The sequence below is a fragment of the Collinsella aerofaciens genome (assembly GCF_040915545.1).
GTDB lineage: Bacteria > Actinomycetota > Coriobacteriia > Coriobacteriales > Coriobacteriaceae > Collinsella > Collinsella aerofaciens_BE.
In genome coordinates, this window is sequence record NZ_JBCPDH010000001.1 from 119,620 (window position 1) to 177,290 (window position 57,671).

48 protein-coding genes (1 of these 48 running past the window's edge) are annotated in these 57,671 nt (G+C 59.1%); 23 read left to right on the forward strand and 25 right to left on the reverse strand.

Going from position 1 to position 57,671, the window contains the following annotated elements; translation table 11 throughout:
* Nucleotides 1–132 precede the first annotated feature (132 nt).
* Both pdxT and pdxS read right to left on the reverse strand, forming a co-directional pair.
* Entirely contained in the window at nucleotides 133–720 is a 588-nt protein-coding gene (gene pdxT, locus AB5202_RS00515) for a pyridoxal 5'-phosphate synthase glutaminase subunit PdxT (RefSeq protein WP_225093316.1), read from the reverse strand.
* Nucleotides 721–740: 20 nt separating this feature from the next.
* Nucleotides 741–1,631, reverse strand: a complete 891-nt coding sequence (gene pdxS / locus AB5202_RS00520) for a pyridoxal 5'-phosphate synthase lyase subunit PdxS (RefSeq protein ID WP_195362033.1) — start codon at nucleotides 1,629–1,631, stop codon at nucleotides 741–743.
* A 112-nt stretch (nucleotides 1,632–1,743) separates the two neighbouring features.
* Here pdxS and pdxR point away from each other — a divergent pair, with 112 nt between their 5' ends.
* Nucleotides 1,744–3,216, forward strand: a complete 1,473-nt coding sequence (gene pdxR / locus AB5202_RS00525) for a MocR-like pyridoxine biosynthesis transcription factor PdxR (RefSeq protein WP_368143397.1) — start codon at nucleotides 1,744–1,746, stop codon at nucleotides 3,214–3,216.
* 537 nt (nucleotides 3,217–3,753) lie between these two features.
* The gene (locus AB5202_RS00530) at nucleotides 3,754–4,635 is read left to right on the forward strand and encodes a putative endonuclease domain-containing protein (RefSeq protein ID WP_368147459.1); all 882 of its coding nucleotides are present in this window, start codon (nucleotides 3,754–3,756) and stop codon (nucleotides 4,633–4,635) included.
* 241 nt (nucleotides 4,636–4,876) lie between these two features.
* On the opposite strand, the gene AB5202_RS00535 is transcribed toward AB5202_RS00530, so the two are convergent.
* On the reverse strand, nucleotides 4,877–5,437 hold the full coding sequence (locus tag AB5202_RS00535) for a ferritin family protein (protein WP_022094328.1): 561 nt from the start codon (nucleotides 5,435–5,437) through the stop codon (nucleotides 4,877–4,879).
* A 256-nt stretch (nucleotides 5,438–5,693) separates the two neighbouring features.
* On the opposite strand from AB5202_RS00535, the gene AB5202_RS00540 reads away from it, so the two are divergent.
* From AB5202_RS00540 to AB5202_RS00565, 6 genes are all read left to right on the forward strand, one after another.
* Nucleotides 5,694–6,914 (forward strand): iron-containing alcohol dehydrogenase, encoded by a 1,221-nt coding sequence (locus AB5202_RS00540; RefSeq protein ID WP_368143395.1) that lies wholly within the window; start codon nucleotides 5,694–5,696, stop codon nucleotides 6,912–6,914.
* An 8-nt stretch (nucleotides 6,915–6,922) separates the two neighbouring features.
* Nucleotides 6,923–8,302, forward strand: coding sequence for an aldehyde dehydrogenase (locus AB5202_RS00545; protein ID WP_368143394.1), 1,380 nt, complete (start codon nucleotides 6,923–6,925; stop codon nucleotides 8,300–8,302).
* 423 nt (nucleotides 8,303–8,725) lie between these two features.
* Complete coding sequence (locus tag AB5202_RS00550; RefSeq protein ID WP_368143393.1) at nucleotides 8,726–9,052, forward strand: HIRAN domain-containing protein; 327 nt, start codon at nucleotides 8,726–8,728, stop codon at nucleotides 9,050–9,052.
* A 17-nt stretch (nucleotides 9,053–9,069) separates the two neighbouring features.
* Nucleotides 9,070–9,246 (forward strand): hypothetical protein, encoded by a 177-nt coding sequence (locus AB5202_RS00555; RefSeq protein WP_368143392.1) that lies wholly within the window; start codon nucleotides 9,070–9,072, stop codon nucleotides 9,244–9,246.
* A gap of 66 nt (nucleotides 9,247–9,312) precedes the next feature.
* Complete coding sequence (locus AB5202_RS00560; protein WP_368143391.1) at nucleotides 9,313–9,858, forward strand: metallophosphoesterase; 546 nt, start codon at nucleotides 9,313–9,315, stop codon at nucleotides 9,856–9,858.
* Between the two features lie 150 nt (nucleotides 9,859–10,008).
* Nucleotides 10,009–11,766: a DUF2130 domain-containing protein gene (locus AB5202_RS00565; RefSeq protein WP_368143390.1), complete on the forward strand. Its 1,758-nt coding sequence runs from the start codon at nucleotides 10,009–10,011 to the stop codon at nucleotides 11,764–11,766.
* A 79-nt stretch (nucleotides 11,767–11,845) separates the two neighbouring features.
* On the opposite strand, the gene AB5202_RS00570 is transcribed toward AB5202_RS00565, so the two are convergent.
* The 3 genes from AB5202_RS00570 to AB5202_RS00580 form a co-directional block, all read right to left on the reverse strand.
* On the reverse strand, nucleotides 11,846–14,527 hold the full coding sequence (locus AB5202_RS00570) for a DEAD/DEAH box helicase (protein WP_368143389.1): 2,682 nt from the start codon (nucleotides 14,525–14,527) through the stop codon (nucleotides 11,846–11,848).
* Between the two features lie 267 nt (nucleotides 14,528–14,794).
* A complete protein-coding gene (gene trmB, locus AB5202_RS00575; RefSeq protein WP_368143388.1) occupies nucleotides 14,795–15,676 on the reverse strand; it encodes a tRNA (guanine(46)-N(7))-methyltransferase TrmB in 882 nt (293 codons plus the stop codon).
* A gap of 119 nt (nucleotides 15,677–15,795) precedes the next feature.
* Nucleotides 15,796–16,668: a class I SAM-dependent methyltransferase gene (locus tag AB5202_RS00580; protein ID WP_368143387.1), complete on the reverse strand. Its 873-nt coding sequence runs from the start codon at nucleotides 16,666–16,668 to the stop codon at nucleotides 15,796–15,798.
* A gap of 267 nt (nucleotides 16,669–16,935) precedes the next feature.
* Between AB5202_RS00580 and AB5202_RS00585 the strand changes: the two genes are divergently transcribed.
* From AB5202_RS00585 to AB5202_RS00600, 4 genes are all read left to right on the forward strand, one after another.
* Nucleotides 16,936–17,658, forward strand: a complete 723-nt coding sequence (locus AB5202_RS00585) for a helix-turn-helix domain-containing protein (protein WP_161115333.1) — start codon at nucleotides 16,936–16,938, stop codon at nucleotides 17,656–17,658.
* Nucleotides 17,658–18,554 carry a DUF4097 family beta strand repeat-containing protein gene (locus AB5202_RS00590; protein WP_368143386.1) on the forward strand — a complete coding sequence of 299 codons (897 nt, stop codon included), beginning with the start codon at nucleotides 17,658–17,660 and terminating at the stop codon, nucleotides 18,552–18,554. The genes AB5202_RS00585 and AB5202_RS00590 overlap by 1 nt, the downstream gene beginning before the upstream one ends.
* A gap of 98 nt (nucleotides 18,555–18,652) precedes the next feature.
* Complete coding sequence (locus tag AB5202_RS00595; RefSeq protein WP_368143385.1) at nucleotides 18,653–20,560, forward strand: elongator complex protein 3; 1,908 nt, start codon at nucleotides 18,653–18,655, stop codon at nucleotides 20,558–20,560.
* Nucleotides 20,561–21,439 (forward strand): spermidine synthase, encoded by an 879-nt coding sequence (locus AB5202_RS00600; RefSeq protein WP_161115336.1) that lies wholly within the window; start codon nucleotides 20,561–20,563, stop codon nucleotides 21,437–21,439.
* 26 nt (nucleotides 21,440–21,465) lie between these two features.
* On the opposite strand, the gene AB5202_RS00605 is transcribed toward AB5202_RS00600, so the two are convergent.
* The 9 genes from AB5202_RS00605 to AB5202_RS00645 form a co-directional block, all read right to left on the reverse strand.
* Nucleotides 21,466–23,910 (reverse strand): DEAD/DEAH box helicase, encoded by a 2,445-nt coding sequence (locus AB5202_RS00605; RefSeq protein WP_368143384.1) that lies wholly within the window; start codon nucleotides 23,908–23,910, stop codon nucleotides 21,466–21,468.
* A gap of 116 nt (nucleotides 23,911–24,026) precedes the next feature.
* Entirely contained in the window at nucleotides 24,027–25,331 is a 1,305-nt protein-coding gene (locus AB5202_RS00610) for an ATP-binding protein (RefSeq protein ID WP_161115338.1), read from the reverse strand.
* The gene (locus AB5202_RS00615) at nucleotides 25,324–27,084 is read right to left on the reverse strand and encodes a TerB N-terminal domain-containing protein (protein ID WP_368143383.1); all 1,761 of its coding nucleotides are present in this window, start codon (nucleotides 27,082–27,084) and stop codon (nucleotides 25,324–25,326) included. Before AB5202_RS00615 ends, AB5202_RS00610 begins: the two co-directional genes overlap by 8 nt.
* An 88-nt stretch (nucleotides 27,085–27,172) precedes the next feature.
* Entirely contained in the window at nucleotides 27,173–27,889 is a 717-nt protein-coding gene (locus tag AB5202_RS00620) for a DUF554 domain-containing protein (protein WP_368143382.1), read from the reverse strand.
* A 118-nt stretch (nucleotides 27,890–28,007) separates the two neighbouring features.
* Complete coding sequence (locus AB5202_RS00625) at nucleotides 28,008–29,438, reverse strand: hypothetical protein (RefSeq protein ID WP_368143381.1); 1,431 nt, start codon at nucleotides 29,436–29,438, stop codon at nucleotides 28,008–28,010.
* 18 nt (nucleotides 29,439–29,456) lie between these two features.
* Nucleotides 29,457–29,672 carry a hypothetical protein gene (locus AB5202_RS00630; protein ID WP_368147461.1) on the reverse strand — a complete coding sequence of 72 codons (216 nt, stop codon included), beginning with the start codon at nucleotides 29,670–29,672 and terminating at the stop codon, nucleotides 29,457–29,459.
* 49 nt (nucleotides 29,673–29,721) lie between these two features.
* Nucleotides 29,722–30,321, reverse strand: a complete 600-nt coding sequence (locus tag AB5202_RS00635; RefSeq protein WP_368143379.1) for a hypothetical protein — start codon at nucleotides 30,319–30,321, stop codon at nucleotides 29,722–29,724.
* Nucleotides 30,322–30,411: 90 nt separating this feature from the next.
* Nucleotides 30,412–30,921, reverse strand: a complete 510-nt coding sequence (locus AB5202_RS00640; protein ID WP_342995603.1) for a hypothetical protein — start codon at nucleotides 30,919–30,921, stop codon at nucleotides 30,412–30,414.
* Complete coding sequence (locus AB5202_RS00645) at nucleotides 30,918–31,214, reverse strand: hypothetical protein (RefSeq protein WP_368143378.1); 297 nt, start codon at nucleotides 31,212–31,214, stop codon at nucleotides 30,918–30,920. Before AB5202_RS00645 ends, AB5202_RS00640 begins: the two co-directional genes overlap by 4 nt.
* Before the next feature lie 345 nt (nucleotides 31,215–31,559).
* Between AB5202_RS00645 and AB5202_RS00650 the strand changes: the two genes are divergently transcribed.
* The 3 genes from AB5202_RS00650 to AB5202_RS00660 are packed head-to-tail and all read left to right on the forward strand — an operon-like array spanning nucleotide 31,560 to nucleotide 35,185.
* Nucleotides 31,560–33,161, forward strand: a complete 1,602-nt coding sequence (locus AB5202_RS00650; RefSeq protein WP_368143377.1) for an FAD-binding oxidoreductase — start codon at nucleotides 31,560–31,562, stop codon at nucleotides 33,159–33,161.
* 2 nt (nucleotides 33,162–33,163) lie between these two features.
* Nucleotides 33,164–33,979 (forward strand): electron transfer flavoprotein subunit beta/FixA family protein, encoded by an 816-nt coding sequence (locus AB5202_RS00655; protein WP_117769804.1) that lies wholly within the window; start codon nucleotides 33,164–33,166, stop codon nucleotides 33,977–33,979.
* Nucleotides 33,980–35,185, forward strand: coding sequence for an FAD-binding protein (locus tag AB5202_RS00660; RefSeq protein ID WP_368143376.1), 1,206 nt, complete (start codon nucleotides 33,980–33,982; stop codon nucleotides 35,183–35,185). It begins immediately after the preceding gene.
* Here the strand turns inward: AB5202_RS00660 and AB5202_RS00665 are convergent.
* A complete protein-coding gene (locus AB5202_RS00665; RefSeq protein ID WP_368143375.1) occupies nucleotides 35,182–35,994 on the reverse strand; it encodes an HD domain-containing protein in 813 nt (270 codons plus the stop codon). The genes AB5202_RS00660 and AB5202_RS00665 overlap by 4 nt on opposite strands.
* Before the next feature lie 162 nt (nucleotides 35,995–36,156).
* Here AB5202_RS00665 and AB5202_RS00670 point away from each other — a divergent pair, with 162 nt between their 5' ends.
* The 4 genes from AB5202_RS00670 (at nucleotide 36,157) to AB5202_RS00685 (ending at nucleotide 39,631) form a co-directional block, all read left to right on the forward strand.
* Entirely contained in the window at nucleotides 36,157–36,813 is a 657-nt protein-coding gene (locus AB5202_RS00670) for an AzlC family ABC transporter permease (protein ID WP_267473397.1), read from the forward strand.
* Nucleotides 36,803–37,126: an AzlD domain-containing protein gene (locus tag AB5202_RS00675; RefSeq protein WP_368143374.1), complete on the forward strand. Its 324-nt coding sequence runs from the start codon at nucleotides 36,803–36,805 to the stop codon at nucleotides 37,124–37,126. The genes AB5202_RS00670 and AB5202_RS00675 overlap by 11 nt, the downstream gene beginning before the upstream one ends.
* A gap of 150 nt (nucleotides 37,127–37,276) precedes the next feature.
* Entirely contained in the window at nucleotides 37,277–38,299 is a 1,023-nt protein-coding gene (locus tag AB5202_RS00680) for a 2-keto-3-deoxygluconate permease (RefSeq protein WP_195521014.1), read from the forward strand.
* 189 nt (nucleotides 38,300–38,488) lie between these two features.
* On the forward strand, nucleotides 38,489–39,631 hold the full coding sequence (locus tag AB5202_RS00685; protein ID WP_368143373.1) for a GGDEF domain-containing protein: 1,143 nt from the start codon (nucleotides 38,489–38,491) through the stop codon (nucleotides 39,629–39,631).
* A gap of 188 nt (nucleotides 39,632–39,819) precedes the next feature.
* Here AB5202_RS00685 and AB5202_RS00690 read toward each other — a convergent pair whose 3' ends face one another.
* Nucleotides 39,820–40,755, reverse strand: coding sequence for a DMT family transporter (locus tag AB5202_RS00690; RefSeq protein ID WP_368143372.1), 936 nt, complete (start codon nucleotides 40,753–40,755; stop codon nucleotides 39,820–39,822).
* A gap of 99 nt (nucleotides 40,756–40,854) precedes the next feature.
* A complete protein-coding gene (locus AB5202_RS00695) occupies nucleotides 40,855–44,601 on the reverse strand; it encodes a phosphoribosylformylglycinamidine synthase (RefSeq protein ID WP_368143371.1) in 3,747 nt (1,248 codons plus the stop codon).
* Between the two features lie 184 nt (nucleotides 44,602–44,785).
* Between AB5202_RS00695 and AB5202_RS00700 the strand changes: the two genes are divergently transcribed.
* Both AB5202_RS00700 and AB5202_RS00705 read left to right on the forward strand, forming a co-directional pair.
* The gene (locus tag AB5202_RS00700) at nucleotides 44,786–46,345 is read left to right on the forward strand and encodes a cation:proton antiporter domain-containing protein (protein ID WP_368143370.1); all 1,560 of its coding nucleotides are present in this window, start codon (nucleotides 44,786–44,788) and stop codon (nucleotides 46,343–46,345) included.
* 449 nt (nucleotides 46,346–46,794) lie between these two features.
* Nucleotides 46,795–48,036 (forward strand): Fic family protein, encoded by a 1,242-nt coding sequence (locus AB5202_RS00705; RefSeq protein WP_368143369.1) that lies wholly within the window; start codon nucleotides 46,795–46,797, stop codon nucleotides 48,034–48,036.
* 127 nt (nucleotides 48,037–48,163) lie between these two features.
* Here the strand turns inward: AB5202_RS00705 and AB5202_RS00710 are convergent, their stop codons facing one another.
* The 7 genes from AB5202_RS00710 to AB5202_RS00740 form a co-directional block, all read right to left on the reverse strand.
* Nucleotides 48,164–49,645, reverse strand: a complete 1,482-nt coding sequence (locus AB5202_RS00710; protein WP_368143368.1) for a hypothetical protein — start codon at nucleotides 49,643–49,645, stop codon at nucleotides 48,164–48,166.
* A complete protein-coding gene (locus AB5202_RS00715; RefSeq protein ID WP_117774097.1) occupies nucleotides 49,642–50,301 on the reverse strand; it encodes a TIR domain-containing protein in 660 nt (219 codons plus the stop codon). The genes AB5202_RS00710 and AB5202_RS00715 overlap by 4 nt, the downstream gene beginning before the upstream one ends.
* A complete protein-coding gene (locus AB5202_RS00720) occupies nucleotides 50,301–50,975 on the reverse strand; it encodes a hypothetical protein (protein ID WP_368143367.1) in 675 nt (224 codons plus the stop codon). The genes AB5202_RS00715 and AB5202_RS00720 overlap by 1 nt, the downstream gene beginning before the upstream one ends.
* Nucleotides 50,975–52,081, reverse strand: coding sequence for an SPFH domain-containing protein (locus tag AB5202_RS00725; protein WP_368143366.1), 1,107 nt, complete (start codon nucleotides 52,079–52,081; stop codon nucleotides 50,975–50,977). Before AB5202_RS00725 ends, AB5202_RS00720 begins: the two co-directional genes overlap by 1 nt.
* Nucleotides 52,082–52,100: 19 nt before the next feature.
* The gene (locus AB5202_RS00730) at nucleotides 52,101–53,033 is read right to left on the reverse strand and encodes an FHA domain-containing protein (RefSeq protein ID WP_368143365.1); all 933 of its coding nucleotides are present in this window, start codon (nucleotides 53,031–53,033) and stop codon (nucleotides 52,101–52,103) included.
* A 398-nt stretch (nucleotides 53,034–53,431) separates the two neighbouring features.
* Entirely contained in the window at nucleotides 53,432–54,181 is a 750-nt protein-coding gene (locus AB5202_RS00735; RefSeq protein WP_368143364.1) for an SDR family NAD(P)-dependent oxidoreductase, read from the reverse strand.
* 214 nt (nucleotides 54,182–54,395) lie between these two features.
* On the reverse strand, nucleotides 54,396–55,739 hold the full coding sequence (locus AB5202_RS00740) for a homoserine dehydrogenase (RefSeq protein ID WP_117655181.1): 1,344 nt from the start codon (nucleotides 55,737–55,739) through the stop codon (nucleotides 54,396–54,398).
* Between the two features lie 583 nt (nucleotides 55,740–56,322).
* Between AB5202_RS00740 and AB5202_RS00745 the strand changes: the two genes are divergently transcribed.
* Nucleotides 56,323–57,510 (forward strand): ABC transporter substrate-binding protein, encoded by a 1,188-nt coding sequence (locus tag AB5202_RS00745; RefSeq protein WP_368143363.1) that lies wholly within the window; start codon nucleotides 56,323–56,325, stop codon nucleotides 57,508–57,510.
* A 139-nt stretch (nucleotides 57,511–57,649) separates the two neighbouring features.
* A protein-coding gene (locus AB5202_RS00750; RefSeq protein ID WP_195568610.1) for a branched-chain amino acid ABC transporter permease crosses the window boundary here: on the forward strand, nucleotides 57,650–57,671 show its 5' end (the start). 860 nt of this gene lie beyond the right edge of the window; the window shows 22 of its 882 coding nt (coding positions 1–22); it begins with the start codon at nucleotides 57,650–57,652; its stop codon lies beyond the right edge, outside the window.

Here is a 57,671-nt window from a genome sequence, read left to right on the forward strand (position 1 = left end):
TGTTTGACTAGTCGTTTAAGAACGTCCCCAACGACTACATAGAACGAGAGTGGATAATCTCCCGGTTTGAGCCCATATTCATGCTCAAGGTGGGAGATTATCCACTCTCGTTTCGTTTGTTGATTTCGATGCCTACATTTGTAGGAACAGTTCGTGGAGGCGGGTGTCTTCGTCGAGTTCGGGGTGGAAGGTTACGCCGAGCTGGTTGCCCTGGCGGGCGGCGACGATGCGCTCGTCGACTTTCGCTAAGGCCTTGGCGTCGCCGTGGACCTCGACGATGCGGGGCGCGCGGATAAACGTCAGCGGCACTTCACCGTCGATGCCGGCTACCTGCCCCTTGGTTCGAAAGCTGCCGAGCTGCCTGCCGTAGGCATTGCGCTCGACAAGTACATCCATGGTTGCCAGGCGCGGCGTCCCCTTATCGTCGTGGGCTGCAAGGTCGTGAGCCAGTAGAATCAGGCCGGCGCAGGTGCCCAGGACGGGCATGCCTTCAGCGATACGGGCACGAAGCTCCTCGAGCATGCCCAACTCATCAAGCAGCTTCCCTTGAACGGTAGACTCGCCGCCGGGAAGTACCAGACGGTCAAAGTCCTGCTTCAAATCAGCCGCCTGCCTCAGCTCAATACAGTGTGCGCCCAGCTCGGACAGCCTCGCTTCGTGCTCGGCAAAAGCACCTTGGACCGCCAGCACGGCGACCGTCTGGTCTGCGTAATCGCTCATGTGCGATCCTTTCTGCTGGACTAGCGCCCGCGCTCCTCCATGATGATCTCAATTTCGTCGGCGTTGATGCCCACCATGGCCTCGCCCAGGTCCTCCGAAAGCTCAGCGATGAGCTTGGCGTCGGTGAAGTTGGCCACGGCCTTGACGATGGCGGCGGCGCGCTTGGCCGGGTCGCCGCTCTTAAAGATGCCCGAGCCCACAAAGACGCCTTCGGCGCCCAGCTGCATCATCAGCGCGGCGTCGGCGGGGGTCGCTACGCCGCCGGCGGCAAAGTTCACGACGGGAAGCCTGCCCGTGGCATGGACCTCGCGCACCAGCTCGACCGGAACCTGCAGCTGCTTGGCTGCCTCAAAGAGCTCATCATCGCGCAGGGCAACAACGTCGCGGATCTGCTTTTGGATCTTGCGCATGTGGCGCACGGCCTGGACCACGTCGCCCGTGCCCGGCTCGCCCTTGGTGCGGATCATCGTGGCGCCCTCGGCAACACGGCGCAGCGCCTCGCCCAGGTCGCGGGCACCGCAGACAAACGGGACGTCAAACTGGGTCTTGTCGATGTGGTAGACATCGTCGGCGGGGGAGAGAACCTCGGATTCATCGATGTAGTCGATCTCGATGGCTTGAAGGACCTGCGCCTCGACGATGTGACCGATGCGGCACTTGGCCATGACGGGGATGGAGACGGCCTCTTGGATGCCCTTGATCATCTTGGGGTCGCTCATGCGCGACACACCGCCTGCGGCGCGGATGTCGGCCGGGATGCGCTCGAGAGCCATGACGGCGCAGGCGCCTGCCTCCTCGGCGATGCGCGCCTGCTCGGGCGTGGTGACGTCCATGATGACGCCGCCCTTGAGCATCTGCGCGAGTTCGCGGTTGAGTTTGACGCGATCGGCCTTGCTGGTCTGTTCTGCCATGGTTGCTCCCTTGGTTGGCATGTGCATTGCTTGACGGAACATCCTATCGGGGAGCTGGGTATGGCGAAATACTCAGTTTTCGAGATAATAACAAGGTCAGACTAATATCAGATTGAATGACTTAATAAGGTCAGGTGACAAATTCATGCTTGACTACAATTTGGAAAAACGCGGCGAGGCATCGCTCTACGAGTATGTTTACCAGCAAATTCGAGATGATATCGTAGCTGGACGCATTGCGGCGGGGGAGCATTTGCCGTCTAAGCGCGCCTTTGCCAGTCATCTGGGAATCAGTGTCATTACCATCGAGAATGCATATAGCCAGTTACTTGCCGAGGGCTATATTTGCTCAAAGCCGCGGCGTGGCTACTACGCTTGCGAGCTTTCGGATGCACCGGTTTTGCCTTTGGCTGCGGGGGGCATCGACCGAGATACCGTCTCTGTGGGCCCCAGCGCGCATGATGTCAACGGACGGACCGAGCAATTCGCCCCGCTCTCTCCTTCCGCTTTGGAGGCGGCGCGGCTTTGGCAAAGCGCACTGCGGGCGACGTTGACATCCGAAGACGAGCGCGAGATCTTTTCGCCCGCACCGGCACAGGGCACCGCTCGGCTACGACGCGCTATCGCTCACCATCTGCGTGGGACGAGGGGCATGAATATCGATCCCGACAACATCGTTATCGGTGCGGGCGCCCAGCTGCTCGATACCATGTTGGTTCAGTTACTTGGAGCCGACAAAGTGTATGCCGTTGAGGATCCGGGATATTTGCGCCTGACGCGCATCTATCAGGCTATGGGTTGCAACGTTCGGCATATCCCGTTGGATGATGGCGGCGTGGACTTGAGTACTCTGCAGAAAAGTGGGACCGATGTCCTTCACCTGATGCCGTCCCATCAGTATCCGACCGGCCTGGTGACGAGCATTGCGCGTCGCTATGCGCTGCTGAGCTGGGCCGCAGAGCGACCAGGTCGGTATCTCATCGAAGATGACTTTGATTGTGAGTTTCGCCTTGCCGGCAAGCCGATTCCCGCGCTCACGTCGATCGATGCCGCCCAGTCGGTTATCTACACCAACACGTTTTCGAAGAGCCTGTCATCTGCGTTGCGTCTAGCGTACATGGTGCTGCCCGATGAGCTAATGGAGCGGTTTAGGCGCAACCTTGGTTTTTACGCTTCGTCGGTGAGCTCTGTTGACCAGGTCGCTTTGGCGCGTTTGCTGGAATCGGGTGATTACGAGCGACATGTGAATCGCGTGCGCGTTCGTGCTCGCGAGGCGCGTGATGGCCTGGCGGCGCTTGTACGGAAAACGTTTCCGGCAGGGGAGGTTTCGATTGAGCATGAGGACGCGGGCCTTTACTGCACCGTGGTTGCGGAGCGCGGAACGGACGGAAGCTCTTTTGCGCAGGCCCTCACGCGCTCGAGTATCCCTTTTGTCGATATCAGTGAGTGTTATTGGTGCGCCGATGGCGCATCTGCCCCCGAAAACTCAAGTCAAATTCTTGTCCAGTATGACGATTTGAGTCCAAAAGTGCTAAATACCTTGGAATTGCAGCTCATGGAGGCACTCTGCAACCTAAGTGAGTAGGCTTTTGGAACTTTGGTGACCAGGCAGTTTTGTAACAAGTTATCTACCTGGGGTTTTGAAAAGCAGGATGGCCGGCCTGCTCGGGATGTTCAAAAAAGTCTACTCACTTGCCGCGCAAAGCTTCCGCACGAGAAAAAATGGGGTTTTCAACAGGGCTTCGTCCAGTTCTTGGCAAGCTTTTGGCCAGTTGGGGAGGGCTGTTGAAAACTTGGCGGTCCGTTCGGCGCCATTTTCGGTGCGTTCGCGCCGCATCGTGACTGACTGGGTTGAAATTCGTGTTTTCCTGTGTCTATGAAAGATCTACTTTGTGACATATCGGCTTTTAGGTACTGGCGTTTGCCTCCTCAGGTTCGCGCTTTGTGTCCGCCGCTTCCACGGCCGGAAGAAGACCGGCAGCGATATGACCTCGCCCGCAACCCGACGGCTGCGGTCGCGCTCGGTTTTCCGCTGTATACATTGGTTCGTACGAGAAGCAAGCGGACTTGTCCTGCCAGCATTAGGCAGCGGCTGTTCCTTGGTGAGCTCCCCAGGGAATCCGTGCTGGAAACGGAGCATGGGTTTATGGTTACGTCTCCTCTGCTGACGGCATTCATCATGTCGCGGCATCTGACGGATCTCCAGCTTCTTTTGGTATTGGCGGAGATGTGTGGCTTGTTTGCGGTGTGCGCTCTACCGGCGGCACTTGAGGCGGAGCTTACGCGTGCAATTGATTCGGGTGCGATTTCGACAACGTTCGGTTGGGTGCGCTGCCCGTCCGAGGACGGCACCGCCTCAAATTTATGGCGTCGAGACGCTTTGGTTTTGGGCAGAGACCTTGACCGTTTTTGTTCAGATGTTTGCGGGATGCGTTACGGCAATAGATTTATGGCGGTATCGCAACTCGTTCCATTGGGTGCCGCGTCGCCTTTTGAGGTCGAGGCGTATTTGTTGCTTGGACTGCCGCGAGTCCTGGGAGGCGAGGGGTTTTGCGGCATAGAGCTCAATGTCGAAGTGACGCTAAGCACAAGTGCTCGAGCGATTGTGGGAAAGTCCCGTGTATATATCGACCTACTTCTTTCTTCGCCGGACGGCAGGCGACAGGTGGCCATTGAATGTCAGGGAAAGGCCTCGCACGGACGCGCAGGGGATGGTTTGCGTGACGCTGACCGCATGACGGCCCTTCAGGCCATGGGCTACGATGTACTTCTCCTGACACACAGACAGATATCCGATGAGGATAGATTCCGCGCCGTCGTTAAGGCCGTATGCAGGATGCTCGATGCTGAATATCGTGATAAAAGCTCAGATGAGCAAAGGGCTGAGACATTACTCCGGTCTGAACTATTCGTTGACTGGACAAAATTGGGAGTAATCGACGGAAAGATGCCCGTTAGACGCAAAGCTGCTCGATCGTGGACGGCTGCGGTTCTAAGTGAGTAGACTTTTGGCACTTTGGCGACCAGGCCGTTTTGCAACAAGTCATTTAGCTGCGGCTTTATAAAGCAATATGGATGGTGTGCTCGGCAAGTTCCAAAAAGTCTACTCACTTAGTTTTTGACGAGCAACTGATGCCGAAGGCAGTCCTATTTCAGGGCGTTAACGAGTCCTCGAGACACAAAAAGGCCCGAACCAATACGGTCCGGGCCTTATCGAGCTAAAGATTATCTCTCAGGCGGCTGGCTTAGCCGAAGTAGCGCTTGAGCAGGCCGGCGAAAGCCTTGCCGTGGCGAGCCTCGTCGCGAGCCATCTCGTGCACGGTATCGTGGATGGCATCGAGGCCAGCGGCCTTGGCGCGCTTGGCAAGATCGGTCTTGCCGGCGGTGGCGCCGTTCTCGGCCTCAACGCGCATCTCGAGGTTCTTCTTGGTGGAGTCGGTTACGACCTCGCCCAGGAGCTCAGCGAACTTGGCGGCGTGCTCGGCCTCCTCGTGGGCAGCCTTCTCCCAGTACAGGCCGATCTCGGGGTAACCCTCGCGATGAGCGACGCGAGCCATGGCCAGGTACATACCGACCTCGGAGCACTCGCCCTCAAAGTTGGCGCGCAGGTCGGCAACGATGTCCTCGGAGACGCCCTCCATCTTGGCGACGCCCACGACGTGCTCGGCAGCCCACTCGAGCTGGCCCTCCTCCTGCTTCAGGAAACGAGAACCGGGAACGCCGCACTGGGGGCACTTGAAGTCCTCGGGCAGCTGGTCGCCGTCGAACTCTTCCACATAACCGCAAACGGGGCAAACAAACTTCATGATTCGATCCTTTCGATCGATGGCGATTGTGCGCTCGTCCGGTCCCGTAAGGGCCCTCTCCGGACGTGCGTCTTGACGAGTTCTATTATCCATAAATGCAACCAAATGTGAAGCCTATTAGGAATGATTTTTAATAAAACAATTTTGAGATATGAAGATGTTGATTGATTAACGATTGGCATACCGTCTGCGATCTCCGCTGAGTACAATCGGTCGAGCAAATGTTGACCTATCAACAAATGAAGGAGTTTCCTTTATGCATCTAGCCCGTCGTGCCTGGTGCCGAACATATCAGACGGTTTTTCGCATTGCATTGCCGATCCTGCCCTATACCGAGCCGCGTATTTTGGAGCATGCAGAGGATGTGCCCGCGGTGCTTCAAAAGCGCTCGATCCAGAAGGTCCTTATCGTGACAGACCCTGGTATTGCACGTTTGGGGCTCACGGCATCACTCGAGCGTGCGCTTACGGCTCAGGGGATTGGCACTACGGTCTATGCCGAAACGCGTGCGAACCCCACGGTCTCGAATGTGGAGGAAGCGGCGGCGCTGTATCGCGAGAACGACTGCCGGGCCATTATCGGCTTTGGCGGAGGATCAGCCATGGACTGCGCCAAGGGTGTGGGGGCGCGCATTGCGCAGCCAAACAAGCCCATCAACAAGATGCGCGGCCTGTTGCGTGTCCACCGTCTCCTGCCGCTGCTTATTGCGGTTCCCACTACCGCCGGTACGGGAAGCGAAGTCACGCTCGCGGCGGTAATTACCGATAACGAGACGCACTATAAATACCCCATTAACGACTTTGTGCTCATCCCGCGTTTTGCGGTGCACGACCCCGAGTTTACGCGCGGGTTGCCTGCCTCCATTACGGGGCAGACGGGCATGGACGCCCTGACGCATGCTGTCGAGGCCTTTATCGGCCGTAGCACCACGCCCTACACGCGCAAGATGGCGCGTCAGGCGGTCCAGCTCATCCGCGACAATTTGCTCGAGGCCTATGAGCATGGCGACGACATGCGTGCGCGCCGCAATATGCTTTCGGCGGCGTATAAGGCGGGCGTTGCGTTTACCCGCTCCTATGTCGGATATGTTCATGCCATCGCGCACAGTCTGGGCGGCCGATACGGAATTCCGCACGGCTTGGCCAACGCCATCATCCTGCCGCATATGCTTCGCGCCTATGGCGAAGTTGCTGTTCCCAAGCTCGCCGATCTCGCCCGCATGGCGGGCATTGCGCCGGCTAACGCGCAGGACAGCCTGGCGGCCGAGGCCTTTATCGATTGGGTCGACCGCATGAACGAGGCCCTGGGAATCCCCAAATATGTCTCGGGTATTCGCCGCTCCGATATTCCGCAAATGGCGTCCCATGCCGATGCCGAGGCCAATCCCCTGTACCCCGTTCCTCTTATAATGGACCGCCTGGAGCTCGAGCATATGTACGAAGTTGTTGCAGGTGGTATGTTTGAGGACGAGAACTAGGAGGGTCCATGAACACCGAGGAAATCGCGCGCATCGTTGCCGATCAGCGCACTTACTTTAAGACGCATGCTACGTTTGATGTCGATACTCGCCGCCGTGCGCTGGTGCGCCTGCGCGATGCGGTTCGTGCGCACGAGGGCGATATCGCCCATGCGCTCAAGACCGATCTGGGTAAGTCACATAACGAGGCGTATATGTGCGAGATCGGCACGTCGCTTTCCGAGATTCGACATCAGATTGCGCATGTGGCTCGATGGAGTCGTCCGCGCCTGCGTCCGTGTGACCTTGCCAACGCCGTGAGTGTGTGCAAAACGCAAGCCGTGCCCTATGGCGTCACGCTCATCATGGCGCCCTGGAACTATCCGTTTTTACTGACGCTCGAGCCGCTCGCCGGCGCGCTCGCTGCAGGCAACACCGTGGTCATCAAGCCGAGTGCCTATGCGCCGGCTTCGAGCGCGGTGCTCAGGCAGATTTGCGAGGAAGCATTTGATCCGCGCCTGGTGACGGTCGTCGAAGGCGGGCGTGCCGAGAACGAAGCGTTGCTCGATGAATGCTGGGACAAGATCTTCTTTACCGGTAGTGTTCCGGTCGGCAAGCTCGTCATGGAGCGCGCGAGCAAAAACCTCACGCCCGTGACGCTTGAGCTGGGCGGAAAGAGTCCCTGCATCGTGGATGCGACGGCAAACTTGAAGGTCGCGGCACGACGTATCGCCTTTGGTAAATGGCTCAACGTGGGGCAGACCTGCGTGGCGCCCGACTACCTGCTGGTCGATACGCGCGTGCACGATGAGCTGTTGGGCCTCATCAAGGAGGAGATCCGTCGCATGTTTGGCGAGCACCCGCTCGACAACGAGGACTACGGTCATATTGTCAACGCCAGGCATTTCGCGCGCGTACGCGGGCTGATCGACCCCGATAAGGTTGTGCTGGGAGGAACGGCGCGCGAGTCGTCGCTCAAGATTGAGCCGACGATCCTAGACGGCGTGGCGCCTGAGGACGCCGTGATGCAGGAGGAGATTTTCGGCCCCATCTTGCCGGTGCTGACGTTTGAGAGCCTAGACGAGGCCGAGGCGTTTATTACGGATCGTCCGACGCCGCTGGCCCTGTATATCTTTAGCCAGGATCGCGCGGTTCAGCAGCGCTTTGTGCGTTACGTGCCCTTTGGCGGCGGCTGTGTTAACGACACCATCATGCATCTGGCTACGAGCCATATGGGCTTTGGCGGCATGGGTGCGAGCGGTATGGGGCAGTACCATGGCCGCGAGAGCTTCGATACGTTTAGCCACAAGAAGAGCATCGTGAACAAGGCAACCTGGTTGGACGTGCCGTTTCGGTATGCGCCCTACGCAAGCTGGAAGCACAAATTCGTGCGCATGTTTGTGCATTAGGAAATGGCAGGTAATACGAACAAGTGTTCCTATTACCTGTCATTTACGTTAGACTACTGCTATGGGGTACGGATGGGCCAACTCCCTTTAGAAGGGAATTGGTATGAACGTAAGCGATGTTATTTCGTTACTGGCGTTGTTAATCGCGGCTATCGAACTCGGCCTGTTTATCGGCCGAATGAAATAGCCGCCCCCGCGTAAGCGAAGACGGCCACTTCTCACGATGAAAACGTGTATCGGAGTTGGCAAGACCCGCTGCAACGGGTGCCATCCGTACCCCTATCTTATCTGCAAGCGCTCTGTCTCGCAAGCGTTGCGGCAAGCGATTGAAAGACGCAGGCAGGATGAATTTGTGTCCGCACGGGCTCGTAGACTTCTCAGTACGGTTAAGCGCCGGTTTATCCGGCCGTTAGAGGAGCTGCCATGTACGAGCCTTCACGTGTGCTTCTGTCGTTTCATGTCGCGGGATTTCAGTATGCCGACGGTGCCTTGGTCTTGGGCGATCTTAAAGTGGGCGATAAGCTGACGCTGCGTGCCGAGCGCGATAATCCCCATGATTCCGAGGCGGTTGCAATCTACTACGGCAACACCAAGCTCGGTTATGTTCCGGGAAACGAGGTCGGCCCGCTGTCCTTGATGATGTATTACGGCCACGAGGACGTATTTGAGGCGCGCGTGCAGCAGGTTGCCCCCGAGCGTAGCCCGTGGCACCAGGTGCGCGTTGGCCTCTATGTGGTGGATGCTCGCTAGTCGGCATGGGGGCGGCCATGTTTGATGACGACCAGTTCGATCTGACAGACGATCCGTTTGAGTGGGATATGCTACTCGATGACGATGAGTTGGAGCGGGATCGTAAGAAGCGACAGGACAAGAAAACTCAGGGTGACGCGTCGAAAAAGAAAGACAAACGCCGCCGCGGATTGTTCGGCGGGTTCTTTGGATAACCGCCGCATCGCTGCGTCTGTATACTTAGCACGAGTTGAACACGTTGCGAAATGAGGACAGAGACGATGATGTGGTTTACCGCCGACCTGCACCTGGGCGATACGAATATCTTGCACGACATGGACCGGCCGTTTGGTTCGGTCGATGAGATGAACCGCAAGGTCATCGATGCCATCAATGAGTGCGTGGCTGCGGATGACCGTCTCTACATCCTGGGTGACTTTACCTATCGTTTGCCCCTGGCAGAGGCGGTGCGCCTGCGCGAGCGTATCGAATGCAAGAATGTGACGCTCATCCGTGGTAACCATGACGGCGACTGGGAAGATCCCGACGTACCGCAGATTTGGGAAGACGTGCGCGATTACCTGGAGATTGCTCCCGGCTATGCCAAGGGGCATCGTCTGGTCATGAGCCATTACCCCATGCTCAGCTGGAATGGCAAGGCGCGCGGCGCCATCATGCTGCATGGACATATCCACAGCAGGGGCGACCGCACCAACGCACGCAACCGCGATCGCGAGCGCCCTATCTTTCGCTACGATGTCGGTCTCGACGCCAACGACTACAAGCCCGTAAGCCGAGACCAAATCCTCGGCTTCTTTGGACTGTAATTCTCGAACCACCGCACAAACCGCGACAAGGGGGGCGGGCACCTTTGTCGTGGTTCTGGCGCCGTTGCCATTATGGCGGCGGCGCCTTTTTTGTCCGTGCGGCGCGGTAGAGTGTAGTCGGTTGAAATTTGCGTCCATCGAGGAGCTGCTATGAACGAGATCAAGTGCCCGCATTGCGGCGAAGTTTTTAAGGTCGATGCTTCTGGCTATGCGGATATCGTCAAACAAGTGCGCGATGCCGAGTTTTCGCGCGACCTGGATGAGCGTGTGAAGGCGGTCCAGCGCGAGGGCGAGCAGGCGCTGGAACTTGAGCGCTCGCGTTCGACGGCTGCCTTACAAAAGGCAGAGTCTCAGCGCAATGCTCAGCTTGTCGAGCAGAAGAACGCTGCAGCTCAGCAGTTGGCACAAGAGGTTGCCAAACGCGATGCCGAGCTTGCCGAGCTGCGCGCCAAGCTCGAGGGCGCTGCCGCAGAGCGCGAGAGCGCAAGCCAGCGTGCGGCGGTTGAGGCCCGTGCCGATGCTCAGAAGGAGAATGCCGAGCTTCAGCGCGAGATCGACAATTTGCGTGCGCAGCTGGGACGCAAAGATGACGAAGCCAAGCTTGCCGAGTCGGCGGCGCGCAACGCTGCTCAAAACGATTTAGCTGCACGTGATGCCCAGATTGCCGAGCTGCAGGCCAGGCTTGCCGCGGCGGACAAGGCCCAGGAGATGGCGCTTGCCGCTGCTGCGGCTGAGTCGCAGCGCGAGCTCGATGCCGCTCGCAGCGAGGGCGAGCGCGCGCTTGCTGACTATCGAGTGAAGGTACAGGAGAAGTTTTCCGCCGCAAGGGCTCAGTCTGAGCAGGAGGCCGAGGGCCTGCGCGCGCAGCTGCGCGAACAGGAGCTGACGGCCAAAATGAACCTTTCAGAGGCGGTCGCCGCGGCGGAGCGAGAGCGCGATGAGGCGCGTGCCAAGCTGACGAGTGAGCTGGCGGTGCGCGATTCGCGTGAGGAACAGGCCAAGGCAGCCCACGAGCTTGAGCTTGCGCAGGCCAAGCGCGTGAGCGACGAGTTGATCCGCTACAAGGATGAAGAGATTGAGCGCCTTAAGGACATGAAGGTCCGCCTGTCCACCAAGATGGTGGGCGAGTCGCTCGAGCAGCACTGCGAGACTGAGTTTAACCGTCTGCGCATGACGGCGTTTCCTAACGCGTACTTCGAGAAGGATAACGATGCGTCCGAGGGCACCAAGGGCGACTTTATCTTCCGCGAGTGCGACGCGAGCGGCAACGAGGTCATTTCGATTATGTTCGAGATGAAAAACGAGAACGACGAGACCGCGACCAAGCATAAAAACGAGGACTTCTTTAAGAAACTCGATCACGATCGTCGCCAGAAAGGCTGTGAGTACGCGGTGCTCTGCACGCTGCTCGAGCCCGAGAGCGAGCTCTATAACGCGGGTATCGTCGACGTGAGTTACCGCTATGAGAAGATGTACGTGATCCGCCCGCAGTTCTTTATTCCCATGATCACGCTTCTTCGCAACGCTGCCATGGGTTCGCTGCGCTATAAGCAGGAGTTGGCGGAGTACAAGCAGCAGAATATCGACGTCACGAACTTCGAAGCCAAGATGGAGAAGTTCAAGGACGGCTTCTCGCGCAACTACAACCTGGCGAGCAAGCAGTTCGAGTCGGCGATCAAGGAGATCGATGCCGCCATTAAGCAGCTCGAGAAGACCAAGGACGACCTGCGTCGCAGTACCGAGAATCTGCGTCTGGCCCACAATAAGGCCGATGAGCTCACCATTCGAAAGCTCACGTGGGGCAACAAGACCATGAAGGCGGCGTTTGACGGGGCGCGCGGGGCTGCGCTAGAGACAAACGATGAGCCCGCCGAGGCGGATTCGTATGAGGTTGAGGATGCCGAGTAAGGCATAGCGCATAGTGCAAAAGCGGGGCCGCTGGCGATGTTGCCAGCGGCCCCGCTCCGTTTCGTTTCAGTATGTACGGCTAGTCCTCGAGCAGGTCCTCAATAAAGCCGACGCGGTAGTTCTTGAAGATGACCTCGCCGCCGTCTTGCGTGGCGTCCAGATCGACATCGCCCATGATGCCAAAGTCGTGGTCGCCATCCTCGTCAGCAAAGATCTGGTGCACGTGCCATACGTGCGCGGTCTTCTCGTCGGACTCGTCGATGGAAAACATCGCGGCGCTGCGGGCATCTCCGTCGGTGAGGATTTCCTCGTGCTGCTCGTGGTAAGCGTCGAGTGCTTTTTGCCAGCGGATCTCGCTCATGCCCCAGTCGTCGTCGAGCTCGCCCAGGTCGCGAACGCGCTCGCGGGCTGCAAGGGTCACGCGGCGGAAGAGTGCGTTGCGCACCAGCAGCGTACAGCCTCGGCGGTCCGCAACGACCTCGTCGATGCCCCGCGGCGGTGCGGCATCGAGGGCTGCCGGGTTGCCGGAGTTCTCCCACTCGTCCACCAGGCTCGAATCGACCGAGCGCACCACAAAGCCCAGCCACGAGATGATGTCGCGCAGACGCTCGTCGCGCTTCTCAATGGGCACGGTGCGATCGAGGGAGCGGTAGGCCTCGGCTAGGTAGCGCAGCAGGATGCCCTCGGAGCGGGCGATGCCGAGCTTCTGGATATAGCCCTTAAAGTCGCTCGCGCTTTCGAGCATGTCGCGCAGGACGCTCTTGGGCGAGAGCTGATAGTCGTTGGCCCAGGGCACTTCCTGGCAGTACTTATCAAAGGCGGCGTCGAGCAGGTCCTCGAGCGGCTTTTCATAGGTGACATCCTGGATGCGCTCCAAGCGCTCCTCGTACTCCACGCCGTCAGCCTTCATTGCGGCCATCGCGCGGTCGCGCGCGGCGCGCTCCTGTGCGCGCAATACCTGTTTGGGGTCCTCGAGCGTGGCCTCGACCATCGAGATGAGGTCCATGGTATAGGTCTCACTCTCGGGGTCGAGTAGCTCCAACGCGGCAAGCAAAAACGGCGAGAGCGGCTGATCGAGCGCAAAGTCCTCGGGCAGGTCGACCGTCAGTGCATAGTCGATGTCTGGTGCGGCGTCAGTCGGGGCGTCGGGCGTGAGTGGCACCTCGGTGCGAACGACGACGCCGGAATCGATGAGCGTGGCGAAGATCTCGTCGGCACGAACCTCGAGCTTGGCTTTTTCCTCGGGGGTCTGCAGGCTTGTCTCGATGAGGTCGTGCACGCGGGCGCGGGCATCGCCGCCCTGCTCGACCACGCTAATCACCATGGAGTGTGTGATGCGCAGGCGCGGCTTGAGCGTTTCGGGCTGCGTTTCGATCAGGCGCTCAAAGGTCTGTTTGTTCCAGGTGACAAAGCCCTCGGGGGCCTTTTTCTTTTTAATCTTGCGGAGCTTCTTGGGGTCGTCGCCCGCCTTGGCCATGAGCTTGGCGTTCTCGATCTCGTGCTCCGGGGCTTCGGCGATGACCATGCCCTCGGTATCGAAGCCCGAACGGCCGGCGCGACCGGCAATCTGATGGAACTCGCGTGCGCGCAGGCGACGCATCTTGTAGCCGTCGAACTTGGTGAGCGCGGTGAGGACCACGGTGTGGATGGGCACGTTGATGCCGACGCCGAGCGTATCGGTGCCGCAAATGACGGGCAGCAGGCCCTGCTGCGCCAAGCGCTCGACCAGCAGGCGATAGCGCGGCAACATTCCAGCATGATGCACGCCGACGCCGCATCCAAGCAGGCGCTTGAGGATCTTGCCGAAGGCCGTCGAGAAGCTCGTGCCTTTGGCAGCTTCCTTAATAGCCTCGCGCTGCTCCTTGCTGGCGATGCCAAAATTGGCGAGCGACTGTGCCGTCGCAAGTGCGGCATCCTGGCTAAAGTGCACGATATAGAGCGGGGCCTCGCCGCGGCGCATAGCGAGTTCGACGGTGCCCTCGAGCGAGGTCGTTACATAGTCGTAGCTCAGCGGGACGGGGCGCGGGGCATCGACGACCAAGTCGCAGGTAGCGCCGGTGTGTTCCTCGAGTGAGGCGGCGATGGCAGTGACATCGCCGAGCGTGGCGCTCATGAGCATGAATTGCGTGTGGGGCAGGGTGAGCAGCGGCACCTGCCAGGCCCAGCCGCGGTCGGGGTCGGCAAAGTAGTGGAACTCGTCCATGGCCACGCAGCCCACGTCGGCGCCCTCGCCCTCGCGGAGTGCATCGTTGGCAAGGATTTCGGCCGTACAGCAGATGACGGGCGCCTTGGTGTTGATATGCGTATCGCCGGTGATCATACCGACGTTATCGCGGCCGAGCACCTGTACCAGGTCGAAAAACTTCTCGCTGACCAGAGCCTTGATAGGAGCCGTGTAGTAGCAGCGTTTGCCCTGTGCCATGCCCATAAAGAGCATGCCCAGCGCGACGAGCGACTTGCCCGATCCGGTCGGCGTGCCCAAAATGACGTGATCGCCGGCTGCCAGGTCCATGAGGGCCTCTTCTTGGTGATCCCACAGCTCAATGCCGCGGTCGCTCGTCCATTCAAAGAAACGTTCGAAGGCTTGATCGGGCGTGAGCCATGGTTCGGGCTCGCTGCCGTCCTCGGGCTCCCACCAGGTGGGGGAGAGCGCGCCGAGCGAGCCGAACTCGGCTTCGGTTCCCGTGCCGCCCGAGAATGAGCTGGCGGCGCCGGCGCCGGAGACGGTGCTGGCGGCGGTATCTGTCGTGGTCTGTGCCATGTGGTTGCTTTCTCTCGCGATTGTCCGCCAACTATTATGGCGTAGCGTCGCATCGATGCGTTCGCAGGCAAGAAAATGCAGGAAATGGGCGTTCTGCCCAGCCGTTTGGCGCAGTTGCCAGCTAAGTGAGTAGACTTTTCGCGGTATTGCGAACACATGGTTTTTGCGCAAGGGCTCTACCTGCGGTTTTATTTTTTGCTATGCGGGTTGTGCTTGGCTATTGCAAAAAAGTCTACTCACTTAGATTTGAGGGTCGTTTGCTGGCGCCTATTTGCGCTTGTTTGCCGAAGCTGCGACCATCAGAGGCCCCTGGGACTCCTGCGGTAAGCGCTTCTTGCCCTTGCGGGCGCGGTTTTTAAAGTTCTCGACGGCCTCTTCCATGCCGAGAGGCACGTAGGCGAGCTCATCGAGATTGTCGGGCAGGTAGCACGCAAGGCTTTGCTCCTGCGCGCGGCCCGCCGCGAGCTGCTCATCGCTGGGCTGCGCTCCGGGTGTGGCGCAAATGCCGTAGACGACGGCACCCATCTCGCGCGTGCGGCATTCATATTCGGTCTCGGGGTGCTCGGGATGGTCGCGGCGGACGTTGTCGCTTACCCAAAGCGTGTCGTAGCCGGCCGCGGCAAACTGCCCCAGGGCGTAGTCACGCAATGGCTTGCTGTCGGTTCGCAGCGTTACGGTGGCGCCAACTGCAAAGAGCGGGCGATAGAGCATCAGATGGTTGACATGGACGAGTCGTTTTTTGGCGTACTTGGCCTTGGGCTGCGGCGTGGGAAAGTTGATGGTGATGGCATCGAGCTCGCCTGTGGCAAACAGCTGCGGCAGCGATGCGGCGCCTCGGGGCAGGACGAGTGCGTTGGTCAGTTCCTGCTCGCAGATTTTCTGCGCGGCATAGGCGATACAGATGGGCTCCTGGTCCATACCGATAAAGAGGGTGTTTGGCTCGTGGGCCGCGCGCTCTGCAAGGTACGTTCCCTTGCCACAGCCAAGATCCAGGTGAAGGTGTTCGAAGGGCTTGCTGCCAACTGGCGCACAGGCCTCGCGCCAATCTCCGGCATAGATTTCGGGGTTCGTCTCAATCGCATCGGCGTAGCGCTCCAGGCGCTCCTCGAGCACAAAGTTCTTAGGCGTGCGAACGTGGACGGCTCCCATGAGGCTCCTTGGTCATAAGTATGGAACGCATAGCTGCGCGTTCCGTCAATGGGTTGAAAAAGGGGTGGGCATAGTTTGCCCGAAAGACGCGGTGCGGCTCGACGGCGAGTCGTCGGTGCCTACAGGCGCTTGAGAATCACATAGCGGTTGAGATCGCCGCTGCGACCGTCAGCATGGAAGCGCTCAAGCTCGCGCACGGGGACCTCGCCGCTCTTGTAGAACGTACGGACGCCGCGCACCAGGTCGGTGATCTGCTGATCGTCAAAGTGATGGCAATAGCGGTAGGCGTGGCGGTCGTTTTGCCAGCCAATGAGGTGGTCACCGGCTTCAAACTGCGCGGAATCGTAACCCTCAAACGGCGGGGTGAGCTCGGCGCGGGCCTCGGCGCGAACAGCCTTGCGCGCCATGCGCTCGTCGTTCATAAACTCCCAAAAGCTGATGGCGATGATGCCGCCCGGGCGCGTCTGGCGCACCAGGGCGTCGAGCACGCGTACGCGGTACTCGCACGACGGCACGTGGTGCATAAATCCAAAGCAGACCGAGATGTCGGCGAGCGGGGCGTCGAAAAGCACGTCGGGTGTCTCGGCGGGGTTGAGCTTCATGAGGGCGTCGAGCACATCGAGTTCCTGGAAGTGCAGGTTGGGAATGCGCAGGGCGTGGCCATGTGCATCGATGGCCAGGTCTTGGCACGAGTCGACGCCATAGAACTCGAAGGGGCAGCTGGCATCTGCCGAGGGGTTTGCTCCGTCGACGCCCTTGGCGGCGAGTGCGCCGCCGGCGGCAAAGTTCTCGAATCGCATATTGCCGCAGGCGAGATCGAAGACGCGAACGGGATGCTCGATCGTGGCGACGTCGAGTTGTTCGAGCGCAATGTCCATGGTGCGCACCCAGCCGGGCCACGGGGCCTGGCGCGTATCGGAAAAGGAGGCGGAGTGCTCGCGATAGAACGTATTGTTGAGCTGGATGAGCGATGAGGCGAAATCGCGGTTCACGGCGCGGAACTCCCTCCGTTGGCGGTGCGGAATTAACAATACGACCATACTACCGTTAACGCCGCAACGGGGACAACCAAGCTACGGGTCATTGCTTTGTTTGGACACATTTCCGCAGCTCATATGCACCCGCAACCGCCGGTTGTCAAAAATCTCACTAGAATAGGTGGCATGCTTTTGGCGGTGGCGGATAGATTTTTAACTGTGCAAGGCGCCTTAAGAACAAAAACGGTCCGGCGGCACGGCTGGCATCACATAGGAGGAACCATGAATGTAGAAACTGCGCAGCGGCTCGCCGACCTTCGCCGAAGCAAAGGCTTTAGCCAAGAAGGGCTGGCACGAAAGCTGGGACTGTCGCGCCAAGCAGTCAGTAAATGGGAGCGCGCGGAGAGCTCGCCCGATACCGAGAACCTGATCTCGCTCGCCAAGCTCTATGGCGTGAGCTTGGACGAGCTGCTCAATCCGAGCGATGAGATCGAGGACGATATCGAGTTTGAGAACGAGGACCGCGCCCGCCAGCGCGAGGCCGAGGCAGCAGAGCGTGCTCGCACCCATGAGGCGGCGGCGCGCGCTACCGAGGCGGCAACACAGGCGAGTGACGCCGCCGCCAAGGCGGCGCAAGCGGCAAGCTGGAGTGCGCAGGCCGCCAATGCCGCTACGGCGCAGGCGACGAGTGGCAGCGCAGTTGGCTCGACTCCGGTGAAGGGCCCGTTCCAGTCGTTCCCGTATTGGGCCGTGTGCTGGCTGCTGTTCTTTTTGCTGATGTTCCTGTTTGGTGCCGGCCCCTTTGCCGCACTGATCTTCTTTACGATTCCCATCTATCACTGGGTGGCGCGTGCGCTCGATGGCGATTGGGCGCGCGGGGATATTCAGGTTGGTTCGGCGTCGGTGGCGGTCAAGGCCCAGGGGAAGGATACTTCTGCGGAATCTGATGCTGACGTGGCTACCGCGACTACCGCTGAGCCGATTGCCAAAGAGAGTGATGAATGATGAAGCTTTCGCATGAATCCAAGATACGCTTGGGTGTTGGCATCGGAGCGTTTGTGCTCATCATCGGGCTTGTCTTTGGCACTTCGCGGACTTTGATTCATTTTGATGGCCCGTGGGATCTCGACGATGTTGTATCCGGCTTGTCTGGTATGGACGATGCGGTTGACGAGGACGATCTTTTGGATGGCGGCAACTATTCCGCTCGGCCTCAGCAGCTTTCGAGCACGACTTTTGACGAAGACGCGTTCCAATCGCTCGACTTGGATGTGACGTCGGGGACGGTCGAGGTTAAACGTGTCTCTGGCGGACCGGTACGTGTCATCGAAAGCGGGCGCGTTGCAAAGGGGGCGTCTGCTTCCGATGCCGCCACTCAGAATCTGGTTAAGATCGAGGGCTCTACACTCAAGATTAGCCAGTTCGACTGCGATGACGAGCGCGCCCATGACCGTAAGGTCACCATTGAACTGCCGCGTGAGCTTGCCGATAACATGATGGGCATTACGGCAAACGTGGGGTTGGGAGACCTGACGGTCGCGGACATTGCGTGCCACGACTTTGATTTGACGTTGGACTCGGGAGACGTCGCGTTTGCGGGCACCGTGACCGACACTCTGAATGCCGAGGTCGGTTTGGGCGATGCGACGTTCGAGCTCTACCAGGCCCCCGCGAAGTCGATGGACGTGAGCGTGGACTCGGGCGATGTGGAGATGACGGTTCCGAATTCTACGGGCTTTAAGGCGAGCCTTACCGTGGGCAGCGGCGACTTCGAGAGCGATTTCCTTCCGCTTGGCTACGATGGCGAGACCATTTTGAATCCTGAATTCGATAACGGCGATAAGTCTGCCACGTATCGTTTTAAGGTCGGTTTGGGCGACATGTCGTTTGATTCAGAGTGACGGGTGGTTATTGAAGACTTATAAACCATAGACGCGCTGTTTGATGGAGGCGCCGGAGCCGTGACGGGCTTCGGCGCCTTTGCCTTTACAATGGGGGCATGGAACAGATTATCTTGAACATACTTGAGGCTCTGCGTCGCGGCGAGACCGTGGACGACAAAGCGCTCGTCAAATTGATACATGCCGAGGCGCGCCGCGAGGGTGCCGACAAACGCGATTTGGCCAAGCGCCGCCTGCTGCCGTTTTACCAGCGGGTTAAACGTGAGGAGCCGGCTCGGTGGGCTGCGTGGAATGTCGATTCCGATCTGGAACGTCAACTGCTGCAGGTGCTGCGTATGAAGCCGCGCCGCACGGCTTCGGGCGTGGCGACCATTACCGTCATCACCAAGCCCTGGCCGTGCTCGGGCGATTGCCTGTTTTGCCCCAACGACCTGCGCATGCCCAAGAGCTATCTGCACGCCGAGCCGGCATGCGCCCGTGCGGAGCAAAATTGCTTTGACCCGTATCTGCAGGTAAGCGCTCGTCTGACCGCGCTTTCGCAGATGGGGCATGCGACCGACAAGATAGAGCTCATTGTGCTCGGTGGCACCTGGAGCGACTATCCGGAAGGCTATCAGACATGGTTTATGTCAGAGCTTTTCCGTGCGCTCAATGACGATGCCGTCGCCGGCGTGGCTGCCAACCCCATGTTGGCGCGTCCGGGCATCAGCCGTGCCGAGGCAGGGCGTCTACTCGATGACGCTCCTGCCGATGCCTTGCCGCCGGTGGTAACAGAACGCCGTGAGCGCTATCGGGCTGCCGGTATTGCGACTGACGAGGCCGAGCTTGCGAGCGGTGTTGCCGACGAGCAGGGGCGTGTGGATGCTGCCGTGGGTGGCTATAACCGCGCGGTGCGTCGTCTGTACGGTCACGGTACGCCGTGGGGCGAGGTCGCCGAGTGGCAGACGACCACGATGGAGGAGCTTGAACGTCAGCAGCGCATCAACGAGACGGCGAAGCATCGCGTGGTGGGGCTCGTTATCGAGACGCGCCCCGATGCCGTGACGTCACAGGCGCTCACGCTCATTCGTCGCCTGGGCTGCACCAAGATTCAGATGGGCATCCAAAGCCTTGACCAGCACCTGCTCGATATCAACGAGCGTCGCATTTCGGTGGCGCAGATCGAGCGGGCGTTTTCGCTTGCGCGTCTGTTTGGCTTTAAGATCCACGCGCATTTTATGCTCAACTTGCTGGGCGCCACACCCGAGGGGGACAAGCGCGACTACGAGCACTTTATGACTGAGGGGGCCTTTATGCCCGACGAGGTCAAGGTCTACCCGTGTGCGCTCATCGAGGGCTCGCGTCTGGTGGGCTGCTACGAGCGCGGCGAGTGGCGCCCCTATACCGAGGAAGAACTGCTCGACGTGCTGGCCGACGACATCGTGGTGACGCCGGCGTTCTGCCGTATCAGTCGCATGATCCGCGATTTTAGTTCCGATGACATCATGGTGGGCAACAAGAAGCCCAACCTGCGTCAGCTCGTTGAGAACCGCCTGGCTGCTCGGGGTGACGGTGCGACGGTGCGCGAGATTCGCTATCGCGAGATCAGTACGGCGGGTGCCGACTTGGGTGAGCTATCTCTTGATGAGGAAGTGGCGTACGAGACGCCGGTGACTTACGAGCGCTTTTTGCAGTGGGTGACGCCGCAGGGCAAGATCGCGGGCTTTTTGCGCCTGTCGCTGCCCGACCATTCATTTGTTGCCGCGCATGCGGACGAGTTGCCGACGACGCCGGACGAGGCGATGATTCGCGAGGTGCACGTGTATGGCATGGCGGCACGCGTGGGTGACCAGGGCCAGGCGGCGCAGCATCACGGGTTGGGGCGTTTGCTCGTGGAGCGTGCGTGCGAGATTGCCCGAGATGCGGGCTATGCGCGCATCAACGTGATTAGCGCGATTGGCACACGCGAGTACTATCGCCATCTTGGATTTTATGACCATGGCCTTTATCTGCAAAAGGAGCTCTAGATGAACAAGCCGAGTGTTTCTGCCGGCGTCGTTGCCGGCGTTGCTCTGGGAGCCGCGGCGCTTGGTGCGGCCGCTGTCGCTGTTCGTGCTGCCTGTCTGCAGGTTGCGCGAACCCGCAATGGGTTGGCGCGCGTGAAACGCGTGCACGATGAGGGCGGCGATGAGATTCGCGTGCTCGTGCAGGGCGGCGTCTACCAAAGCGCAAGCTATGTTGGCGATCGTTGGGCAGAGCCCGTCTTTGCGTATTATCGTGCATTTGACGATGTGTTTGAGGCCGAGGACGCAATGCGTGACGCTTATGGTCACGGTATCGACCGTACGCTTATGCTGGGCGGCGGTGGGTTTGCCTATCCCAAGTTCGCGCTGATGTCGCACGAGAGCTTGCGCATGGACGTCATTGAGTACGATGCCGAGATTACGCGCCTGGCGCGCCGTTGGTTCTACCTGGACGAGCTGGAGCGCGTGGTGGGCGACCGCTTGCGGGTGATTACCGCTGAGGCTCGCTCATATCTGGGCGTGACGAGTGTGGGCCATCGTCGCTACGACGTGGTCGTGAGCGATTGCTTTGGCGGTGCCGAGCCCGTACGCGAGCTGGCGACGGTTGAGGCGTTGCGTTTGGTGCGGGGCAGCCTAAATGTCGGTGGCGTCTACGTTGCCAATATCGTGAGTGCAAACGAGGGGAGCGATGTGGCGTTCCTGCGCGATTGCGTTGCCACGGCACTCGAGGTGTTCGCTCGCGCCTGGATGGTGCCTTGTGGCGATACGGAGTTCGGCGGCGAGGAGAATTATCTACTCATCGCCAGCGACGGCGACTACGCCTTTGCCGAAGCTGTGCCCTTCGACACCGACTTCCTCGGCACCGTCCTTCACGACAAGTAAGTCTCTCCGTCCCAAAAAGACTGGTCTTAGGCGTGGTCGCGCCAGCTGCGGACACGCTGCTTCATGCCTTCGATGTCGAGCACACCTTCGGCGAAGCCTTTGTGCACGAGCTCTTCGGGAACAAACTCGTCGTACCGATCAAAGTAAGGTACCTCGCCGGGATAGACGAGCTCGATGGGGTCGAAGTCCTTTTCGGCCTCGGCTGCGAGCACCTCAAAGAACGTCTCCTTGTCGGCCTTCATCTTGAACTGCATAAAGTATGGACGCGACGGATCGAGCCCGCGAAGGCCCAGCTTTGCGGCGCATTTAATCTTAAGCAAGCGCTCGAGCGCCAAAAAGGCGTAGCTGCCCAGCCAGGGGAAGAGCACCCAGGTGTCGCCGCCCAGGTTAATGAGCGGCTTGGCCCCCGCGCCCGAAATCTCGGCCGTATGGCGAGCCTGTGCAAGACGTGCCCGTGCGTTGCCCATGAGATACGGATATGCCGCATGCTCGTTGAGCGCTTTGCGCATGCGCTCGAGTACATGCGTATTGATGTCTCCGGGGCAGTCGCCAAAGTAGGCCGGCACCCGGCCCTTGACCTGCGTGGCAAAGACAGTGTGGCGCTTCCAGTCCACTTCCTCGACAATCCAGCAGTGTCCGGCGATGGCGATGCGCTCACCGGGCGGGGGCGGATTGACGATCGTGCCCAGCTCGGCCGACTCGCTGCGAACGGTGAACTCCTCGTTTTCCTGGAACACGGCGTAGAACTTAAAGTTGTTGATGATGCGCTCGCCCGCGAGACCCACGATCAGCCCGCCGCCCTCGGTGACCTGGATGTGGTCGATCTTGATGAGGTGGCGCAGCAGTACGCGATAGTCATCGGCTGAGACGCGGTGGAAATAACTGAGCGTGAGCACGCGTTGGGCAAGTTCGGCCGGCGTGAGCTCGCCGGTGCTGGCGAGGGTCGACATAGTCTGGTGATAGAGCAGGCTGTAGGGGAGTCGATCGAGCTCGGGCGGCTCGACCCACTTTTCCTCGCGATAGAGTTGTACGAGCGCGATACCCTGCAGGAGCTTCCAGGGAATGGTTTCGGGCATCATCGTGCGCGGCTCGGGTTCTTCCTCGCGCATGACAAACCACATCTCGGGCGGAAGGTCGCGGCGTCCCGTGCGCCCCATGCGCTGCAAAAAGGAGCTGACGGTAAACGGCGCGTCAATCTGGAAGGCGCGCTCCAGGCGGCCGATATCGATACCGAGCTCCAGCGTAGAGGTGGTGACGGTTGTCTGCGTCTGCTCCTCGTCGCGCATGAGCTCCTCGGCCGTCTCGCGCAGCGATGCCGAAAGGTTGCCGTGATGGATTAGAAAGCGGTCGGGCTCGTGTCGACTTTCGCAGTAGCTGCGCAGCATGGAGCACACGGCCTCTGCCTCCTCGCGCGAGTTGGCAAAGACCAGGCACTTGCGGCCGCGCGTATGCTCAAAGATATAGCCCATACCGGGGTCGGCGTTGTCGGGCGCCGTGTCGGTGGGGTTGAGAAGCGCCTGCTCGGTCGCTCGTGGGATGTCGACTTCGCCCTCGGGGGCCGAGGAAGTGCGACGGTCTTTGGGAGCGGCCTTGCCCCGTGCCCGCTCACGACGTTGACGGCGCTCCTCTTGTGTGAGCTGCCCGCTGTGACGCATGTCTTGGGCGCCGGCGGGCAGTGCCGTGGGCGCCACCGCCTCGATGCGCTCGCATGCGAGCACTTCGGCTTCCTGCGGACCTGTACTCGCGAATCCTCGCTGCTGCGCCTGGGGACCCGAGTTGTAGAAGTGCTCCATGGAGATGCGCCACACGCGGCGCGGCTCCTCAAAACGTGGGATGACGCAGTTGCGTCCCGTCCCCTGCGACAGGAAGGCGCCCGTGCGCTCGGGGTCGCCGATGGTTGCCGACAGACCGATGCGGCGGGGCTGCACGCCTGCCATGCGCGAGAGCCGCTCGATAAGGCAGAGCGTCTGCCCGCCGCGGTCGCCGCGCATGAGCGAATGGACTTCGTCGATAACCACATAGCGCAGGTCGCAGAACATACGAGGGATTGCCATGTGCTTATGGATTAAGAGCGCTTCGAGTGACTCGGGCGTAATCTGCAAGATGCCGCTCGGTTTTTTGATGAGCTTAGCCTTGTGCGACTGCGAGACATCGCCATGCCAGTGCCAGACAGGGATATCGGCTTCTTCGCACAGGTCGTTGAGGCGGACGAATTGGTCATTGATGAGCGCCTTGAGGGGGCCAATGTAGAGGGCGCCCACGCTTGCGGGCGGTCTCTCCCAAAACTCGGTCAGGATGGGAAAAAAGGCTGCCTCGGTTTTGCCGGAAGCCGTGGATGCCGTCAGGAGCACATTGTCTTGCGTGTTAAAGATGGCATCTGCCGCCGCAACCTGGATAGAGCGCAAGCTCTCCCAATCGTGGGAGTAGATGAAGTCTTGGATAAACGGGGCGTAGCGGTCAAAGGCGTTCACGGGGCCTCCTCTCAAAAACGAATCTCTCAACGCGGCTGGCAACGGCTTGCTGCATTACAGTCTCAACGTTCGCCCAGATAAAACCTGCCAAAATAAACCTGTCCCTTTTTGGCAGGTTAGATGGTGAATTCGGCGAAGTTACGGTCGCCGCCTGCGGTGCCGGTGTCGCCTGTTGCTGCTGCCGGCACCAGCGCGTCGCCGCCGACGCTTTGCAGCAGCTCGGCTACGTTGGCGTCGGGGTTCTGGCATAGGATGTCGAGCAGCTCGATAAAGTCGCGAATGACTTCACGCGGCGTCAGATGTGTGTCGGCTCCCACACGACCGAACTCGATCTTGAGGAAGTCCACCAAGTCGTTCTCGGTAAGCGTGGGCGTCCAGCCAAAGTAGCCGGCGTGAATTTGCATGAGTTTTTCGATCAGCACCAGCAGCTCCTCGTAGGTGAGTGGCTGCAGACGGATGATGGGCGCGAGCATGTCCTTAAGGTCCTCGCGTGCAAAGCGGCCTTGAGCGAGTCGGCTGCGCAGGGCCTCGTAGGAGAACACGCCGCGGCGGCGGTCTTCGATGGAGGTTGGCGTGCCGCCCATGATCATGCCCAGGTACTGCGCCTTGCCCTGGAGTGTGTCGTTGTACATGGTCAGGATCTTCTCGTAGTTGTACTGGCGCGTGATCGCGTTGGGAATCTTATACAGATTCACGAGCTCGTCGATGAGCACCAGCATGCCCTTGTATCCGCTGCAGACCAAAAAGCGTGCAATGAGCTTAACGTAGTCGTACCAGTCGTCATCGCTGATGATGGTCGAGGAGCCCAGCTCAGCGCGTGCCTCGCTCTTGGTGCGGTACTCGCCGCGAATCCATTTGGTCACGCGGCTCATGGCTTCTTCGTCGCCCTCGGATACGGCCGTGCGATAGCGGCGGAGCATGCGGGTGAAGTCGAAGCCGTGGACCATTTCCTCGAGCGGGGCCAGTTGGGCATTGACGACCGACTCGTCGACGTCGGCGTACGAGGCGACCCAGCGATCAAGAATAAGGTTGAGCGCACCGCCCTCGGGGCGCGTCTTGGTCGATATATTGCGTATGAGCTCGCGGTAGGTGGCAAGGCCCTGCCCCTGCCCGCCCTGCAGACGGCGCTCGGGGGATAAGTCTGCATCGGCGACGACGAATCCCTCACCCATGGCGTGCGTGCGGATGGTCTGGAGCAAAAAGCTCTTGCCGGCGCCGTAACGACCGACCAGAAAGCGGAAGCTCGCACCACCGTCGGCGATGAGACTCAGATCGGTGAGCAGGGCGCGGATCTCGACCTCGCGCCCTACGGTAATGTAGGGAAGGCCGATGCGCGGGACCACGCCGCCCTTGAGCGAGTTGAGAATGACGGCAGCGACGCGCTTGGGCACGCGGGGTGCTGCGGATGCGGTATCACTCATGGTCTAGGTATCCTCTCACGTCTGCTTCGTAGTCCTCAATAATCTGCGGCCCTGCCGCGCTAAATTCAATTACGGTGTCGCCCACCAGGTCAAAGAGCGCCTCGTTGATGGTATCGACGAGCATGTCCTCGCTCTGTCCCGATTGCACTACCGCCGATTCCGCCTGTACTGCGTTGTGCTCGAGCAGCGCGCGGAGATAGGCGTCTGCGGCAGGCGTGAGTTCGTTCGTGGCGTCAGCGGGCGCAACAGCTGCGAACGCGGGCGTCGGCGCGAGAAGCGGTGCCACGACACCAAACTGTTCGGTGGATATGGTTGGCTCGTCGGTCTCGTCCTGCCGAATGGGTGCCGCGACCGCCTCGACAATCGCGTCGGCTACGGGCTCGGCTTTCGGCTGCTCGGAACCCGCCGTATCGACCTCTGCGAGCACATCATCCTCGCGCTCCTCATCAATCAAAAGCGCTTCACGCGTTTGCGCGGCGGCGCTCCGAATGTGCCCTAGCTGACTCAAATCGATATCGATCTTGACGGGCTGGTGCGCGGCGTCCCACGAAAGCCATGCCACGATCTCGTCATCGATGATCTTGGCCAGATATTTGGGGACCTTCTCCTCCTTCAGGGGATGGGTGGGGTCTAGGGCCAGGCGCAGGCGTTGGTCGCAGGCGCGCATTATCTCACCGAGCTTGCTGCTTTTTTGTCTGCTGCCGTGGATGCGCATGCATTCCCAAAAGCCATTTTGGCAGCGGTAGATGTGAATGGGGTCCAGGCGATATTCGCAGTCCTCGTGGCGCTCGGGCGCAAAGAACACGGCCGAGGCAAACATGGTGTAGGGCATGGCCGTCTCCTCCCCAAACAAGCTCGCTACGATGCCGGTCTTTCGGTGCGTGTCATAGTAGCGCGCCATACGGACATACACGGCGCATGCCACGTGGCGCAGGTCGCGATGGTGGGAACGGTCGAGCCGTGAGTTATTCAGGTTGTACGTGGAGAGGGCGTTTATAGCGGTCATGAGTCGCTCCTCGCCTGCCTCGTCGGGCGGAAGGGGGAGCGTGGGCTCGGAGGTTTTGCGACGCTTAGGGGTCTGGCCGGACGGCGTCGGTGTAGGTGCAAGGTCTCGAGCCGCGCGGCGCAGCTCGATGAGGGCGTTGTCGAACATGACGGTTTTAGAGTCGCGAAGCAGCTTGGGGTCGAGTCCGTGGAACACGGCGTAGTCCTGCAGCCACACGCGTGCAAACCGGTCGATGCCGGGCTCGAAGGCGCGGTAGGCATCCCAAAAGGCCTTGATTTTGTTAAAACCATCGAGTGGGTCATCTACGCCAATGCCACAGATCAGCTCATAGAGATACAGGAAGGCAAAGGACGTAGACGTTTCCTCGACGGTTCCGCGGCGCACTTGTGCACGCCAGGTAAAATAGCCACGCAACTGCCGATCGCTCATGGCGTTATAGGTGGGAAAGTACGACTTGAACGTACCGTTGTAGGGGCAGTCGTCCTCAAAGTCGGCCATCAGCAGGCCTTGGCGGTAGAAAAGCTCGGCTTCCGAAAGCCAGCGACCCGCGCCGCCTTTGGGGTCATCCTGCCAGCGCGATATCTCGCGCATCTTGCGGTATTGGTCGGGAAGGAAGTTCTGCATCTGACGACCGGTTTTGAGAATTGGCTCGTCAGCATAGACTTCGTTTGAGAAGCGAGCAGACTGATGGGTCCGGGCCTCGGCCATAATGCGCTCGATGAGCATCTTGATGTCCTGGTCGGCCACCGTCTCTCCTCTTCTAACGCAGCTTCGGTGACCTCATATCATAGCACAGCATCAAACAGGTGTTCGAGATACCGTTACGTAGATAGATTTAGAACAGGAGGGCATAGATGACGGCTATGACAACGGAGGGGAGCATATTGGCCGTGCGAAAGGTCTGAGGACGGATGAGGTTGACGCCGACGCAGAAGATGAGCATAGAGCCCACGAGCGATAGGCTGTCGAGGGCGGCGGCGGTCATGATGGGGGAGAGCGCGCCGGCAAACAGCGTAATCGTTCCCTGGAATACGGCAACGGGAAGGGCGGAGAAGATGCAGCCGCGGCCGAGTGAGGCCGTCATGGTGCAGACGATGATGCAGTCCAGCGCTCCCTTGAGGGCGAGCGTGGACCAGTCGCCGAGCAGGCCGTCTTGGATTGATCCCACGATAGCCATGGCACCGATACAGACGGTCAACGATGTCGAGACAAAGGCATTGGTGAACTCGTTGTCTCCCTCGCTGCCGGTTTTGCGCTTGAGCCATTCGCCCAGGTTTTCGATGCCGGCTTCCAGGTTTATGGCCTCGCCGATGAGCGAGCCGAGGGCGAACGAGACAATGAGCATGGTGGTACCGGTGGTCGCCAGCGCCTTTCCATCGATGATGAGCATCTTTTGCATGGTGCCGCCAAGGCCGATAAACAGGACGCACAGCCCCGATGCTTTCATGAGCGTGTCTTGGATGCGCGGTGTAATGAAGCGGCCGCCCGCTAATCCCAAAAGACCGCCCGCAACTAAAAGCACAACGTTGATGATTGTTCCCAAGCCCGGCATGAGCCCTCCTGTATTGATGCCAACGTGGCAATCGTAGCAGAACGAAATGCGAGGCACATCGCGACTCATCTAATACGTTATATAAGTGGTGTTAGGAATGATGCGCAGCATTTAAGCCTCAGGTGGTTGTCGGGACATAGGGATAGTAGTCAAAGCGCAGTGTCATAAGCCGCTGTGGGGATTCAATAGCCGCGGCGATGATATTGGCATCGCGGGCACGATCAAACCCTTCGAGTTCGATCTGATACGAGACGTCTTGCATAATGTCCAGACGTCGCCAGGCTAGGAGTGTGTCACCATCGAATTCCAAGGTCTTGCCTCCGTCTGGAGCAACGGCGTATAGACGCAGCTTGGCGGTGGTTGCAGGGTCGACAACCGTGACCTTTTTAATTTCGTTTCGAGTATTCTTGGCGCCCAACAAGGTGAGCAGTGTTGGGGCCACGACCTCGCCCGATGGCAAAAAGACGACTTCGATGGATTCAGGAAATGCGATGATGGCCGACTTGCGGACGGGCTGATTGGCGGCGGCAACTTCGATGTTCGCAGCGTCGATGACCTCTGTGTGGTCGAGCGCGGCAAGCACGCAGCAGTTACCTTCATCGATCTCTTGAGGATCAGCAAGCCCCAGACTGTCTGCGAGCTCGGGATCGTTTGGATCGTTAGCGGGCTCATTCGGTGCTTCGAAAGAAGCTGGGACGCTGTTTGTCGGCGACGGCGTGTCGCCCGCACCTGCTTCTTTGTCCGCGTTCTCTTCTTGTATGGTTGCGTTGATGGGTTCGTCGTTTGAGGGGAGCGTCTTGGCGTCAAGCGCGGAGGGGATAATTCCGATGGCTCCTGATCCGTTCCACTCCATTTCGAGAAGCGCCGGGTCGGCAAGAATGCGTTGCCTGCTTTGCGCGTGGGCATCGATTTCAATAGGGCCTGCCTCTATCCCTCGTGTAAGGCTGAGTGATCCGGCTGGCTTCTCGAAATGAGCGTCTGTGTCTTTGGTGCTGACGGCGTAGAACAGCAGGGACGCTTCTCCCGCCGCGATGGCATCGGTGTCGGCTTTGGTCAACCGCAACGATGCCGTGAATGAGAGGGTGGGCTGCGTGTCGTCTGCATTCGCGGCGGCGCAGCCCAGACATATACCGCCTCCTTTCTCGAAAAACGCACCGTCGAAGGCGACCTTCGCTCCGTTCGCCGAGTCATCGATCGAAGCGATGTCGATGTGCAGCTCTAAATTGCATGGATCGCCATCTGCGTCGAGCACAACCGAGCGCCACGTGCAGACGGCGTACCCCGCCTGGGAGCCGTTTGCCTTGTTCGAACGATTGATATCCACGACTATCGAACCGTCCGTATTACGACGAAGGCATCCCGAGGTTGAGATTGCAGCCTGTGCGATCGAAAAACGCTTGCACGCAATGGCGCTCGACGGATTTGATGCGGAGCTTAGGGCTGCTGGTAAGGAGTCTGCCATGACGGGAGTCGCCCAAGCGGCGACAGGCGTTCCGGTTGCGAGCGCGCCGCAGAGTGCGACGACGGGCAAAAGGTTCTTCGATGCCATGGGGTCTCCTTAGCTAATTTAGTGCGGCCTGTCCGTGTTTTGTTTCTGGCTGCGTTTGATGTGCAGGCCGAGGCTGGCGGTTCCCACGCCTGCTGCTGTGGCGCCTGCTGCCAAGAGCCATCGTCCATCGCCTGTCTGCGCCAATGGTTCCTCGCGGTCGCCGCGGTCGAGCCCCGAGAGGTCGACCGTCACTTGCGTGGCGGCCTGCGCCTGTTCTTGCTGGGCAAAGGCCATGGCTGGGCCAAACGCTAGGATGCTGACGGCGGCGGCCAGGGCGACGGCCTTATGCCGTGTGCGCACCGGGCTCGACCGTCCAGGTGATCGTTGCAACCTGATCGCCTTCGCCGGTTACGCGGAAGATGTCGCGCGTGACGCGGGCGACGTTTCCGCTTGTCTTGAGCTTAATTTTGTCCTTGCCGCCGGCAATGCCCTGGTAGCTCATGTCGAAGGCTGCGTTCTTGGAAAGATCGAGGCCCGTCCCCTGCATTGCGGCGCTGGCGTTCTGGAGTGCGCCGTCGGGGCCGACCTTAAAGTCGATGGAGTTCTGCGCGGTTCCGGCCTTGGCGTCGGCAGCAATGGTCCAGGTGTTCATGGCGTCGATCTTCATGTTGGTGACATGGATGCCGTAGGCCGAATGATTATCGATGGTGGTCGCGTCTTCTGAGGGGCCCTGGAGCGTGCCGTCGGCCTTGGCGACGAAGGGAATAACCGTCGGAACTTTGAACTCAACGTTGTCGATCTCGGTCCTGACCATTACTTTCGTGGTTCCAACGCGCCCGGCCGCCATAGCTGGCGTCGGGGCAGCGCCCATTGCGAGCGCGAGCGCGAGCCCTGCGCCCACGACGAGCGCTCTGGTTCCGTTCATGTTCCTGGTGATGTCCATGGTCGTTCCTTTCTATTCGCCGCGGGCCGTCCCCGCGATGATTGGACGAATGCTGGTGAATTGCGTGCGGTGCCGCGTCGGCCGGAAAAGCTAGTTCTCGGCTTGCTCAACCCGCACCTTGACACGTGTCGGATTGCCGTGGCTGTCGAGGGTCTTGGCATCGAGTGCCTGGATCTCGATGTACGCCTCGCCTTCTTTGATGTCGCCGGCGGGGCACGTCTCGATTGTCTTGCCGGTCTCGACCACACCGGATTCGTACATGGTCTCGTCGTTTTGGATGACGCGGAATCGCTGGGGAAATTTATTGTCTTGGACGTTTTGCACGTTGACGCGCAGCTTGCCGTCCTCCTGCAGCTGAGCGACCGGCGCGACCGAAATCGTCATCATGTTGTCGCGGACGATAGCGTCGAGCTCATCTTGGATTTCCTGACGCGTTTTGCCCTCGGCCGTCGTAACCGAAGCGCCCGCCTCGGGTACGGGCTGCGACTGCCAAGCGTATAGTCCTACGGCGACAAGGGCGCAGACGATGGCCAAACAGGCAACGATGAGCTTCTTGCGACGACCCAGGCCTACAAAGTGGGGTGGCCTCTTCGCGCTCATGCGGCATCCTTGGTGGTATAGACGCGCGCAAAGGTGGACGGGTCCGCTCCAAAGAGCATGTGAAGCATCAGACGGCGCGAGTAGACGAGCTCGTCGAAGTCGGGAGGGAGCTCGATGTCGTGGATATGCGCGATGTGGTGGGCGAGCGCCGAGAACGACTCGGGGTCGCAGATCACATCGGTGGTAACGTGGTAGACCGTCGTATCGGGGAATACCTCTTCGTCGAAAGGTAGGAGATGGGGATCGTCGTCGACTTCGATGGCGATGCCGTACTGGGGCCAGTAATATGCCATGGGAACCTCCCTGCTTCTGGGCCAAAACTTCTATCGGTTTTGGCTGTCGACGCCGACCGTATCAGCCGCTACTTGACCAATTTCTGACCAAATGCTTGACGGATTGGCGTCTCCGCAGGTAAAAGGCGGCAAAAAATACTCCAACTTTTTTCGAGCGACAATCGCGCGGTCGGCGACGGCGGGGCCATATGTGTCAAAAGCATCGTCTGCCGAGGAAGCCTTGCCGTTCGCCGAATTGCACGAACGTAAAAATCGCCAATTATGGAGACGGTCTCGAACACGTCGACGAAACGATGCGGTAACATCTCCCTGCAAACACTGTAGTTAGCTAAAGGGGGAGTTCGCGTGTCTGCAACCATCAAACCCTTCACCGACGAGTTCGAAGAGTATGGTCGCGATGAGTCTCGCGCATCGGGCGAGGCCTCGAGCATCTCGTTTCCGACAACGGAAGACGAGGTCCGTGCCATTTTGGAAAAGCTCCATGCCGAGCGTGTCCCGGTAACGGTTCAGGGCGCCCGAACCGGCCTTGCCGCCGGTGCCGTGCCCCACGGCGGGCATATCCTCAATACTTCCCGTATGAATCGCTACTTGGGCCTTCGCCGCGATGAACAAGGCCAATTTCTGCTGCGCGTGGAGCCGGGCGTTGTGCTCTCGGAGCTGCGCAAGCAGCTGGGCAAGAAGGTACTGCCGGCCGCTGGCTGGGAGCAGGCATCGCTTGAGGCCTACGAGGAGTTCCAAGAGGCTCCCGAGCAGTTTTTTCCCACCGATCCCACCGAGGCGTCTGCCTGTCTGGGCGGCATGGCGGCATGTAACGCCTCCGGTGCCCGCAGCTACGCCTACGGCCCCATGCGCCCACATATCACGGGACTCCACGTCGTGCTGGCTGATGGCGATTTGCTTGAGCTTCGGCGCGGCGAGGCTTTTGCCCAGGGCCGCCACCTGTCGCTCGTGACGGCAGCGGGCCGTACACTCGGGCTCGATCTTCCCGGCTATACCATGCCCAAGACAAAAAATGCTTCGGGCTATTTCGTTGCTGACGATATGGATGCCATCGATCTGTTTATCGGTGCGTGTGGCACAATCGGTGTCATCACCGAACTCGAGATTGCCCTGCAGGTGGCACCCGCGGTCGTTTGGGGCGTGAGCTGCTTCTTCGACAGCGAAGACAAGGCCGTGTCCTTCACCGATTCTGTGCGTCCCGTCCTGTCCCATGCGGCTGCCATCGAGTACTTCGATGCTGGCGCCCTGGATATTCTACGTCGCCAGCGCGAGCAGTCGACGGCGTTTGCCTCGCTGCCTGCGCTCGACAAAGACGCCAAGGTCTGTGTCTACGTGGAGCTCGACTGCGACGACGAAGCCCAGGCGACTGAGGAGCTGTATCACTTGGGATGGGTACTGGAGCTTGCGGGCGGCAGTGACGATGCGACATGGGTCGCGCGCACCGAGGTCGATCGCGAGTGTCAGCGATTCTTCCGCCATGCGGTGCCCGAGAGCGTCAACATGCTCATCGACGAGCGCCGCCGCATGGATCCCACCATCACCAAACTGGGGTCGGACATGTCGGTGCCCAACGCGCACTTGGCCGATGTTATCGCCCTCTATCGCCGCACGCTGGCGGAAAGTGGGCTTGAATCTGCCGCCTGGGGGCATATCGGTAACAACCATCTGCATGTGAACATTCTGCCGCGCGATGCACAGGATTATCGCCGCGGCGCAGAACTCTTTGCCCAGTGGGCTTCCGAGGTCACGGCCATGGGCGGTGCCGTCTCCGCAGAACACGGCGTCGGCAAGATCAAGGCGGGCTTCTTGGAGACGATGTACGGTCACGAGGCCATGGTCGAGTCGGCGCGGCTCAAGCTCCAGCTCGATCCTGCCGGGCAGCTGGGTCGCGGTAACCTGTTTTCGGAGAAGCTCTTGGATGAGCTCGTCCAGAAAGGGGGCGCGTGAAGATGAGCGATTTCCATATGGTGGTGTGCGTCAAGGCCGTGCCGGGCAGCACCGAGGTCAAGATGGACCCCAAGACCAATACCATCGTGCGCGATGGCAAGCAGGCGGTCATTAATCCCTTTGATGCGAGCGCTTTGGAATGCGCGCTGGCGCTGAAGGACGACTTTATCGGCTTTGGCATGGATGTGCGCGTGACGGTGGTGTCGATGGGCATCCCCGCGACCGAGTCGCTGCTGCGCGACTGCATCGCTCGAGGCGCCGACGATGCGCTGCTGCTGACCGATCGCGCCTTTGCAGGTGCCGATACCCTGGCAACCACCTATGCCCTCAAGTGCGGCATCGAGGCGCTCGACGAGGACTTCGACCTGCTCATCTGCGGCAAGATGGCGGTGGATGGCGATACGGCCCAGATTGGTCCCGAGCTTGCCGGTGCCTTTGATATTCCCTGCGTGACCGACGTGAGCTGCGTGCAGAGCGCGGGCTTTACGACCTGTGGCTCGCTGGCGCTCGTTCACGGATGCGATGCCGGCGAGGAGACGGTGTACCTTGAGATGCCGTGCGCGATGACGACTGCCAAGGAGATTGGCCAGTTGCGTATGCCGAGTATTGCCGGTATTCGCGCGGCGGAGGAGGCGGACGTGCGCGTGGTCAGTGCCGCCGACGTGAACGCCGACCCCGCGCGTTGCGGTCTTGCCGGGTCGCCGACACAGGTCGTGCGCTCGTTTGTGCCCGACCGTGACCAAACGTGCGAGGCCGTTGAGGGGACGGCGTCCGAGCAGGCGGCAAAGCTTGCCAAGATTATCGAGGGGATGGCATAGATGAGCGGACTGATTATCGATAGCGAAGCCTGTATCGGCTGCGGTCGCTGCGTTCACGCCTGTGCCTCGGACGGCATCGTAGTGGAAGGCGAGCGACCCAGCCGATGCGCCCGCGTAACCGACGGCTGCATCCTATGCGGTGGGTGCGTCGACGCCTGCCCTGTCAACGCTATCTCGATCGAGCGTGACGAGGCCGCTGGTGCGGTGGACCTTGATGCATATCGAGACATTTGGGTATTCGCGCAGACCGACGAGCACGATACGGTGACTCCCGTTGCCTATGAGCTTATGGGCAAGGGCCGCGAGCTTGCCGATGCTCGCGACTGCCGTCTGGTGGCGCTGATCGGTATGGGTCCCGAGGGCTCTCTCGGCGACCTGGAGCATCTGGTTTGCGCGGGCGCCGACGAAGTCCTGGCCTGTCGCGACGAGCGCCTGCGCCAAAACGATGCGGAGGTCTACGCCCGCTTGATCTGCGATTTGGTAGCCGAACGCAAACCCGAGGCCATCCTATACGGTGCGACCGCTTTTGGCCGCGAACTGGCACCCGGCGTTGCCGTGCGCTTGCAGACGGGCCTTACGGCTGACTGCACCGTACTTTCGATGGATACGGAGACGGGGCTGCTGCAACAGACGCGTCCGGCGTTTGGCGGCAACCTGATGGCCACCATCGTCTGCCCCAATCATCGTCCCCAGATGGCAACGGTTCGTCCCGGCATCTTTAAGGCGCCCGACTTTGACTACGACCGCTCCGGCACGATCACCCAGATATCGCTTGCGGATGATGCTAAGGCTCGTGTCGAGATCTCGATTCCCGCCGAGGAGTGGAGGCAGCAGGCCTCGATCGCCGATGCCGAGCGCTTGGTCGTGGTGGGCCGCGGCATTGGCTCCAAGAAGAATCTGCCCCTGATGCGAAGGCTCGCCGAGGCTCTGGGAGCCGAGCTTGGTTGCACGCGACCTGTCGTGGAGGCCGGCTGGTTGGAGTGTCGCCATCAGATTGGCCAGACCGGCGTATCGGTTTCGCCCAAGCTTCTCGTGAGTATCGGTGTTTCGGGCGCCATCCAGCATCTTGCCGGCATCGGTGGGGCAGAGTGCATTATCGCCATCAACGAGGACCCGGATGCCCCCATCTTTGGTGCTGCCCAGTACAAGGTTGTCGGCGATGCCGTCGAGGTCGTCGAGGAACTGCTGGCCCAGCTTGAGCGCTAGGCGCGCGCCAGCCAGTCGCGCATCTCGTCCTTAAGGCGGCTCCAAGTCGCCTGCGTGGCGGGGTCGGTAAAGGGCCGCGTAATGCTAAAGGGCGCGTCGAGCAGGCGGTAGATATCGCCCTGCTCGCGCGCCAGCGTGCGGCTCGCTGGATAGACGAGCTCAAACATAAAGCAGATGAGTCCCACCAGGTAGTCCGCCGGCTCGTTGCGCTCGTCGCGCGCGACGCACCGATGCTCGTCAAAGGCGGCAAGCGTCGGTACCGAAAAGCGACTTGCTAGAAACGCGTCCTCATCCACTTTGAGGATGGTGTCGACGGTGCTGTCGGCGATGGTGCGCATAATGTCGATCTTGTCGCCATCGCGCACGATATCGCAGAAGCACCGTGTACGCTCGTCGAGTTGTGCCGGCAGGCGAAAGTCGCTGTGATAGGCGATGCTCGCTCGGATGAGCTCGTCATGCGCACCGGTTTCGATAAAGTCACGGATGTTTGTCGTGGCGGGTGCATCGGCGGGATTCTCGCCAAAGAGGACCTCGATGCCCAGCGCCGCATGGCTCATGCTCTCGGCGTCCTTAAAGGTGTCCCAGCGTCGCAGCTGCTCAAAGCGGCCCATATCGTGTAGCAGGCCGCAAAGCCATGCCAGGTCAATATCTTCTGACGACCAGCCCTGCTCGCGCGCTACGGCATCGCATGCCTCGGCCACGTGGTACGTATGCTCGATTTTGAGCGCGATGCGTGGGTTGGTGGCGTCGTAGGCATCGGTGTAGCTTTTGAAGGCCGCGCGCGCCCGGTCTCGATCGATAGCTGTCATAATGACTTCCTAAAAAGTTGTGTCTTTCGATCCGGTGGCAATTGTAGGTGAACTCGGTTGCTGTCGGATGATGATTCTGCCGTATCGCTACATGCGGCTCGGAGACCTTGTCAGGATGAGAAGCGTATGGTGTTCAAAATCGTTAGAACCGTCTGGCCGGTGATGCTTACCTATGTTGCAATAGGCGCGCCGTGCGGAATGATCATGGGGCAGACGGGAATGGAGCCCTGGATGGTCTTTGCCCTGAGCAGCACGTTTGTGACGGGCAGCGGCCAGTTTATGATCTGCAATCTTTGGCTGGCGGACGTGCCGGCACCTTCGATTATCGCGAGCGTTGCCGCCATCTCCTCGCGTTTTGCGCTTTACTCGGCATCGATCGCGCCGCATCTGACGGGTGCCTCGAAGCGTCAGACGCTGGCTGTTGCCGCGACACTTACCGAGGAGGCATATGGCATCTCGCTTGCCAAGTTGGTTGAAGGGGAGGATTGGGGCCCGCGCGAGTCCTTTGTGCTCAACGTGATCCTCATCGCAACATGGGGCGTTTCGTGTACGATGGGCACCATCGTCGGCGCCGTTGTCGATGTTCCCACCGCCATTGCAGCCTTTGTCTGCACCTCGCTCTTTATCTGCCTGCTCTTTTCGCAGCGGCTGTCGCGCGGCAACGTTGTCGCGGCGGTTTCGGGCGCGGTGTCCGTCGCCGTATGCAAGTTCTTGGGCCTCACGAATATTGCCGTGCCGGCAAGCGTCGTGGCCGGCATTGCCATTGCGTTGGCGTGCGATGCTGTATTTGACGGAAGAGGTGCCCGCGATGCCCGTTAACGAGTTCTTGGTTCTGTGGCTGTCGTCGTGGGCTGCTATCGCGTTCTTTCGCATCACGCCGGCGTTCGCCTTGCGCGGGCGGACCCTGTCGCCCCGCATTACCGAGGCCCTGGGCTATATCCCGCCCGCTGCCTTTGCCGCGCTGGTCGCCAACGACTTGGTGAGCCCCGGCGCGTTCGACGCGGGACTCTGGCCTGCCTTGGTTCCCTGGATTGCGGCCGTCGGCGTCGTGGTCGTGGCGGTCAAGACAAAATCGATGCTGTGGTGCTGCGTCTCGGGCATCGTACTCTATATTGTCTTGAGCCTTATATAGGGGTGGCGTCGCGGGCGCCGAATCTCGTTCCATCCCAACTTGTCGAATTTTTCACCGAGCTGGTCTATTTCTTCTGGTACCATGGTCAAACTTTACTGTAGCAAAGCATGACGTGGGCTTTTGTTCCGCGTCAGCGGAAATGGGGGTTTCATGGCACAGGAAGCGACTGCCAACGAGCAAAAGAAATTCAAGGTTCCGCGCATCCCGGGCGACATCATGATCTATCCGATGATCGTCGGTCTTTTGCTCAACACCTTCTGCCCGCAGGTTTTTGAGATCGGCGGCTTCTTTACGGCTGCCTGCCGCGGTGGCTCCAATACCATCGTCGCCGCGATCCTGCTGTTCGTGGGCGCCGGCATCAGCTTTAAGTCCACGCCGGGCGCCATCAAGACCGGTATCGTCGTGCTGATTCCCAAGCTGGTCGTCGCAGCGGCTCTCGGCCTAGGCGTGGCATATTTCTTTAACGACAACTTCCTGGGTCTGAGCTCCGTGTCTATCATCGGCGGCATTACGTTTTGCAACATGGCGCTCTATACGGGCATCATGGGCGAGTTCGGCGATGAGTCCGAGCAGGGCGCCGTCGGTATCCTGTTCTTTACGGCCGGCCCCGCCGTCACGATGATCATCCTTGGTGTTTCGGGTCTTGCCAACATCCCTGTCGGTACTATCATCGGCTCCATTTTGCCGCTCGTTATCGGCATGGTTCTGGGCAACCTGTTCCCGTTTATCAAGAACCTGCTGGTTCCCGGCGCCAATCCCGCGATCGCTGTAATTGGTTTTCAGCTCGGTGCGTCCATGAGCCTTTCGAGCTTCATCGCCGGTGGTATTTCCGGCATCTTGCTGGGCCTTGTCACGCTGTTTGTCGTCGGTCCCATCACCTTTGCGTTCGAGCGCCTGTGCGGTGGTAACGGCAAGGCTGCCGTGGCTTGTTCCACCATCGCCGGCACGGCTATGACCACGCCGGTTGCTCTCGCCGAGGTCGCGCCGCGCTACGCCGAGCTTGCGCCCACCGCGTACGCCCAGATCGCCACTGCCGTTATCATCACGGCAATCATGGCTCCGATTCTGACCGGCTGGGTCGACAAGAAGTTCTGCCAGGGCAAGGAGGACCTGTCGCCTGCCGGTGTCGAGGCCATCGAGGAGGCCGTCGCGACCGACATCGATGGCGAGTAACGGCCGTTACCGATAATTGATTCCGGCGTGCAATTCGCGCCGTCCGAGCGCCCGAACAGAAACTGTTTTGCAGTGATGTTCGGGCGCTTTGCTATGATTCCCTTTACCCCTGCGGAGTAAAGGGGTGTTTATTGCCCTGATTCGAATTGGGCGATTCTGACCATTCGGATATTGAAGGGATGGCGTCTAGTGGTTAAGGCACTCAAGATTGAGATATTCCTGCTATGCATGATTGTTCTTATCGGGCTTGCCGCGCGAAGTCGTCGCTCCTTGTTCTCGAGCACCCTGCAGCTATTGTTTAGCATGCTTGGCTACACCTCTGCCGCGTACATATTATTCGATATGATCTGGACGCTTTCGGATGGTGCGGACGGCACGTTGGGTATTGCTGCCAACTGGATTTCCAACGCGGTTTCGTTTTCGCTCTTTGCCATCGCGTGTCTCATTTGGTTTATCTATTCCGAGACGATGCAGGGCTCTCGCCTTGTGACCTCGCGCTATAGGGTGGTGCTTGTAACGTTGCCTACGGCTCTGGTGGTCGTGCTGGCTTTTACCAGTTACTGGACGCACGCCTTGTTCTATATCGATTCGCAGGGCGTGTATCGTCGCGGCTTTGCCTATATGATCCAGCCCATTGTCAGCTACTGTTACGTTATACATACGTCCCTGCATGCGTTTGTGCAATCTCGCAGGGTCGAGAGCCTGCAGACGAAGGCTATCTATCGAACCTTGGCATTTTTCGCCATTCCGGCCCTGGTGGGCGGTACCTTTCAGATCGTATACTCGGTGCCTGGCCTTTGTGTCGGCATAATGATTAGCATGTTGCTGCTCTACATTATCTGCCAGGAGCAACTCATCTCGACCGACCCGTTGACTGGCCTCAACAATCGCAACCGTTTTGAGACCTATATGCTGTCGCTCTTCTCAAATGTGGATCAGGCCGAAGATGTGTATCTGCTCATGATGGACGCCGACGGCTTTAAGCAGATTAACGATCGCTATGGGCATGTGGAGGGCGACCACGCTCTTCAGGTCATATCCGCTGCGCTCAAAGAAGTCTGCTCGGCGTCTGGTGGCTTTATTGCACGTTATGGTGGCGATGAGTTCGTGGTGCTCCAAAAGGCGGCAGCGGAACAGGACATCATACGTCTGTGCGCGGCAATCAACGACGAGCTCGCGCGCGCCGAGGTGCCGTATCTGTTGCGGATGTCCATCGGCTACGCACGGGTCGGTGACGGCGTCGATACCTGGCAAGACTTGCTTCGCGCTGCCGACGCGGAGCTCTACCGCGTCAAGGCCGAGAAAAAGAAGGCCGGCGTCCAGATACGCTAGGAAAAGGGGCACACGACCGTGGTGGTCGTGCGCCCCATTTTGCGTTTGTGGGGGCCACCGGCCATAATGCCCAGGCGCGGTGCGGCAAGACGGGCGTCTGCCGCCGCGACTCGGTACGAAATCAACGAGAACCAGTGTGCTCCATTAAGCTAAAGTTTGCGAACATCCTCTCTAAAAAGGTGAACTCGCTAGGCTTTTTTGGGTTTGTTGACGATGATGATGCCGCCACAGACCAACAGCAGGGCAACGATGACGGTAACGGGGCTCGTGCCAGCGCCCTCGCCGAGCAGCAGCGCGCTCAGCACCACACCAAAGACGGGGTTCATAAACCCAAAGACCGAGACGCGGCTGACGGGGTTGACGGCAAGCAGGCGCGACCACAGCGAGTACGCGACGGCGGAAATGAGTGCCATATAAATGATGAGCGCGATGGCGGGGGCGATTTCGGTGGGGGACAACGTGCCGCCCATCAAAAACCCGATGGCGGTAAGGACCACGCCACCGACTAAAAACTGCCACCCGGCAAGCAAGACGCCGTCGTGCTCGCGCGAGAAGATGCCGATCAGGCAGGTCGATAGGGCGCCTGCAACAGTGGAAGCCAAGATAAAGCCCTCGCCGTCGAGCGTAAAGCCAAAGGTGCCGTCCGCGCCCGAAAGGTTGACGAGCGCGACGCCGGCAAAGCCCAGCGCACAGCCAAGCACCTTGGCCGTATTGAGCTTCTCGGTGTGAAATGCCAGGACGGCAAAGAGGATTGCGAGGAAGTTGGCGCTGGCCTCGATGATGGAGCTCGACATGGCGCTGGCGCGCGAGAGGCCCAGATAGAAAAAGAAGTACTGCCCGATAGTCTGGAAGAGCGACAAGACAAAGATGGGCTTGATGTCGCGCGCTTGCGGTATGAGGGGGCGGCGTTGGGCCGCGCTCATCCCAACGATAACCAGGGCGCCGGCAAGCGTAAAGCGTAAACCTGCAAAGAGCAGCTGCGAAGCGCTATCGTGCGCTGGGATGCCAAAGAGTGCGTAGCCGATCTTGATGCAGGGAAAGGCCGATCCCCAGAGTGCGCAGCAAACAGGACAGCCCAGGATGAGTCCGGGCAGGGTGGCGAGATACGGCTTGTGGCTTTCCATGATGTCCTTCCTACATGCGCGAAGTAAAAAAGAACCCGCCACCGGATGTGTCGGTGGCGGGTGTTGTTACCCGAAGGGATTGTACCTGATGGGAAAGGCTTAAGCGAAGTAGGCCACGCCGCTCTCAAAGATCGGCATGAACTTATCGCCGGGGACATGCTCGGGCACGTTGCGGTACAGGTTGTCGCCGCGACGCTCGGCATGGCCCATCTTGCCCAGGATGCGGCCGTCGGGGCTCGTGATGCCCTCGATGGCGAGTGCGGAGCCGTTGGGGTTGACGGAGAGATCCATGCTGGGCTTGCCGTTCTCGCCCACGTACTGCGTGGCGACCTGGCCGTTGGCGATCAGTTGGGTGAGCACTTCGTCATTGGCGACAAAGCGGCCCTCGCCGTGGCTGATGGCGACGGTGTAGGGGTCGTCCAGGCTGCACTGCGACAGCCACGGGGACAGGTTGGACGAGATGCGGGTGCGCACCAGACGGCTCTGATGACGACCGATGGTGTTGAACGTCAACGTGGGCGCATCGGGCGTGGCGTCGACGATGTCGCCATAGGGCACCAGACCGAGCTTGACCAGGGCCTGGAAGCCGTTGCAGATGCCCAGCATCAGGCCGTCGCGGGCCTTGAGCAGGTCGCGAACTGCCTCGGTGACCTCGGGAGCGCGGAAGAACGCCGTGATGAACTTGGCGGAGCCATCGGGCTCGTCGCCGCCCGAGAAGCCGCCGGGGATCATGACGATCTGGCTTGCACGGATGCGGCGGGCAAGCTCGTGGGTGCTCTCGGCGACGGCCTCGGGCGTGAGGTTGTTGATCACGAAGGTGTCGGCTTCGGCACCGGCTGCGCGGAAGGCACGTGCGCTGTCGTACTCACAGTTGTTGCCGGGGAACACGGGGATGATCACGCGCGGACGGGCGATCTTGGCGCCGCTGTACACGTGGATGTCCTTGGCACGGAAGTCGATGGTCTCGACCTCGGGGGTCTCGTCGGCGCTGCGGTAGGCAAAGACGCCCTCGATGCCGCTCTCCCAGGCCTCCTGGAGCTCGGAGAGCTCGATGACCTCGGAGCCGGTGTCGATGACATAGCCCTCGACGGTGGTGCCCAGGGGCTCGACGACAACGCCGTCGGCGACCTCGGGCAGCTCGGCATCCTCGGCGAGCTCGACGATAAAGCTGCCGTAGAGCGGGGTGAAGAGGCTCTCTACGTCTACATCATCGGCAAGCTCGATGCCGATCTGGTTACCGACGCACATCTTAAAGAGGCTCTCGGCGCCGCAGCCGTAGCCGGGCGTGGAGATGGCCAGGGCGTTGCCGGTAGCAGTGAGCGCCTCGACGACGTCAAACGCGGCGAGCAGCTGCTGGGCGTCGGGGCGGTAGTCTTCGCCATAGGTGGCGGGGGCGATGCGGACGACGCGGTGCGTGAGGCCCTTGAACTCGGGTGAGACGGCGCGGGCGGCCTTGCCCACGGCGACGGCGAAGCTGATCAGGGTCGGCGGAACGTTGAGCTCGCCGGCCTCGTCCTCAAACGAGCCGCTCATGGAGTCCTTGCCACCGATGGCGCCGGCACCCAGGTCGACTTGGGCCATGAGGGCGCCCAAGACGGCTGCCGTGGGCTTGCCCCAGCGCTCGGCCTCGGTGCGCAGACGCTCGAAGTACTCCTGGAAGGAGAGATAGGCGCGCTTGTGCTCAAAGCCGGCAGCCACGAGCTTGGCGATGGACTCGACCACGGACAGGTAGGCGCCCGCAAACTGGTCGGCCTCCATCAGATAGGGGTTGAAGCCCCATGCCATGGCACTCGCCGTGGTGGTCTCGCCGTCCACGGGGAACTTGGCGACCATGGCCGAGCTGGGGGTGAGCTGCGTCTTGCCGCCAAAGGGCATGAGCACGGTCGCGGCGCCGATGGTGGAGTCGAAGCGCTCGGAAAGGCCCTTGTTGGAAGCGACGTTGAGGTCGGTGACAAGCGAGGTCATGCGCTCGGCAAGCGTGGTGCCGGCCCAGCTGGGCTGCCACACGCTGCGGGCGCATACGTGGGCGATCTGGTGCTTGGGCGCGCCGTTGGAGTTGAGGAACTCGCGGGATAGGTCGACGATGGCGACACCGTTCCAGGCCATGCGCATGCGCGGCTCGGCGGTAACCTCGGCGATAACGGTCGCCTCGAGGTTCTCCTCGGCGGCGTAGCCCATGAACTCCTCGACGTCACCGTCGGCGACGGCGCAGGCCATACGCTCCTGGGACTCGGAGATAGCGAGCTCGGTGCCGTCCAGGCCGTCGTACTTCTTGGTCACGGTATCAAGGTCGACATACAGGCCGTCGGCAAGCTCGCCCACGGCGACCGAGACACCGCCGGCGCCAAAGTCGTTGCAGCGCTTGATCAGACGGCAGGCATCGCCGCGGCGGAACAGGCGCTGCAGCTTGCGCTCGACCGGGGCGTTGCCCTTCTGGACCTCGGCACCCGAGGTCTCGATGGACTCGGTGTTCTGGGTCTTGGAGGAGCCGGTGGCGCCACCGATGCCATCGCGGCCGGTGCGGCCGCCCAGCAGGATGATCTTGTCGGTGGGGGCGGGGCACTCGCGACGAACGTGGTTTGCCGGGGTAGCGCCCACGACGGCGCCAACCTCCATGCGCTTGGCCACGTAACCGGGGTGATAGAGTTCGTTGACCTGACCGGTGGCAAGGCCGATCTGGTTGCCGTAGCTGGAGTAGCCGGCGGCGGCAGTGGTCACGAGCTTGCGCTGCGGCAGCTTGCCCTCGAGCGTCTCGGAAACCGGGACGGTGGGGTCGCCGGCACCGGTGACGCGCATGGCCTGATACACATAGCTGCGGCCCGAGAGCGGGTCACGGATAGCGCCGCCCACGCAGGTGGCGGCACCGCCGAAGGGCTCGATCTCAGTCGGGTGGTTATGGGTCTCGTTCTTAAAGAGGAACAGCCAGTCCTGGTCCTCGCCATCGACATCGACCTTCACCTTGACGGTGCAGGCGTTGATCTCCTCGGATTCGTCGACATCGGTCATGACGCCGGTCTTCTTAAGGTACTTGGCGCCGATGGTGCCCATGTCCATGAGGCAGACGGGCTTGGCGTCGCGGCCGAGCTCGTGGCGCATCTCCATGTAGCGGTCGAAGGCTTGCTGCACCACGGCGTCGTCGATCGTTACGTCGTCCAGGACGGTGCCGAAGGTGGTGTGGCGGCAGTGGTCGGACCAGTAGGTGTCGATCACGCGGATCTCGGTGATGGTGGGGTCGCGGTCCTCATCGCGGAAGTACTGCTGGCAGAAGGCGATGTCCGCCTCGTCCATGGCAAGGCCGCGCTCGGAAATAAAGGCGGCAAGGCCGGCCTCGTCGAGCTCACGGAAACCGTTGAGCACCTCGACGGGCTGGGGCTCGGGGGTCTCCATGTACAGCGTCTCGGGCAGGTCGAGCGAGGCGATGCGCGCCTCGACGGGGTTTACCACGTAGTGCTTGATGGCATCGATGGCGGCCTCGTCCAGAGCGCCCGAGATCATATAGACCTTGGCGGAGCGCACGGCGGGGCGCTCGCCCTGGCTGATGAGCTGCACGCACTCGCTGGCGGAGTCGGCGCGCTGGTCAAACTGGCCAGGCAGGAATTCGACGGCAAAGACGGCGCCATCGCTTGCGGGGAGCTCGTCGTAGGTCACATCGACCTGGGGCTCGCTAAAGACGGTCGGCACGCAGGAGCGGAAAAGCTCCTCGTCGATGCCCTCGACGTCGTAGCGGTTGATGATCCTCAGGGCCTCGATGCCCTTGATGCCGAGAATTTCGGTCAGCTCGCCCTTGAGCTGCTGAGCCTCGACGTCGAACCCGGGTTTCTTCTCCACGTAGATACGAGAGACCATTGGTTCCTGCCTTCCTGATCGGTTGGGCGTACGGTACGGTATGCGGCAGCGGTCGGTTTACGGGACAAGCCTCGCGGTCGCCTTGAGCCACATGTTTGTAAACCTCACTATGATACGACAGCTCGCGGCGCGTTGAGGACGGCGAGGGTGCTACAGTGAAGCGCAAACAAGAGAAAGGCATCACATGGCATTCGTTTCGCTCGCCATCATCGCACTCGTGGCCTTTGCGAGTCCTTTTATCGCCTCGGCGATTCCCGGAAAACCCGTTCCCGAGACGGTCTTTTTGCTCGTGCTCGGCGCGGTGCTGGGACCCCATATGCTCGGCGTCATCCATGTAGATGCTGAGGTCTCGCTTGTGTCCGAGCTGGGCCTGGCCTTTTTGTTCCTGCTTGCCGGCTTTGAGATCGACCCCAAGAGCATCACGGGCGTCGAGGGGCGCTACGGCTTGGCGACGTGGGCCGTCACGTTTGGTATCGCCTGGCTTGCCGTGCGCTTTACCCCGTGGTTCTCGGTTAGTCATTTCGACGGTATCGCCGTGACGCTTGCCCTCACTTCGACGGCGCTCGGCACGCTCGTGCCCATCATGCGTGAGCGCTCGCTCACTGGCACGCGTGTGGGCGACTCGATTCTCGCGTATGGCACTTGGGGCGAGCTCGGCCCTGTGCTCGCCATGTCGGTGCTGCTGTCTGCCCGCACTGGCATCCAAACGCTCGTAATCCTTGGCTTGTTTGCGGTGGTTTGCGTGTTGCTGGCCGTGGTCCCAAGTCGCTCCAAGCGCGTCGGCAGCCGCTTCTTTGCGTTTGTCGAGGAACGCGCCGATACCACGTCGCAGACCTTCGTGCGCCTGACGGTGCTCATCCTGGTCACACTCGTGGCGTTCTCGGCCGTCTTTGATCTCGACATCGTGTTGGGTTCTTTTGCCGCCGGCTTTGTCTTGCGCTACATCATCCCCGAGGGCAACCATACGCTCGAGACCAAGCTCGACGGCCTGACCTACGGCTTTTTGATTCCGGTGTTCTTTACTGTATCGGGCGCAAAGATCGACCTGACGGCCGTGGCGTCGCGCCCCGGGCTGCTCGCAGGCTTTATCGTGGCGTTGCTGATCATTCGCGCCGTGCCCATTCTCATCTCTATGAGCATTTGTCCTGCGACGCGCGATGTGTCGGCGTATGGTCGCATTACCGTGGCCCTGTACTGCACCACGGCCCTGCCGATCATCGTTGCCGTGACGAGTGTTGCCGTCAACGCGGGCGCGCTGTCGCAAGATATTGCGTCGGTCATGGTTGCCGCCGGTGCCATCACAGTGTTCTTGATGCCATTGCTCGCGCAGCTCTTCTACCGCGTGGTCGACGCCGCGCCGGTCGCCGCCGTGGCAGAGGTTGCCGAGCATCCATCCGATGCGTTCGACATCCTGCGTGCCCATCACGATTTGGCGAGCCTGCTCGCACGCGAGCACGAGCTGCTGACCTCGCATGGTCACGGTCGCGTATTCGAGGGCCTGCCTACGCTCGATACGATTGCCGAGCGTCTTTCCGCCGAGGCGGCGAGCGGCCACATCGATGCCCGCATCGTGGATGCGGCACATCTTCTTGCCGATAAGACCTATGGAGACGAGGTCGACCCGTCCGAGCTGACTCCGCGCGAGCGTCGCCGCCTGGAGCGCGCCAAGCTCGCCGTGCGCGAGTACCGCCGCCGCATGCTGGAGCTCTATGCAAGAGAGGAAGCCGAGGACGACGACAAGTAGCGAGGCGGCCCTTCGGAGAGACCGGGGACGGATGAAGCCCCTGGCGGAAAGTACATCCCGGTTTGAAGGCTCGGAATGGGGCACGTTTTCCGGAACAAGGCCCTTTGGGAAGTGCATCCCGGAATAGACGCTCAGAGCGGGACACAGTTTCCGCGAGAAGCCCGTTGCGGAAAGCGCACCCCATTCTGAGCCGAAAATCTGGGATGCAGTTTCCTTTTCGAACAGAAGAAGGCGCACTGCCTGCTATTGATGCAGGACGCGCGCCTCTTGCATAAAGCTCTGCTGAGGTTTGAAATTAGCTCGCTATGTAAATAAGGAAACCTTAATTCCCAATACTTCAAATTCTGAAATTAGACAATGCATTTCTTGAGTCTTAATTGCAAATATCGGATTAATTCGAAATAATGAAAGACGATTAAGCTATTTGATTTCAAAGGGGCGATGAAGCGATGGCGTACAAGACGCTCGAAAAACTCTTTTATGCAGATTCAAGCTCCGATCGTTATGCTTGCCATGACGAGCTACTGCGCGAGCGCCTTACTGCCGACGGCACGGTGCGGACTGGAATTCACCTTGAGCATGGTGAACTGTTCGCTTGTGTTCCTTTGAACCTGTCCGTTGCTAGCGAGCGGATTCTCAGAAAAGAGCGAAAGATTTCCAACCTGTGGAACAGCTTGCCTTATGTGGCTTTGGGGGCCTCGATTCGTTCGCTGGTGCTTGAGGAGGTTGTTTTCAGCAACGAAATGGAGGGTGTGCACAGCACACGGCGCCAGATTGAAGCGGCGCTGGAGTCTGCGGAGGATGCCGCGGCCGAACTTTGCGGTGCCGCCGAAAAGGAGCACACTCCTTTTATTGAATTCGCTCGCCTCTACCTTCAGCTGGTGGATGGTTCAAGTCGTCCCGGCAAACCCGAGGATATCCGCGAGATTTTCGATGCCGTCACTAAGGGCGTGCTTGACCCGAAGGACCGTCCGGATGGCAAGATGTTCCGCTTGGGTCCCGTTGTGATTGAGAACAGTCGGGGCAAGATTCTCCATCAGGGTGTTTCCTCGGAGCCCGAAATCATTGACCTCCTTGGCAAGATGATAGAGTTGAGCAATCGCGAAGATGTCCCAAGCCTCTATGCAGCCTCAATCTGCCATTTTCTCTTTGAGTATATTCACCCCTTCTATGACGGTAACGGGAGAACGGGGAGATATCTTCTCGCGTTGAGCCTGAACGAGACGTTGTCGCAGCCTACGGTGTTGTCGCTCTCCAGGACGATTGCTGAGAATAAAACCGCATATTACAAGGCGTTTGACGTGGTGGAGAGGCCCCTTAACGGTAGCGAGGCTACTCCGTTTGTTGCAATGATTCTTGATTTGGTCGAGCAAGCGCAAGATGCCGTTCTGAGCGATTTGGCCGAAAAGCGCGTACAACTCGATGATCTCAAGCGGGCGATCGATGAGCTCGACGATACGTTTACCGAAAGGGCAAAAGATATTCTGTTTTATGCGGCACAGATGCATATCTTCGGTGCCTTTGGCGAATCTACGCTTGATGGTGTGTCGGGCTATCTCGATGTGAAAAAACCGACAGCGAGTAGGTCATTGTCGAGCCTAATCGCTGCCGGATATTTAGAAAAGGTGTCCGCAAGGCCGCTCGTGTGCAAGATGACGGTGGCGGGACTTAATCTGCTCGGGCTAGAGTGAATATCGGTTATCAGACAAATGAACACTCCGAGCGCTTGCCCGCCATTCCTCCATGGTGTGAAATCGCTCTTATCCCATTGAGGCGCCTTTGAGGTCGCCAATGGACTGTTGCGGCAAGCGGTGAAAGCTATGATTCAATTTCGTTTGACACGTACGCCAGGAGTTCATCGTCTAAGGCCTTCAGAGAGTTCTTGATTTCCCGCCTGCGCTCGCGAGCCTGTTCGATTTTTGCATCACATTCTCGTTTTGCCTTGAATTCGAACGGGCTGAAAAAGGAACGTCTGCTCTTAAGCTCTCGAAGTTCGTTCCCCAGCCGGTCAAATTCATCTTCGAGCGCTTGTTTTTGCGTCTTTTTAACAGGATTATCTAACCAGTATTTGGCTTGGAGCTCTGCTTCTTTTTCAGCGCGCTCACGTTCCTTCTTCTTCTCGGGGTCGTATTCGTCACGCTTTGCCATGTCCTTTTCTAACTGTTCTCTCCGAAGCTGCTTTGCCTCATCGCTAAGGAAAAAGCCGTCGTTTGTTATTTGTTCGCTGGAGTGTCCGTAGTATCCGTAGTATCGGCGATTTGTTCGAACTTTGATACATAGCTCCTCGAGACTGCACAATATGCCCCAGCATCTTAAGAGCATCTCGTCTGTGGCAGTACCTTGTTTAGTGACTTTATTGTCAAAGAGGTCGATAGCTAAGCGAGCCGCTTTTATGCAACTATCGTACGCATCTATGCATAGATCAAAAGCTTCTTTTTCGTTGTCATAGTCGAAATCATCTGTCGCGTAGTAATCAAATACACGGACCTTGTTCCACCGTTCCGACCATGTGGAGCAGCCGTTGACCGCAGACTTTAGGATCGTGATTGCAGCATTGTAATACATTGATGAAATGTTGCGCGCTGCAAGACCGGAAAGGTCTTCGGTAAGGGCGCCGAGGAGATCTTCGATATTCTCGGGTATCTCGGCACTCTCCCCCTGCTCTTTGCTGAGCCTCTTTACGGCAGCCGTTTGTAATTCGCACACGGCCTCTATATTTTTCCATTGGAGTTCACGCGACTGTAGGTGACGAATGAGCCCCGATTGAATTAACTCTAGATTCTTCGCATTCGGTAGATTTGCAAGTTCCTGGCAGAAATAGTCTATCTCAGAGTTTGCGATAGCTCGCAAATGCTCAATGAAACCTATCGCTATGTTTAGCGCGGTGTTTATCTCATCAAAATCTGATGGGGCTCGATTTAGCAGCTTTAGCATATTAATGCATGCTGCATTTGATTCCGACAAGCGATCGCTGACAAACGTGAGCTGCCAGTCTATCGCTTTTGCCTTTATTGACCATGCCTCGGCGTTCTTAAGATCAATCTCGAGGGCCATGGAGGCATATTTCTCAGCATCAGCGTTGTTACCGGCTTTTTGAGCGGTTCTGGCCAAGGCGAGATATCGATCGACATCTTCAGTGCGGTCTGTTTTCACTGTGCCTTCGACTTGGACAACACCTTCGACCATCATTTTCTTTGCGGTTTCAAGCGTATATTTCATTCCACAGCTTTGACAGACGAAAAAGTCTCCATCCTTGATAATCTCTGTGCTACCGCAGAGCTCGCATTGTAGCGCTTTCATTTCGATTGCTCCATTTCATACCCCTTGCTGTTCATTTCCCGTATTAGTTTCTGCTTTATCTCAAAAACGTCTTCCTTGTAAGGGAGATATAAGATGCCGTTTATATCGGACGGTTTTTCTATTGGTGGGTCGGCTTCTTTGAGAAGGATCGCGGTCCTAGACCTGCCGAATTTCATCAGTAGCATCCCAAGCTCCAAAACTACGTTCTGGCGAGCTCTTGGCTGCGGTCGATCCTGTTTATTCTTTGGATAGCCTATATCGTCCGGGGTCATAAGTACTATCCCGAAATTAGCGCAAGGGATGTATTCCATTAGTTGTTCGATTACTGTTCGGCCCCCTATAGGCTGATTATCGAGAAAAATAGGCTCTAGATTTAACTCTTCGAGAAGACGTTGGAGTTGGTTTCGTGCGGTTTTATCGTGGCCGTAAACAACGAAAACTTTGTTGTTTGGTTCATCAATGATTTCATCTTCGATGGCTTTTCGGACCTGATCAGCGTTATTTCCTTGACAAAAGAAGCCGCCGCTGTCGTAGACATATACGGCTGTTCCACTCTCGAGCTTTATTCGATAGCCAATAGTTTTGTATCTCCGGGTCGTTTTTACTGGAATTTCTTTTGAAATAAGAAGCGAGATTAATTTATCCTTATCGATCATTAGCTGTCCTTGCTTGCTTTAACCAGTGCTGCTCTTTGCCTTATCAACGAAGTCATGCGCAATATTTTCGAGTTCGCGCCTTCGATATCGTTTGATTCGATTGATTGCGATAGATCACGAAGTGCGCTCGATATTTCGTCTTCAACTTGAGCGCTTGTTTCACAACTGGCGGGGTCGGCAAGGCTTGAAGTTTCCAAGAGGCTGGTCATTGATGCACGCAACTCTGAAGGTGATTCATCTAGAAGCAGTCTTAGCTGAAGTTCAAGGTTCTGCATGGATTGCGATTTGCTTGAAACTTGGTTTTCAACAGTAGATGCGTGAGATTCGGAAGCGCCTGTTGCGAAGAGCGTGGCTGTCGCAGCGCTTGCTAGCAGAAAACTGAGAATTGGAATTGCTGGAAGCGCCTCTGTTTTTAACGCGGACCCTAGCATGCCTAACAACAATTGGACTGTAAACGATACGCCAATAACAAGTATCTTTGAGATACCAAATATCTTAAGATTCTTTTGGGGTCCAAATAACAAGGTTGAAACCACCAGGGCGAGCATGACCAAAGAGAATGCGCTCTCAATCCAAAAGGTAGTTGAGGGTCCAAATAAAAGTACGGCCACGCTTTCGATAACTATGAAGAGGGCTACGGGGATTGCTGCAATATATGCCTGCGTGTTCTTCATTATGACCTCCGCGCTCCGCATTCGGGACAGAACTTCTCGGTTCCAGAGAAGCGATATCCACACTCGGAACAGAACTTTGCAGCACTTTGCTGCGAATTGGTATCCGTAGGGATGGGCTGCGTCGCAGACGTGCCAGTCGCTTGTGAGAGTGCATCGGTCATAACTGACCCCATGGTCCCGCCGACACCGGCCATTACGCCCAGGCCAATTCCCATGTTTGCGTATTCGCCAGTCGCTTCGTTTTGGGCCATCTTTTCGGCAACATCGAAGCTGCGTTCCTGTTGATAGGTATAGCCCTCGATTTGCCGTTTTTCTGCGCGTGCTTTTGCGGAGATTACGGTGCGCTGCGCCGCAGTTTCTTGTTCGATAATGCTGACCTGTTGTTTTATCTGTGCTTCGCGTACGTCGGCATATTGCTTGAAATGGAGGTCCTTAAACTTCTCGTATACCGGATCACCTTCGGGTTTGACGATGGCGGTGACCAGCATTTGCGTTAATGAGAGACCGTATGCGGCAAAGTCGGGAAGCAGCTTGTTCTTAAGCGAGTCGGATAACTCTTCAAGGTGTGCATCAAGTTCGAAAATGGAGAGTTTTTGTTCGGTAATTACTTGTGCAAGATGAGCTTTTATTCGAGTTTGCAGGAAAGCTTTGAAATAACTGATCAGCTTGTCCTGGGAGAGCAAAGCTTCGGTTCCAACAAGCTTGAGAAGGAGCCTGCGGGGCTCTTTTACAGCAAGAGCCATCTCTCCGGACGCCCCGAGCGAGAGCGGAAATCCACAAGTCGGTTCCATGAACTGAATCTTGGAATTGGTTCCCCAGCGGATGCCCATTTGCTCGATGAGGTTAACAAAGTAGACCTCTGAGTGAAACGGGCTGACACCACCGGTCGTTATCTTCGAAATGCCGTTCAGTAACGGCAGATTTTGAGTCTCAAGTTCATGCCTGCCTGGTCCAAACGAATCCAGGGCCTGTCCATTAAGGAAGAAAATTGCTTCTTGGGTCTCGTGAACAATGAGTTGCGAGCCCGTATTGAAGTCTTCTGAGGGGTGTTTCCAGATAAAAGTTTGGTTATTGCCCTCATATTTGATGACATCCGTGATGCTCATAGTCACCTTGTTTCCATGGTTAGTAATGTTGATTTGCTAAGATAGCCGTCGTTGCTACGACGGCAAAAGTGGTGCTGAGACCCAGGCGCAGGATGTCGCCGGGGTACAGCTGGGCGGGCGCTCCGGAGCTGATGTCGAGTTCGTTGTTGTCGGCTGTTCGAATCAGATGCGTGCCGTTGGTCGAACCGAGGTCTTGTGCGTACCAAGCATTGTTCTCGGCGAAGATACGGAGATGCCTGGCGGAGACATCCAGCCCAACATCGGTGACAGCGCCGTCTTCGAGTGCGAGCGCTCCGATGATGGAGCCCATGGCAGAAGGCTCAATGACATAAGGGCCGCCGATGACGAGTTCGTTATCGATCCTGATAAGGCCGATCGCATGTTCGGTGCCCGTTTGTTCTAAATCGCATGGACAGAAAGAAATACTTGAGGGGGTAAACGACCTGACATTCTCTGCGAATTCAAAGCGGTTCCTGATGTACGCGATAGCACGGGCCGGATCGCACCAACAGGCGGTCGAAACAACGAGCGCGATTGAGATAAGAGCCCTGTCATCTTTGTCTGGCTGGCAGCTGACGAGGCGCGAGGCGGCGTTCCGGTAAAGGAGCCCATTGCGCCCACAGGCACTGAGCGCTTGAGCCATCGCGTCAGTTGCTGCCGCAATCATGGTATAGATGTCGGCGTTCGAATACCCTTTTTCCTGTAGCTTGTGCAGGATTTGATTCGATGCGCGGGACCAGTCGGTAAAGTAGCGATCTTCTAGGGAGCCCGGCTGCGAGTGCACAATCGTGCGCGAAAGCCAGCTGGTGTCCTGTGCCATTTGGGCGGTAGGCTGTCCATTTGTTAACGGCAGATCGGATAGTAACAGTTCAGCAAGTGCGCGATGGCTCAGGGTAAATGAAGTCTTGAACAGGGAGAACATGACCTCGAGCGGTGTTTGCCGTCTTGGCATGATACTCTCCCTTCCTTGACCTTATTCGCTAAATAAAGGATAAGGGTGCCACTAGCCGATTTTACTGTGCAACAAATTGCACGTCGGCGAGCGGTCGTGCTGCCTGATGCGCTTGCTCCAGAATGAGAGCTGGTTATCTTAGGGGTGCTATACGGTCTCGTTTTGATTAGGATGGCATGACTCAACCGCCCTTCGGGAAACTGTGCCCCGGAATGGATAACCAGATTGGGATGTAGTTTCCGCAGTCCCGACCCGTTGCGGAAACGGTGTCCCAGAATCGGCGAAACGGGACGCAGTTTCCCTTACAAACAGAACAAGGCGCGCTGCCTGCGGTTGATGCAGACAGCGCGCCTTTTGCGTTGAGCTCCGTTGAGGTCCGAAATCGTGGCTTGCGACCTTTAAGAGCGGGCGGCTCCGTCGACGGGGAGCACGGCGCCCGTGACGTAGGAGGACATGTCGCTCGCCAGGAAAACAAAGGCGTTGGCGACATCCTCGGGCTCGCCCATGCGACCCAGCGGAATGGTGGCGACGATGGGCTTAATAACCTCTTCGGGCAGGTTGGCGACCATATCGGTCTTGGTTACGCCAGGCGCGACGGCGTTGACGCGGATGCCCATGGGGGCGAGCTCGCGCGAGAGCGACTGGACCATACCGTTGACGGCAAACTTGGACGTGGGATAGCCAACGCCGGAGGGCTGACCGTACTTGGCGACCATCGAACTCGTGGTGGTGATGGTGCCGCCATGACCTGCCTCGGTCATGATCTTGGCGGCTGCCTGGTGGCCATTAAAGACGGCGACGACGTTGAGGTCCATAACCTTAGCGAACTCCTCGGCCGTGTAGTCCAAAAGGGGTGAGCGCTGGGAGATGCCGGCATTGTTGACGACTGTATCCAAACCGCCCATATCGGCTGCAGCCTGGGTAAAGGCCTCGGTCACGGCCTCGAGCGAGGTGAGGTCGCAGGAGCGGCCCCAGACCTTGGCGTCGGGATAGGCGGCCGCCAACTTCTCAACGGCCGCGTCGGCAGTCTCCTGGCGTGAGCCAAAGACGGTGACGGCAGCGCCTTCCTCGATAAAACGGCAGGCGATCGCATAGCCGATACCGCGCGTGCCTCCGGTGATGATTGCTTTCTTGCTCTCGAGCAACATGGTGCTTCCTCTCATCGCGGGCGGACATACGCAGCTCAGCGTAGCGGTAGCCGGAATCGGCCGCGTTTGCATATCGGTGAACGGTAGCCCGCGTTACCGATGAGCGGCTCGCGCAAATATGCTCTGCCGTTGTGCTTACGGCAGGTGACAAAAGAGCTCCCGTCCTACATCGGACGGGAGCCCTCAAGGCGCGTATTGCTAGGCGAGCGTTGGGCTAGTTCGCCATAACGCCTTCGGTCCAGGCCTCAACGTCCTCGATGCGCAGGACGTTGGCGACCTCGGCCACGCAGTCGACGCTGGCAAGTTCGGCGGCGGCAGCCTGGACGTCCTTCTCGAGTGCGCGGTGCGTCAAGAAGATGACCGAGCAGGCATCGCTGACGCCCGACTTGCCGTCCTCGACCTGGTTGATGAGCGAGATCGAGATGTTGTGCTTGGCAAAGATGTCGACCGTCTCGGACAGGGCACCTACGCGGTCGGCGACCTTCAGGCGCACATAGTACTTGGTCTGGAGTTCGTCCATGGGCTTAAAGGCGAGGTTGTGACCGTAGGGCTCAATCTCGGGCAGCGGAGCCACGCCGCGGCTGATCTGCTCGGAGAGCGATAGGATATCGCCCACGACGGCGCTCGCGGTGGGGAAGGAGCCTGCGCCAGCGCCGTAGAACATGGTCTCGCCCACGGCGTCACCCACCACGTAGACGGCGTTCATGGCGCCGTTGACCTTGGCGAGCATATGGTCTGCCGGGATGAGCGTGGGATGCACGCGGACGTCGACGCCGGCGTCGGTGTTGCGTGCGATGCCCAGCAGCTTGATGGTGTAGCCGAGCTCGCGGGCCTGGGCGATGTCCTCGGCGCCGATGGTACGGATACCCTGTTGGTAGACATCGTCGGTGGTCACGCGGGTGCCAAAGCCGATGGAAGCGAGGATTGCCGTCTTGCTGGCGGCGTCGAAGCCGTCGACGTCGGCGGACGGGTCGGCCTCGGCATAGCCCTTGGCCTGCGCGTCGGCAAGCACATCGGCGTAATCGGCGCCCTCGGCGTCCATGCGCGACAGGATATAGTTGGTGGTACCGTTGAGAATGCCGGCGATGGTCAGGATCTTGTTGCCCACCAGGTCGTGCTCGAGCGTGCTGACAATGGGGATGCCACCGCCGCAGCTGGCCTCGCACTTAATCTGCACGCCGCACGCGCGCGCCTTCTCGGCGAGCGTCTCGACATGACGGCCCAGCAGGGCCTTGTTGGCAGAGACGACATGCTTGCCGTTCTCGAAGGCGGTGGTGAAGATTTCGGTCGCGGGGTGCTCGCCGCCGATGAGCTCGACGACGATATCGACGGCGGGGTCGGTGACGACGTCGTGCCAGTCGCTCGTAAAGGCCTCGCGCTCAATACCGGCGGCTTCGGCCTGCTCCCAGGCAAGCGCGCAGGCGCGGGTCAGCTTAAGGTCGATGCCGTAGGCTGCCAGGTACTCATCGTGGTGGCTCTTGATCAGACGGGCCACGCCGCCGCCGACGGTTCCCAGACCGATGAGGCCGACGTTCACGGTGCGCAGGGGTTCGCTCATAGATAGCTCCTTCGTGCATCTTATGGATGGATTAACCGCTTAAAGGTTGAGTGCATTCTAGCGTGAACCGAGGGCGCGTGCTCGCCAGGCAACAGGAGTCGCACAAAACGGCACCCCCGAAACGCTGCGGAAACATTGGAAACACGCTCGCTACAAACGAACTTCCGTAACAAACTGTCAACGTTTGCACCATAAGGTTTGCCCTGTGCGACTGGGGCATACAGGCGCTCGTCGGCGTGGAATGACGAGGGCCAGGTCGAAAAGCCTGCTACGGCCTATGTGATCCAGGACGGCAAGTACATCGCTTCCTAAGTGCGCATAAAGCACGACCGGTGAGGCTGTTTTATTCAGGGCAGGGACGCCTGTAACAGAATGGAAACATTACTTTTACATAATAAAGTGGCTAAACTGCATAAAGCAATGAAAATACGCAGGAATATGGATAAATGAACAAATCCAAAGAAAAGTTGAAATAATCGCCACTTTCCTTAACTAAAGCGTCTAGTATTTTGCGAACGCCGAACACGGCGAAGGATGGCCTGTCGGGTAACCGAAACCCGACGAGATTTGAGAGGAGAGCCGCATGTCGAGCCTCACCGGTAAGTCATTGAACCCTGTTATGAATCGCAGGAGCGTTATCGCGAGCGCAGCAGGTCTGGGGGCGATGTCCATTCTAGCTGGCTGCTCCTCCAACGGCGGCGACAGCGGTTCCGCGTCGGGCGACGCTTCGTTTAAGATCGGCACCATCGGCCCGCTGACCGGTGCCAACGCGTCCTACGGCAAGTCCGTTACACAAGCTGTCGAGCTTGGCTGCAAGGATTTCTCGACCAAGGAGCTGCCGCTTGTCAGCAAGGCCGAGGACGACCAGGCTGACGGCGAGAAGGCCGTCAACGCCTTCAACACCCTGCTCGACTGGGGCATGCAGGCCCTTGTCGGTCCGACCACCACGGGTGCGTCGGTCGCCGTTGCTGCTGAGTGCGGTAACGACCCCGAGACGTTCATGATTACCCCGTCCGCGTCCTCCGAGGACGTTACCAAGGGCAAGGATTGCGTCTTCCAGGTTTGCTTTACCGACCCCAACCAAGGTGTCAACGCTGCCAAGTTCCTGGCGCAGAAGTATGCGAACGAGAAGTTCGTGCTGTTCTATAACTCCGGCGACGCCTATTCTTCGGGCATCGCAGATTCCTTTAAGGCCCAGGCCGCTAAGTCTAAGCTTGAGATTGTCGACGAGGAGACCTTTAAGGACGACTCCGCCACGAGCTTTACCAACCAGCTGACCAAGGCCAAGCAGGCAGGCGCCACCATGATCTTTGCGCCGATCTACTACACGCCGGCGTCCGTCCTGCTCAAGAACGCCAAGGACATGGGCTACGACGTCAAGATGATGGGCTGCGACGGCATGGATGGCATCCTGGGCGTTGAGGGCTTCGACACCTCTCTTGCCGAGGGTCTGCTGCTCATGACCCCGTTTTCCGCCGACGACGAGAAGAACGCCGACTTCGTCAACGCTTACAAAGATAAGTACGGCGATACCCCCGACCAGTTTGCCGCCGACGCCTACGACGGCGTGCATGCTGTGGTCGAGGCTCTCAAGGAGGCCGGCCTGGGTGTCGACGCCGATCCCACCGAGGTTGCCGAGAAGCTTCCCGAGGCTATGCGCAACATTACTGTTGACGGCCTGACTGGCAAGCTCTCCTGGAACGACAAGGGCCAGGTCCAGAAGGAGCCCACGGCGTACGTCATCACCGATGGCAAGTACGTACAGGCCTAATTGGCCGCCTTACATAGAGCGGTTTTGATCCCAAGCAGGGGAGGTTTTGGCCTTCCCTGCTTGCTTGGTATCTAGGGACAGTGTAACGTCCCTGTTTCATACATTAACTGGAAACCTATTCGAAAGGGGGATGTGGAACATGACGGTCTTTATCCAATACC

Coding starts and splice junctions, on each gene's coding strand:
- AB5202_RS00730 (WP_368143365.1), bottom strand. CDS start 53,033: ATGCCAAGACGGCAAACACCGCTCGAGGTCATGTTCTCCCTGTTCAAG.
- AB5202_RS00710 (WP_368143368.1), bottom strand. CDS start 49,645: ATGAAAGCGCTACAATGCGAGCTCTGCGGTAGCACAGAGATTATCAAG.
- AB5202_RS00585 (WP_161115333.1), top strand. CDS start 16,936: ATGAATGTAGAAACTGCGCAGCGGCTCGCCGACCTTCGCCGAAGCAAA.
- AB5202_RS00645 (WP_368143378.1), bottom strand. CDS start 31,214: ATGGCATATTACTGGCCCCAGTACGGCATCGCCATCGAAGTCGACGAC.
- AB5202_RS00660 (WP_368143376.1), top strand. CDS start 33,980: ATGAGCGGACTGATTATCGATAGCGAAGCCTGTATCGGCTGCGGTCGC.
- AB5202_RS00635 (WP_368143379.1), bottom strand. CDS start 30,321: ATGGACATCACCAGGAACATGAACGGAACCAGAGCGCTCGTCGTGGGC.
- AB5202_RS00600 (WP_161115336.1), top strand. CDS start 20,561: ATGAACAAGCCGAGTGTTTCTGCCGGCGTCGTTGCCGGCGTTGCTCTG.
- AB5202_RS00610 (WP_161115338.1), bottom strand. CDS start 25,331: ATGAGTGATACCGCATCCGCAGCACCCCGCGTGCCCAAGCGCGTCGCT.
- AB5202_RS00705 (WP_368143369.1), top strand. CDS start 46,795: ATGGCGTACAAGACGCTCGAAAAACTCTTTTATGCAGATTCAAGCTCC.
- pdxS (WP_195362033.1), bottom strand. CDS start 1,631: ATGGCAGAACAGACCAGCAAGGCCGATCGCGTCAAACTCAACCGCGAA.
- AB5202_RS00675 (WP_368143374.1), top strand. CDS start 36,803: ATGCCCGTTAACGAGTTCTTGGTTCTGTGGCTGTCGTCGTGGGCTGCT.
- AB5202_RS00540 (WP_368143395.1), top strand. CDS start 5,694: ATGCATCTAGCCCGTCGTGCCTGGTGCCGAACATATCAGACGGTTTTT.
- AB5202_RS00595 (WP_368143385.1), top strand. CDS start 18,653: ATGGAACAGATTATCTTGAACATACTTGAGGCTCTGCGTCGCGGCGAG.
- AB5202_RS00720 (WP_368143367.1), bottom strand. CDS start 50,975: ATGAAGAACACGCAGGCATATATTGCAGCAATCCCCGTAGCCCTCTTC.
- AB5202_RS00535 (WP_022094328.1), bottom strand. CDS start 5,437: ATGAAGTTTGTTTGCCCCGTTTGCGGTTATGTGGAAGAGTTCGACGGC.
- trmB (WP_368143388.1), bottom strand. CDS start 15,676: ATGGGAGCCGTCCACGTTCGCACGCCTAAGAACTTTGTGCTCGAGGAG.
- AB5202_RS00565 (WP_368143390.1), top strand. CDS start 10,009: ATGAACGAGATCAAGTGCCCGCATTGCGGCGAAGTTTTTAAGGTCGAT.
- AB5202_RS00735 (WP_368143364.1), bottom strand. CDS start 54,181: ATGTTGCTCGAGAGCAAGAAAGCAATCATCACCGGAGGCACGCGCGGT.
- AB5202_RS00700 (WP_368143370.1), top strand. CDS start 44,786: ATGGCATTCGTTTCGCTCGCCATCATCGCACTCGTGGCCTTTGCGAGT.
- AB5202_RS00690 (WP_368143372.1), bottom strand. CDS start 40,755: ATGGAAAGCCACAAGCCGTATCTCGCCACCCTGCCCGGACTCATCCTG.
- AB5202_RS00560 (WP_368143391.1), top strand. CDS start 9,313: ATGATGTGGTTTACCGCCGACCTGCACCTGGGCGATACGAATATCTTG.
- AB5202_RS00590 (WP_368143386.1), top strand. CDS start 17,658: ATGAAGCTTTCGCATGAATCCAAGATACGCTTGGGTGTTGGCATCGGA.
- AB5202_RS00570 (WP_368143389.1), bottom strand. CDS start 14,527: ATGGCACAGACCACGACAGATACCGCCGCCAGCACCGTCTCCGGCGCC.
- AB5202_RS00555 (WP_368143392.1), top strand. CDS start 9,070: ATGTTTGATGACGACCAGTTCGATCTGACAGACGATCCGTTTGAGTGG.
- AB5202_RS00550 (WP_368143393.1), top strand. CDS start 8,726: ATGTACGAGCCTTCACGTGTGCTTCTGTCGTTTCATGTCGCGGGATTT.
- AB5202_RS00630 (WP_368147461.1), bottom strand. CDS start 29,672: ATGGCCTTTGCCCAGCAAGAACAGGCGCAGGCCGCCACGCAAGTGACG.
- AB5202_RS00665 (WP_368143375.1), bottom strand. CDS start 35,994: ATGACAGCTATCGATCGAGACCGGGCGCGCGCGGCCTTCAAAAGCTAC.
- AB5202_RS00745 (WP_368143363.1), top strand. CDS start 56,323: ATGTCGAGCCTCACCGGTAAGTCATTGAACCCTGTTATGAATCGCAGG.
- AB5202_RS00620 (WP_368143382.1), bottom strand. CDS start 27,889: ATGCCGGGCTTGGGAACAATCATCAACGTTGTGCTTTTAGTTGCGGGC.
- pdxT (WP_225093316.1), bottom strand. CDS start 720: ATGAGCGATTACGCAGACCAGACGGTCGCCGTGCTGGCGGTCCAAGGT.
- AB5202_RS00545 (WP_368143394.1), top strand. CDS start 6,923: ATGAACACCGAGGAAATCGCGCGCATCGTTGCCGATCAGCGCACTTAC.
- AB5202_RS00655 (WP_117769804.1), top strand. CDS start 33,164: ATGAGCGATTTCCATATGGTGGTGTGCGTCAAGGCCGTGCCGGGCAGC.
- AB5202_RS00625 (WP_368143381.1), bottom strand. CDS start 29,438: ATGGCATCGAAGAACCTTTTGCCCGTCGTCGCACTCTGCGGCGCGCTC.
- AB5202_RS00640 (WP_342995603.1), bottom strand. CDS start 30,921: ATGAGCGCGAAGAGGCCACCCCACTTTGTAGGCCTGGGTCGTCGCAAG.
- AB5202_RS00715 (WP_117774097.1), bottom strand. CDS start 50,301: ATGATCGATAAGGATAAATTAATCTCGCTTCTTATTTCAAAAGAAATT.
- AB5202_RS00670 (WP_267473397.1), top strand. CDS start 36,157: ATGCTTACCTATGTTGCAATAGGCGCGCCGTGCGGAATGATCATGGGG.
- AB5202_RS00725 (WP_368143366.1), bottom strand. CDS start 52,081: ATGAGCATCACGGATGTCATCAAATATGAGGGCAATAACCAAACTTTT.
- AB5202_RS00680 (WP_195521014.1), top strand. CDS start 37,277: ATGGCACAGGAAGCGACTGCCAACGAGCAAAAGAAATTCAAGGTTCCG.
- AB5202_RS00740 (WP_117655181.1), bottom strand. CDS start 55,739: ATGAGCGAACCCCTGCGCACCGTGAACGTCGGCCTCATCGGTCTGGGA.
- AB5202_RS00695 (WP_368143371.1), bottom strand. CDS start 44,601: ATGGTCTCTCGTATCTACGTGGAGAAGAAACCCGGGTTCGACGTCGAG.